Source organism: Pseudomonas sp. Xaverov 259 (assembly GCF_019352915.1).
GTDB lineage: Bacteria > Pseudomonadota > Gammaproteobacteria > Pseudomonadales > Pseudomonadaceae > Aquipseudomonas.
Map to the genome: position 1 here is coordinate 1 of NZ_JAAAFV010000034.1, position 40,781 is coordinate 40,781.

General features: G+C 60.6%; 45 protein-coding genes. 20 read left to right on the forward strand and 25 right to left on the reverse strand.

The window, feature by feature from the left end:
• Nucleotides 1-98: 98 nt before the first annotated feature.
• Both K0H48_RS16015 and K0H48_RS16020 read right to left on the reverse strand, forming a co-directional pair.
• A complete protein-coding gene (locus K0H48_RS16015; protein ID WP_219268362.1) occupies nt 99-686 on the reverse strand; it encodes an NUDIX domain-containing protein in 588 nt (195 codons plus the stop codon).
• Between the two features lie 67 nt (nt 687-753).
• Entirely contained in the window at nt 754-1,605 is an 852-nt protein-coding gene (locus K0H48_RS16020) for an SDR family NAD(P)-dependent oxidoreductase (RefSeq protein ID WP_219268210.1), read from the reverse strand.
• Nucleotides 1,606-1,767: 162 nt separating this feature from the next.
• Here K0H48_RS16020 and K0H48_RS16025 point away from each other — a divergent pair, with 162 nt between their 5' ends.
• On the forward strand, nt 1,768-2,694 hold the full coding sequence (locus tag K0H48_RS16025; RefSeq protein ID WP_219268211.1) for an alpha/beta hydrolase: 927 nt from the start codon (nt 1,768-1,770) through the stop codon (nt 2,692-2,694).
• Between the two features lie 192 nt (nt 2,695-2,886).
• Here the strand turns inward: K0H48_RS16025 and K0H48_RS16030 are convergent, their stop codons facing one another.
• Nucleotides 2,887-4,047, reverse strand: a complete 1,161-nt coding sequence (locus K0H48_RS16030) for an alpha-hydroxy acid oxidase (protein WP_219268212.1) — start codon at nt 4,045-4,047, stop codon at nt 2,887-2,889.
• Between the two features lie 121 nt (nt 4,048-4,168).
• Between K0H48_RS16030 and K0H48_RS16035 the strand changes: the two genes are divergently transcribed.
• Complete coding sequence (locus tag K0H48_RS16035) at nt 4,169-4,954, forward strand: DeoR/GlpR family DNA-binding transcription regulator (protein WP_200433340.1); 786 nt, start codon at nt 4,169-4,171, stop codon at nt 4,952-4,954.
• Here the strand turns inward: K0H48_RS16035 and K0H48_RS16040 are convergent.
• From K0H48_RS16040 to K0H48_RS16050, 3 genes are read right to left on the reverse strand one after another with little or no spacing between them, the layout of a single operon-like run.
• Nucleotides 4,919-5,644 carry a DUF72 domain-containing protein gene (locus K0H48_RS16040; protein ID WP_219268213.1) on the reverse strand — a complete coding sequence of 242 codons (726 nt, stop codon included), beginning with the start codon at nt 5,642-5,644 and terminating at the stop codon, nt 4,919-4,921. The genes K0H48_RS16035 and K0H48_RS16040 overlap by 36 nt on opposite strands.
• A complete protein-coding gene (locus K0H48_RS16045; RefSeq protein WP_138815712.1) occupies nt 5,644-6,075 on the reverse strand; it encodes a DNA methylase in 432 nt (143 codons plus the stop codon). Before K0H48_RS16045 ends, K0H48_RS16040 begins: the two co-directional genes overlap by 1 nt.
• 2 nt (nt 6,076-6,077) lie before the next feature.
• Nucleotides 6,078-6,302, reverse strand: coding sequence for a hypothetical protein (locus K0H48_RS16050; RefSeq protein ID WP_219268214.1), 225 nt, complete (start codon nt 6,300-6,302; stop codon nt 6,078-6,080).
• A gap of 226 nt (nt 6,303-6,528) precedes the next feature.
• Here K0H48_RS16050 and K0H48_RS16055 point away from each other — a divergent pair, with 226 nt between their 5' ends.
• Nucleotides 6,529-7,089, forward strand: coding sequence for a type 1 glutamine amidotransferase domain-containing protein (locus K0H48_RS16055; protein ID WP_069788463.1), 561 nt, complete (start codon nt 6,529-6,531; stop codon nt 7,087-7,089).
• Nucleotides 7,090-7,183: 94 nt separating this feature from the next.
• On the opposite strand, the gene K0H48_RS16060 is transcribed toward K0H48_RS16055, so the two are convergent.
• Complete coding sequence (locus tag K0H48_RS16060) at nt 7,184-7,387, reverse strand: hypothetical protein (RefSeq protein ID WP_138815709.1); 204 nt, start codon at nt 7,385-7,387, stop codon at nt 7,184-7,186.
• A 168-nt stretch (nt 7,388-7,555) separates the two neighbouring features.
• Between K0H48_RS16060 and K0H48_RS16065 the strand changes: the two genes are divergently transcribed.
• The gene (locus tag K0H48_RS16065; RefSeq protein ID WP_307877368.1) at nt 7,556-7,843 is read left to right on the forward strand and encodes a hypothetical protein; all 288 of its coding nucleotides are present in this window, start codon (nt 7,556-7,558) and stop codon (nt 7,841-7,843) included.
• A gap of 1 nt (nt 7,844) precedes the next feature.
• On the opposite strand, the gene K0H48_RS16070 is transcribed toward K0H48_RS16065, so the two are convergent.
• The 3 genes from K0H48_RS16070 to K0H48_RS16080 form a co-directional block, all read right to left on the reverse strand.
• On the reverse strand, nt 7,845-8,417 hold the full coding sequence (locus tag K0H48_RS16070) for a cytochrome b (RefSeq protein ID WP_219268215.1): 573 nt from the start codon (nt 8,415-8,417) through the stop codon (nt 7,845-7,847).
• 133 nt (nt 8,418-8,550) lie between these two features.
• Nucleotides 8,551-9,093, reverse strand: a complete 543-nt coding sequence (locus tag K0H48_RS16075) for a putative natural product biosynthesis protein (protein ID WP_138815706.1) — start codon at nt 9,091-9,093, stop codon at nt 8,551-8,553.
• Between the two features lie 62 nt (nt 9,094-9,155).
• Complete coding sequence (locus tag K0H48_RS16080) at nt 9,156-9,539, reverse strand: DUF2946 domain-containing protein (RefSeq protein WP_138815705.1); 384 nt, start codon at nt 9,537-9,539, stop codon at nt 9,156-9,158.
• Between the two features lie 180 nt (nt 9,540-9,719).
• On the opposite strand from K0H48_RS16080, the gene K0H48_RS16085 reads away from it, so the two are divergent.
• The 4 genes from K0H48_RS16085 to K0H48_RS16100 all read left to right on the forward strand — a co-directional run bounded on the left by K0H48_RS16085 (nt 9,720) and on the right by K0H48_RS16100 (nt 13,863).
• Nucleotides 9,720-10,328 carry an SCO family protein gene (locus tag K0H48_RS16085; RefSeq protein WP_017134494.1) on the forward strand — a complete coding sequence of 203 codons (609 nt, stop codon included), beginning with the start codon at nt 9,720-9,722 and terminating at the stop codon, nt 10,326-10,328.
• Nucleotides 10,328-10,804: a copper chaperone PCu(A)C gene (locus K0H48_RS16090; RefSeq protein WP_219268216.1), complete on the forward strand. Its 477-nt coding sequence runs from the start codon at nt 10,328-10,330 to the stop codon at nt 10,802-10,804. Before K0H48_RS16085 ends, K0H48_RS16090 begins: the two co-directional genes overlap by 1 nt.
• Before the next feature lie 424 nt (nt 10,805-11,228).
• A complete protein-coding gene (locus tag K0H48_RS16095; RefSeq protein WP_368862153.1) occupies nt 11,229-12,857 on the forward strand; it encodes an argininosuccinate lyase in 1,629 nt (542 codons plus the stop codon).
• A 91-nt stretch (nt 12,858-12,948) separates the two neighbouring features.
• Entirely contained in the window at nt 12,949-13,863 is a 915-nt protein-coding gene (locus K0H48_RS16100; RefSeq protein WP_219268217.1) for a LysR substrate-binding domain-containing protein, read from the forward strand.
• On the opposite strand, the gene K0H48_RS16105 is transcribed toward K0H48_RS16100, so the two are convergent.
• Nucleotides 13,817-14,752, reverse strand: coding sequence for a LysR family transcriptional regulator (locus K0H48_RS16105; RefSeq protein WP_219268218.1), 936 nt, complete (start codon nt 14,750-14,752; stop codon nt 13,817-13,819). The genes K0H48_RS16100 and K0H48_RS16105 overlap by 47 nt on opposite strands.
• 86 nt (nt 14,753-14,838) lie before the next feature.
• Between K0H48_RS16105 and K0H48_RS16110 the strand changes: the two genes are divergently transcribed.
• Nucleotides 14,839-15,870, forward strand: a complete 1,032-nt coding sequence (locus K0H48_RS16110) for an NADP-dependent oxidoreductase (RefSeq protein WP_219268219.1) — start codon at nt 14,839-14,841, stop codon at nt 15,868-15,870.
• Here the strand turns inward: K0H48_RS16110 and K0H48_RS16115 are convergent.
• Nucleotides 15,857-16,186, reverse strand: a complete 330-nt coding sequence (locus K0H48_RS16115) for a DHCW motif cupin fold protein (RefSeq protein WP_219268220.1) — start codon at nt 16,184-16,186, stop codon at nt 15,857-15,859. The genes K0H48_RS16110 and K0H48_RS16115 overlap by 14 nt on opposite strands.
• Before the next feature lie 140 nt (nt 16,187-16,326).
• On the opposite strand from K0H48_RS16115, the gene K0H48_RS16120 reads away from it, so the two are divergent.
• Nucleotides 16,327-16,809: an HIT family protein gene (locus K0H48_RS16120; RefSeq protein ID WP_219268221.1), complete on the forward strand. Its 483-nt coding sequence runs from the start codon at nt 16,327-16,329 to the stop codon at nt 16,807-16,809.
• 968 nt (nt 16,810-17,777) lie between these two features.
• Here K0H48_RS16120 and K0H48_RS16125 read toward each other — a convergent pair.
• Nucleotides 17,778-18,242, reverse strand: coding sequence for a GNAT family N-acetyltransferase (locus tag K0H48_RS16125; RefSeq protein ID WP_219268222.1), 465 nt, complete (start codon nt 18,240-18,242; stop codon nt 17,778-17,780).
• Nucleotides 18,243-18,418: 176 nt separating this feature from the next.
• Between K0H48_RS16125 and K0H48_RS16130 the strand changes: the two genes are divergently transcribed.
• Entirely contained in the window at nt 18,419-18,754 is a 336-nt protein-coding gene (locus K0H48_RS16130) for a hypothetical protein (RefSeq protein WP_219268223.1), read from the forward strand.
• Here the strand turns inward: K0H48_RS16130 and K0H48_RS16135 are convergent.
• On the reverse strand, nt 18,744-20,357 hold the full coding sequence (locus K0H48_RS16135) for a hybrid sensor histidine kinase/response regulator (RefSeq protein WP_219268224.1): 1,614 nt from the start codon (nt 20,355-20,357) through the stop codon (nt 18,744-18,746). The genes K0H48_RS16130 and K0H48_RS16135 overlap by 11 nt on opposite strands.
• Nucleotides 20,358-20,471: 114 nt before the next feature.
• Between K0H48_RS16135 and K0H48_RS16140 the strand changes: the two genes are divergently transcribed.
• Nucleotides 20,472-21,074, forward strand: a complete 603-nt coding sequence (locus tag K0H48_RS16140) for a response regulator transcription factor (protein WP_219268225.1) — start codon at nt 20,472-20,474, stop codon at nt 21,072-21,074.
• On the opposite strand, the gene K0H48_RS16145 is transcribed toward K0H48_RS16140, so the two are convergent.
• From K0H48_RS16145 to K0H48_RS16165, 5 genes are all read right to left on the reverse strand, one after another.
• Complete coding sequence (locus K0H48_RS16145) at nt 21,071-21,505, reverse strand: GNAT family N-acetyltransferase (protein WP_219268226.1); 435 nt, start codon at nt 21,503-21,505, stop codon at nt 21,071-21,073. The genes K0H48_RS16140 and K0H48_RS16145 overlap by 4 nt on opposite strands.
• Nucleotides 21,506-21,595: 90 nt before the next feature.
• On the reverse strand, nt 21,596-23,086 hold the full coding sequence (locus tag K0H48_RS16150; protein WP_219268227.1) for an aldehyde dehydrogenase: 1,491 nt from the start codon (nt 23,084-23,086) through the stop codon (nt 21,596-21,598).
• A gap of 39 nt (nt 23,087-23,125) precedes the next feature.
• Nucleotides 23,126-24,505, reverse strand: coding sequence for an APC family permease (locus K0H48_RS16155; RefSeq protein ID WP_219268228.1), 1,380 nt, complete (start codon nt 24,503-24,505; stop codon nt 23,126-23,128).
• 120 nt (nt 24,506-24,625) lie between these two features.
• The gene (locus K0H48_RS16160) at nt 24,626-26,008 is read right to left on the reverse strand and encodes an aspartate aminotransferase family protein (protein ID WP_219268229.1); all 1,383 of its coding nucleotides are present in this window, start codon (nt 26,006-26,008) and stop codon (nt 24,626-24,628) included.
• A gap of 46 nt (nt 26,009-26,054) precedes the next feature.
• Nucleotides 26,055-26,894, reverse strand: a complete 840-nt coding sequence (locus tag K0H48_RS16165) for a helix-turn-helix transcriptional regulator (RefSeq protein ID WP_219268230.1) — start codon at nt 26,892-26,894, stop codon at nt 26,055-26,057.
• A 195-nt stretch (nt 26,895-27,089) separates the two neighbouring features.
• Between K0H48_RS16165 and K0H48_RS16170 the strand changes: the two genes are divergently transcribed.
• The 6 genes from K0H48_RS16170 to K0H48_RS16195 all read left to right on the forward strand — a co-directional run bounded on the left by K0H48_RS16170 (nt 27,090) and on the right by K0H48_RS16195 (nt 31,806).
• Entirely contained in the window at nt 27,090-28,379 is a 1,290-nt protein-coding gene (locus K0H48_RS16170) for an NAD(P)/FAD-dependent oxidoreductase (RefSeq protein WP_219268231.1), read from the forward strand.
• Between the two features lie 23 nt (nt 28,380-28,402).
• Complete coding sequence (locus tag K0H48_RS16175; RefSeq protein WP_058421954.1) at nt 28,403-28,813, forward strand: RidA family protein; 411 nt, start codon at nt 28,403-28,405, stop codon at nt 28,811-28,813.
• 10 nt (nt 28,814-28,823) lie between these two features.
• Complete coding sequence (locus K0H48_RS16180; protein ID WP_219268232.1) at nt 28,824-29,501, forward strand: DUF1028 domain-containing protein; 678 nt, start codon at nt 28,824-28,826, stop codon at nt 29,499-29,501.
• The gene (gene argE, locus K0H48_RS16185) at nt 29,498-30,643 is read left to right on the forward strand and encodes an acetylornithine deacetylase (RefSeq protein WP_219268233.1); all 1,146 of its coding nucleotides are present in this window, start codon (nt 29,498-29,500) and stop codon (nt 30,641-30,643) included. The genes K0H48_RS16180 and argE overlap by 4 nt, the downstream gene beginning before the upstream one ends.
• A gap of 78 nt (nt 30,644-30,721) precedes the next feature.
• Nucleotides 30,722-30,892, forward strand: coding sequence for a hypothetical protein (locus tag K0H48_RS16190; protein WP_219268234.1), 171 nt, complete (start codon nt 30,722-30,724; stop codon nt 30,890-30,892).
• Nucleotides 30,893-31,074: 182 nt separating this feature from the next.
• Nucleotides 31,075-31,806 (forward strand): type III effector, encoded by a 732-nt coding sequence (locus K0H48_RS16195; RefSeq protein WP_257626990.1) that lies wholly within the window; start codon nt 31,075-31,077, stop codon nt 31,804-31,806.
• A 170-nt stretch (nt 31,807-31,976) separates the two neighbouring features.
• Here the strand turns inward: K0H48_RS16195 and K0H48_RS16200 are convergent, their stop codons facing one another.
• The gene (locus K0H48_RS16200) at nt 31,977-32,888 is read right to left on the reverse strand and encodes a LysR substrate-binding domain-containing protein (RefSeq protein WP_010171799.1); all 912 of its coding nucleotides are present in this window, start codon (nt 32,886-32,888) and stop codon (nt 31,977-31,979) included.
• Nucleotides 32,889-33,138: 250 nt separating this feature from the next.
• Between K0H48_RS16200 and K0H48_RS16205 the strand changes: the two genes are divergently transcribed.
• A complete protein-coding gene (locus K0H48_RS16205; protein ID WP_219268235.1) occupies nt 33,139-34,554 on the forward strand; it encodes a cytosine permease in 1,416 nt (471 codons plus the stop codon).
• Between the two features lie 57 nt (nt 34,555-34,611).
• Here the strand turns inward: K0H48_RS16205 and K0H48_RS16210 are convergent, their stop codons facing one another.
• The gene (locus K0H48_RS16210) at nt 34,612-36,117 is read right to left on the reverse strand and encodes a sensor domain-containing diguanylate cyclase (protein ID WP_219268236.1); all 1,506 of its coding nucleotides are present in this window, start codon (nt 36,115-36,117) and stop codon (nt 34,612-34,614) included.
• 181 nt (nt 36,118-36,298) lie between these two features.
• The gene (locus K0H48_RS16215) at nt 36,299-37,192 is read right to left on the reverse strand and encodes a LysR family transcriptional regulator (protein ID WP_219268237.1); all 894 of its coding nucleotides are present in this window, start codon (nt 37,190-37,192) and stop codon (nt 36,299-36,301) included.
• 94 nt (nt 37,193-37,286) lie between these two features.
• Between K0H48_RS16215 and K0H48_RS16220 the strand changes: the two genes are divergently transcribed.
• Nucleotides 37,287-38,468, forward strand: a complete 1,182-nt coding sequence (locus K0H48_RS16220; protein WP_219268238.1) for an MFS transporter — start codon at nt 37,287-37,289, stop codon at nt 38,466-38,468.
• Here K0H48_RS16220 and K0H48_RS16225 read toward each other — a convergent pair.
• The 3 genes from K0H48_RS16225 to K0H48_RS16235 form a co-directional block, all read right to left on the reverse strand.
• Entirely contained in the window at nt 38,465-38,947 is a 483-nt protein-coding gene (locus K0H48_RS16225; protein ID WP_219268239.1) for a GNAT family N-acetyltransferase, read from the reverse strand. The genes K0H48_RS16220 and K0H48_RS16225 overlap by 4 nt on opposite strands.
• A gap of 82 nt (nt 38,948-39,029) precedes the next feature.
• Complete coding sequence (locus K0H48_RS16230; RefSeq protein WP_219268240.1) at nt 39,030-39,389, reverse strand: hypothetical protein; 360 nt, start codon at nt 39,387-39,389, stop codon at nt 39,030-39,032.
• 461 nt (nt 39,390-39,850) lie between these two features.
• Nucleotides 39,851-40,781, reverse strand: a 931-nt coding sequence (locus tag K0H48_RS16235) for a hypothetical protein (RefSeq protein ID WP_219268241.1), incomplete at its 5' end; no start/stop codon positions are given.

Below are 40,781 nucleotides of genomic sequence, written 5' to 3' on the forward strand. Positions count from 1 at the left end.
GAGGACTTTTTGGTTACCTTTTTGGTCCTTCAAAAAGTGACCCGCCGTCAGGGCGGAACCCTAAGCCGCCATTACCGCAGCAACGGATATATACTCAATCACCAGCCATCTTTAAGCATCCGCAATTCCAGATGCTGCAACAGCATGATGGTCTTGCCATCAACAATCTCCCCACTGCTCACCATCGCCAGCGCCTGCTCAAACCCCAGCTCCAGCACTTCGATATCCTCACCCTCCTCCTCCAGCCCGCCCCCCGTACCAATCTGATCCGCCTGCGAATACTCACCGATAAAAAAGTGAATACGCTCAGTCACCGAGCCTGGACTCATAAACGCCGCGTAGATTTTTTCCACATGCCCCACGCGATACCCAGTCTCTTCCTCAGCTTCCAGGCGAATACGTTCTTCAGGGCTGGCATTGTCCAGCAACCCGGCGGCCGCTTCGATCAAGTAACCGGGGTAATCGTTGACATACGTAGGCATGCGAAACTGCCGGATCAACAGCACCGTGCGCTGCCCACGGTTGTACAACAAAATGGTCGCGCCATTACCCCGGTCATACACCTCACGGGTCTGGGCCTGCCAGCTGCCGTCCTGGCGGCGCAGGTCGAAGCTGTACTTTTTCAAGTTGTACCAGCTGTCTGAGAGCGTCTCTTCAGCAGTGATGCGAATGGGGCTGTTGTCCATGGTCGGGCCTTTGTTCATAGAAGCCGGGAGCATGTCGCGCCAGCAATGTCAGCGTCAAGCGGCCTGCTTACAGAGGCGGCTGCTTGATGCGCGACCACGCAGCAGCGACCTCTTGCGCATTGGCCGCCTTGATGCGCGCAAGATTACGCGGGTACTCCACGCCTGGGTTTTCCGTAAAGCGCGTGGCAGTGAATTGACCATTGCTGGCGCGCAGGATGTAGCCCGTGTCCTGGCACTGCCCAGAGGCCAGAAACACCACGCCCGGCGTCACCCACTCTGGCTTGAGTTCATCCGGTTCGTCGGTTACGCCCCACATGCGCGTCTTGGCCACTGGCGAGATCGCGTTGACCTTGATGCCGGCCTCGGCGCCTTCATGGCTCAGGGCGTTCATGATGCCCAATTGCGCCATCTTGCCGGCGCTGTAGGCCACCAGCCCGGTTTGCTCATATTGAACGTACATGGCGCGGTCGGAGGTGGTCAGGATGATGCGCGGCGCCGCCGAGCGCAGCAGGTGCGGCCAGGCGTGCTTGCACAACCACAGCGGCGCGTAGAGGTTGATGTCCATGGCGCGCTGGAGGAAGGCGGCGTCGAGGTCGGCGATGCTCTGGTAACCCACCCAACCGGCGTTATGGATCAGGATATCGAGCTGGCCGTAAGCCTCGATCGTGAAGCGGATGAGTTGCTGGCAGCCCTCGTCCGTAGACAGGTCGCCGCCATGCCCGAGCACCGCCAGCCCTTCGGCCTGCAAGGCGGCGGCCGCTGCGTGCACCACTGACGCATCGGTGCCGGCGCCCAGCTTGTCGGCGCCGATATCACTGATCACCACGCGCGCGCCGCCTTGGGCGAGCGCCCGTGCATAACTGAGACCCAGCCCGCGCGCACCGCCGGTGATAATTGCCGTTTTGCCGGTAAAATCCATGTCTGTGCTCTCCTGTTCGGCCGCCCACCCTAACAACCCGAGCAGCGGTTGTTCAAGGCTGCAACACTTTGCAAGCAATCCCCCTCTACGGCCGTCGAATTAATGCCTGAGCGCACACGCCATCTGGTAAAACGCCTGCTTCACCTTTGTCCTGGAACCTTCATGTCCTCTCGTTTTCTGTCCCGCCTGGGCCTGCGCTGGTTTCCCCTGCTGTGCATGGCCATCCTGATTGTCGGCCTGCCGGTGGGGTGCGCCGTGCTGCAACACAAGGAGCGCGAGCTGGTGTTTCGCATCGAGCCGGGCACCGCCAGCTGGTACACCGGCCTGCCCAAAGCGGTGCAGGAATTCGATATCAAGCCGGCCAGTTTCAAATCGGGGCAGAACCTGCATGGTTGGTGGTACCCGGCCGACAACAAGGATGCGCCGGCGATCCTCTACCTGCACGGCGTGCGCTGGAACCTCACCGGGCAGTTGTTTCGCATCGAACAGCTGCACGCGCTGGGTTTTTCGGTGCTGGCCATCGACTATCGCGGTTTTGGCCAAAGCCACGGTGATTTGCCGTCGGAAACCTCGGTCTACGAAGACGCGCGTATCGCCTGGGAGCGTTTTCAAACCTTGCAGCCCGACCCAGGCAAACGCCTGATCTACGGGCACTCACTGGGCGGCGCCGTGGCTATCGACCTGGCAGTTGAGCTGAGCAAGCAAACGCCGGTTCCGGTGCGCGGGCTGGTGATCGAGTCCACCTTCACCTCGCTGGGAGATGCAGCCACCGCCGTGGCCAATACCTCGTTGCCGGTGCGTTGGTTGCTGTCGCAGAAATTCGATTCCATCGACAAGATCGCCGACGTGCACATGCCGTTGCTGGTGGTGCACGGCCTGGCCGACCAATACGTGCCACCGCGTTTCAGCCAGCAGTTGTTTGAAGCCGCCCAGCAGCCCAAACGGTTGCTGCTCGTACCCGGCGCCACCCATAACAACAGCATGAGCCTGGCCGGCCGCAGTTATGGCCAGGCACTCGATAAGCTGATGCGCGCCAAGACGCCAGCAACGATAGTCAAGCACTCCACAGGTGGCGACGGCGACTCGTAACGCCACTTTTCGGCACTGGGTTCGCGCTTGGCTGTCAAGCGCCAACCCTGCCCATACTGGCCCAAAACAAATTCTGATCAAATATTAACCGAAGGTTAAATCGCCAACCCTGCCGGGCCTTCGCAAAGTTATCCACAGAGATACCCACGGTTTTCGTGGACAACTCTTTTTACTTTTTTACGATTTTTTTGCTCAGTAAACCCCTGTGGGAAAGCTACCCGGCAGCAAAATCTCGCGATTCACATCGCGTATATCGTTATAGCCACACAGTGCCATCGACACATCCAACTCGCGGGCGATGATGTCAAGTGCCTTGGTCACACCGACTTCACCCAGCGCGCCCAACCCATATAAATGCGCGCGGCCGATCATGGTGCCTTTGGCGCCGAGTGCCATGGCCTTGAGCACGTCCTGGCCGGAGCGAATGCCGCCATCGAGCCACACTTCAATCTGCTCGCCCACAGCCGTTGCAATCGCCGCCAATTGGCTGATGCTCGACGGTGCGCCATCAAGCTGGCGGCCACCGTGGTTGCTCACCACTAACGCATCCGCACCGCAATGGGCGGCCAGCCGCGCATCTTCCACATCCAGGATGCCCTTGATAATCAGCTTGCCGCCCCAGCATTTTTTGATCCACTCCACATCGTCCCAGCTCAGGCGCGGGTCGAATTGCTGGCCGATCCAGGATGACAGCGAACTGATATCGGCCACGCCTTTGACATGCCCGACGATATTGCCGAAGCCATGGCGCTTGGTGCCGAGCATGCCCGCCACCCAACGCGGTTTTGTCAGCATGTTGAGAATATTCGGCACGGTCAGTTTGGGCGGGGCCGACAAGCCGTTGATCAAGTCCTTATGGCGTTGGCCCAGGATCTGCAAATCCAGAGTCAGCACCAGCGCATCCACACCGGCGGCCTTGGCGCGCTCGATCAACTGCTCCATAAACGCGCGGTCACGCATCACATACAACTGGAACCAGAACGGTTTGCCGACGTGGGCGGCAATGTCTTCCAGCGAACAAATGCTCATGGTCGACAAGGTATAACGCAGGCCGAACGCGGCGGCGGCGCGGGCGGTAAGGATCTCGCCGTCGGCATGCTGCATGCCCGCCAGCCCGGTGGGTGCCAGGGCCACGGGCATGGCCATGTCCTGGCCGATCATAGTGGTGCGGATTGAACGCTCATCGATATTGCGCGCCACGCGCTGGCGAAACTGGATGCGGGCAAAATCGCTTTGATTCGCGCGGTAAGTGCTTTCAGTCCAGGAGCCGGAGTCGGCGTAATCGTAGAACATCCGTGGGACACGTTTTTGCGCGAGCCTGCGTAAATCTTCGATGGTTGTGATCATCGGCATCTAGGTCACCTCTCCCTGAACTGAGCCTGGAGAGTAACCGCCCATCGGCTTGGCAACCAGCCATTGCGTTTAGATTGGCGGGCGACTAATCTCGCACAAACCCGCATAAAGACGCATAACCATGCACAACACCCATCAAGCCATTGACCTGCCTTCGTTGCGCAAACAGAAGATTTTGCTGCTGCTGGAACGCGATGGCAAAGTTACCGCATCCGAATTGGTCGAACACTTTGCCGTGTCCCAGGACACCATCCGCCGCGACCTCGGCGAACTCGCCGCCGCCGGGCTGCTGCAACGCGTGCACGGCGGCGCCCTGCCCCGGCCCAAAGACACCGGCAAGGACTTTTTCACCCGTGTCGGCGAAACCAACGAGATCAAGCGTCACCTTGCCCGACTGGCCGCCGACCTGGTGCAAGACGGCCAGATCGTACTGTTCGATTCCGGCTCGACCACGCTGCAGATCGCGCAGTCCTTGCCGCGTTCGATCCGCCTGACCGTGGTCACCCCGTCGCCAATGATCGCCATCGCCTTGGCCGATCATCCCGAGGTCAAAGTGATCCTCGCCGGCGGCCAACTCAACCCCGCCACCCTGTCCACCAGCGGCCAGGACGCCGTGCGCCTGATCCAGAGCATCAAGGCCGATTTGCTGTTTACCGGCGTCTGCGCGCTGCACCCGCAAGTGGGCATCAGCTCGCTGCATTTTGATGAAGTGGCGGTCAAGCAAGCCCTGCTCGACAGCGCTTCCCACGTGGTGGCCGTGACCCTCGCGGACAAGCTCGGCGCGGTGGAACCCTTTGTGGTGGCGCCGTGTAACCGCATTCATACGCTGATTACCGAATGGCATGTGCCCAGTGTCGAGGCGTATGAGCAATTAGGCTTGGAAGTGCTGCGGGTAGAGGTCGAGTAGCAACAAGCCATCGGTCACGGCGTGGCCGCTGGCGGTGTTGTCGAAGATGCACCAGGCAGGCATGCCTGATTCGGCACATTGACGCAGCTGTTCAGCCAGCGCCTGCACCCGTTGCGGGCCATAGGCACTGTGGTAGATGCGCGGCGAGCCATGCAGGCGCCAGTACTGCACGCCCTGCCAACCTGCGCTGGCATCGAGCACCGCTGGGTCGGCGGTCACGCGGCCTATCTGCAGGTCCACCAGCAACGCCTGCGCCTCAAGCCAGCTGGCGTGGCGTGGTTCAAGCACCACGGCACCGGCAAAACGCTGGCGCAATGCAGTGAAAAAACTTAACGCCACACTGGGTTCATAACGCAGCGAAGGCGGCAATTGAATCAGCAGGCAGCCGAGTTTTTCACCCAAGCGCAAGCACTGTTCCAGGAACTCATCCAGTGCCGTCTCGCAGTGCTGCAAGCGCAGTTCATGGGTGATGAACTTGGGCGCCTTGACCGAAAACCGAAACCCCGGCGGCACCGACTGCGCCCAGCGCTTGTAGGTGTTGGGCTGGTGCGGCCGGTAAAAGGAGCTGTTGATTTCCACCGCATTGAATCGCGATGCATAGCGCTGCAAATGCGTGCCCTCGCCCGTAAAGGCCGGCCAGTGTTCGCGCGGCAAGCTCCAGCCCGCGCAGCCCACGTAGAGCGGCGCCATCAAAACAGAACCTTGGCCGCGTCACGCATGAAAATCTCGATGGTCTTGGGGCCCACGCCGTCGAATTCGGCCAGGCGTTTTTCGAATGCCTGGCGGTCATCGCTGGCGCTGCGCATGTGGCTGATCTTGCCCGCGTACTCGGCATTCAACTTGGCGCTGAGGTCCAGCAGACGCTGCGCCGTGCTTTCGTCGTAACGCACGTAATGGGCACGCCCGAGCATCGAAACCAGTTCACGCGACGTGCAATGTTGCAACTTGCGTGCAGTGTCGCGGCCCTCTTGCTCCACGATCACCTTGTAAGCCTGCGCCGCAATGGGCGCCTGAATACGCTTGCCCATCAGAAAGCTGGCGACAAACCATTTGAACAGGCTGGCGTCATCGTCGGGCGCCAGTTCAATGCCCAGTTCAGACGCCGTGATCGACCGGGCCATGCTCAGTGGCCCAGCTTGCGCTCGGCCTTGGCGGCCTGCTCGTTGATGGCGTAAGTCTGGCGTTCGGTGTCCTTGATCGACGTGGGCGTCAACACTTTGTCCACGGTTTCGGTCTTCGGATTTGTCTGTTCCAGCGTCTGCCCCTTGGCAGGTGGTTGACGGCCTTTCTGGGCGTCTTCGGAGCTGATGGGTTCCGGGGTTTTGTCGACAGTCTTGGGGTCGGTCATGGTGAATCTCCAGACAATTGAAGGCCGGCAAAAAGCAGCAGGCACTTATGCAGCAGAGGCCGGCGCTTTTCGATAGTTCAAGGTTTTTGCAGGCCAGACTTCCACGAAAACCATCTACAAAAACCATCCACGAAATAAGTCCAAATTAATTTAAACCTTTGCCGTCCACGCTCGATCCACTCTCCCACACAGCGTGTTTAATTCATCCAGCAGGAGAGACTCGACCATGAGCTCACAACTCAACGGCAAGAACATCCTTATCATCACCTCCAACACCGGCATCGAGCGCGATGAACTGCTCAAGCCGCTGCAAGCACTGCGCGGCTATGGCGCGACGGTGACGCATGGCTCCAGCAAAGGTGGCACCGTACAGACCTTTGTCGGCGACACGGAGAAAGACCAGACCGTGGAATCCGAGGTCAAGCTGTCGCAGGTGCTGAGCAGCGACTTCGACGCGCTGGTAATTCCCGGCGGCACCGTGAATGCCGACACCCTGCGCCAGGACGCAGCTGCGCTGAAGTTGATCAGCGACTTCGCCAAGGCCGGCAAAACCGTTGCCGCCATCTGCCACGGCCCATGGGCACTGATCGATGCCGGCGTGATCAAGGGCAAGACCCTTACCGCGTACAAAAGCGTGCGCATCGACCTCGAAAATGCCGGCGCTGCAGGTGTGGTCGATGCCCAAGTCAAGGAGTGCAAGGCCAACGGCTGGACCTTGATCACCTCGCGCACACCGGATGATTTGCCGGCATTCAACGAGGCGATTGCCAAGGCCGTCGCAGGTTAACTGCCAGACTTGAACGCAAACAGGCGCCCGTAGGCGCCTGTTTGCTGTGTGGCTTGTGTTCAGTGTTTACGGTGCTATTTATTTATGGTGCTATTTATTTATGGTGCTGGGCCATCTCACGTTTTGGCCCGAACATGGCCCACGCTATCAGCCCGAACAGCGGCACAAAAATCAGAATGATCAACCATAACCCCTTGGTCTCCCAGCCGCCGGTGCTGCGCAACACGATGTTGATTGCCCACAGCTCCAACACCAGCAAAATTACCGCCAGCACGATCCAGATATAGTCTATTTGCATGCATCACCTCCTGAGGTCGTATGCATTAGGTCAAGGGATCGGCGTGAGGGTTCATTAAAAATATCGGTGCACGGCCTTTCGTCGTGGCGGCGAAAAAAATCCAAACTTTGCCAGATCACCTGCACTCCCAATTAATGCCTCCCTTTGGATTTAGAGGAAGGGACGCTTTTGACAGGTGAAGCATGGAAAAGGATTCTCGTCATGAAGACCGGTATTTCCTGCAAGATCGTGTTAGTGATTTGCCTGACCGGATGGTTGGCAACACCCGCCTACGCAGCCTTTGGCGACGCCATCCCAGGCTCGGCCCTGCCTCCAGGCTCGTACCCCAGCAGCCCGGCGGACAGCAACAAAAAAGCACAGACGCCGCCGAAGGAAAAGGCTTCCTCCAGCGGCTCGTCAACACAGCAGCAAGGCGCGAAGAAACCCCAGAAAAAAGCCCCCAAAAAAGGCCGTTGATCTAGCGCCATATCTTGCGGGTGTTGCCCGTCATGCGCCGCAACACCTGTGGGTTACCGCACAGGTAATGCACGATTACCATGCCGATATGCCCCACGATCAACACCAGCATTGTCCAGCCCAGCAAGCTATGAAAGTTGCGTCCCAGGTCAATCATCCACTGGATTTTCTCGCCCTCGAAACCCGCCATGATCGGCACGCCAAACGCCGAAAATTCACGGCCGGAGCCGTACTGGCGCACCAGCCCGATAAAGGGGATCAGGAACATCAGCGCATACAACGCAGTATGCCCGACAGAAGCCGCACGGTTCACGCTCGGTGGGCGGTTGTGCCGGCTCAGCAGGGTCCAGCCGGCTCGCAGTATCAGCAGCACCAGCAGAAGCAGGCCCGCCGATTTGTGATACGGCCATAGCAGCTTGTCCAGCGCAGAATCGGAGGACAGATAGTGGACAACCGCCGAGCAATAACTCCAGCTAAACACGATTGCCATCAGCCAATGCAACGCCCGGCTGAGCGGGTCGTAGCGCTCGCTCGCGCAGAAGGAATTGGGCATCTCATCAGAAGTTTTCGTCATCGCGGCCTCTTATTAGTCTGTGCATCACATGGACCGTGAAGATGGCATTTCCGGCAAAAAAATAGAATTGATGAGGATGCCCTCGCGAAACATCAGGCCGTTTCCTACGATATTTTGGGACGCTCTTAGGGTCTTACGGCACCGGCAACCAACCGCTGAAACCGTTTTTGGCCAGCGGGCACCAGGCAAAGTCGCCTGTCGGGTCGGGCAGTAGCTGATGCTCAACGCCCGCCAACGCGCCACTCTTCCAATCAAACACCCTTGAGTCTCGCCAGGCCAGGACCACGCCCTGGGCCTGGCTTTCATCGGCATTGATCCAACGTGCCGCCGCGGCCGCCATAAAGGCCTCAATCGGCTCGTCGTCTATCTGCGATCGATACGAGGACGCCAAGAGCCAGCGGCACACGTTCAGGTGATAGGTCCAATCCTGAGCAACCTGGTGGCGGTAGGCCCAGGTCATGAAGCTGCGAAACAGGTTCAAGCCCTCCGGCGGGTCGAGCTTGAGCAGCGCCGGGCAGATATCGAACAAGGTGTGCCAGTACGGCAACAAGCGTGCATCCAGGTGCACGAAACAGCGCGAATTGCTCGGGTATTCGGGGCGCAAGGGTTCGGCGCGCAAACGCCGGGATGCCTTGCTGACCAGGCGGCTGGCGCCTGCTGGCAATGGTGGGTTCATGAAACGCACTCACAGTCGTGACGATAGAACGCCTCCTGATCACAGGAAGCCCAAGGCACACGTCAGAAAGCGGGGGAAGCGCGAGGGTTGGCCGACGGCCAGGAATAGCGTGGAGGGGCTTTATTGCGCCGTTCATGGGCCGGGCGCGGGGTTTGCCCCAGGCCGAGCAGCCAGGCCAGGCCGATCATGAACACGATGGCCACGGTCACGGCCGCGCACACCGGGCAGGCAAAGTAGTTCGAGATGTTGCTAGAGGCGGTGTTTCCTAACCCTTTGTCGGAAAGTGGCGCTTGGCTACCGTCCACCGAACAGAACGCACCGCCGATGCCATTGAGCTGCAAGCCCATCATCTGTCCGTGCCCCAAACCGCAGACGAACAGGTTCATCAGCACGCAGAAGTACAGGGCCCAGGCGATCAGCGAACGGTCGGGGTGGCTCAATTTCATGGCGGCGACTCTACCACCGAAGCCGCAAAAGGATGAAGCGCCACGCGCCCCTGTGGCAGAACGTCGCAGATTACGTGGGCTGGCCGGGGTTGGTAGACTGTGCGCCCGCATCATTACTCCTTTTCAAAGCCTGAACTGTCGATCCAGAGCAATGCAGGCGTTTCACAGGATGCACAGTTGATGAGTACGTTATTCACCCGCCGCAAAGTGCTGACCGGTATGGGCCTGCTGGGCCTGGGCAGCCTGCTGGGCGGCTGTGACTACAGCCCCAAGCTGAACTTCAAGTACGGCAAGGACCTCAGTGACAAGATTATGGGCCGCACCTTCAAGCTCAAGAACACCGACGGCGAAACCGTCACCCTGAGCTCGTACCGTGGCCTGATGCCAGTGGTGTTCTTCGGCTTCACCCAGTGCCCGGCCGTGTGCCCCACCACCCTGGCCCGCGCCGCCCAGGCCAAGAAGCTGATGGGCCGCGATGGCAAGATCATGCAAGTGGTGTTTATCACCCTCGACCCCGAGCGCGACACCCCCGAATTGCTCGACCGCTACGTCAAGGCCTTCGACCCCAGCTTCGAGGCGCTGTATGGCACCCCGGAAGAAATCGCCGTGGCCGCCAAGGAGTTCGGGATCTTTTATGAAAAGATCCCGGCCGGGGACACCTACACCCTGTCCCACACCTCCACCAGTTTCGTGTTCGACACCCGTGGCAACCTGCGCCTGGGCCTGTCGGCATCCCTTACCGCTAAAGAGTGCGCAGAAGACCTGCTCACCGTCATGGAGGTCTGCTAATGACTGCCGTTCAAACCCTCAAGCGCCTGACATTCGGCCTCACCTTGCTGGGCCTCGCGGCGCACGCCAGCGCCCAGGTACAGGTCAGCGACGCGTGGGTACGCGCAACCGTGGCCGGCCAGACCTCCAGCGGCGCGTTCATGACCGTCACCGCCGACAGCGACAGCAAACTGCTCAGCGTGAAGTCACCTGTGGCCAAGGACGTGCAGATTCATGAGATGAGCATGAAGGACGACGTGATGCGCATGGGCCCGGTGGATTCGGTGGCCCTGCCTGCCGGCAAAGCGATCAAGCTCGACCCGGAGGGCTACCACGTGATGCTCATGGGCCTCACCGGCCAGATCAAGCAAGGCGACCAGGTGCCGCTGACCTTGACAGTGGAAAACGCCAAGGGCGAGAAGCAGACTGTTGAAGTAACAGCCCCTGCCCGAGCGCTGACCGACATGGGTGACATGGACCACAGCAAGATGCACTGAACCGCCCGTGGGGAGAGCCCGACTTGCTGTGGCTAGCAAGAGGCTCTGGGGCAAGCAGGATTGTTGTGGCAAGCCTGCTTGTTGTGGCGAGCAGGCTTGCCCTGCGCTGGGGCGCGAAGCGGCCCTAAAACCAGACGCCGCATTCTTGCTGATTAAACGCAGTAGCCCTATTGGGGCTGCTGCGCAGCCCAACGCAGGGCAAGCCTGCTCGCCACAACAGCCTTTTAGCCACAGCAAGTCTTCTAACCACAACAAGTCTTCTAACCACAACAAGCCTTCAAGACACAACTTACCCCTCTCACACCCCATATCTAAAACCTCTGCCATCAACACTTTCTATATATTTTCAATCTACCCCAACACCCGCTAGCCTGATTGCGCCGCAACGACGGCCCATAACTCCAACAATAAATCAGGTGTCTCTGTGAACAACACATCCCCCCAACGTGCGGTGAAAAGCTTGCTTTCCCTCGCCGTGACCCTCGCTCTGTTCAACAGCCTCAGCGCCTATGCCGCCAACACCGGCGAGCTGCCCTGCACCACCACTGAACAATGCGCGGCCCAGGCGGCCAAGGTCGGCGCCACGCCCGACAGCTCGCAAACCGAGCACAAAGCCAAAGGCGACCCGACCCAGACCCAATTCGCCTGGCTCAACCGCATCAACAAAGCCTCGATCGTGATGCTCACCGAAGAAGGCATCGTCAAACCCGAGATGGGCCAAAAGATCGCCGGCGGTGTGCGCTACGCCATCGCCCAGGCCGACCAGCCCGGCGGCACGCGCCCCAGTGATGTGCTGCAACTGGAAAAAATCATGACCGACAAGATCGGTCCCGAAGCCTCGTTGATCCACTCCGGCCGCAGCCGCCAGGACATGCTCGCCACCTACCGCCTGGCCGCCCTGCGCAGCCAGGTGCTGGCCTACAGCGAAGCGCTCAACGCCACACGCCAACGCCTGCTGAACATCGCCGACAAAAACGTCGACACCCTGGTGCCCGCCTACACCAACGGCGTGCAGGCCATGCCCATCAGCTATGCGCATTACCTGTTGGCGTTTGAAGCCGCGTTCGACCGCGACGGCCAGCGCATCCGCGAACTGTATGCACGCCTTAACCAGAGCCCGATGGGCACCGCCGTACTGGCGAACTCGGCGTATCCGCTGAACCGCGAGCGCCTGGCCGAGCTGCTGGGCTTTGATGGCGTGCGCGAGAACTCGCTGGATTCCAGCCAGGTCTCGACCTATGACATTCCCATCGAGGCCGCCAATATGGCGGCATCGTCCGCCATCCGTGTGGGCGCGATGATTGGCGATATCCACACCCAATACCATCAGATCCGCCCCTGGTTGCTGCTCGATGAAGAAGCCACCTACACCAGCAGCGCCATGCCGCAAAAACGCAACCCGGGCTTGCTGATGCGCGCGCGTGAGAGTGCCTCGGACGTGGTGGGGCTGGCCCAGGCCGTGACCTTGCGCGCGCATAACGTCACCACCGGCATGACCGACTACAAGTTCGCCTTCGACTCGCTGGGCGTGTTCCGCTCGACCCAGGAAATGTTCCACAGCCTCGACGCGGTGCTCGACGCGCTGCAGATCAACCCGCAGCGCGCGCTCGAAGAACTGGAGTCGGAATGGACCACCTCGATGGAGCTGGCCGACACGCTTGAGCGCCAGTACAAAGTGCCGTTCCGCATCGGCCACAGCTTTGCCTCGCTGATCGTCACCGAAGCGCGCAGCAACGGCACCACGCCGAAGACCTTCGCCTATGCCGACGCGCAGAAGCTGTATAGCCAGGCAGCGGACAAGTACAAATGGACGCCCAATACCCTGCCGCTCGATGAAGCAGGTTTTAGAGCGGCGCTGTCGCCCACCAATATGGTGCAGACGCGCAAAGGCACCGGCGGCCCGCAGCCCCAAGAGGTCAAGCGCATGCTGGTGGAGGCGCGCAAGACGCTGCAGGCAGATCAGCAGTGGCTCAAGGAGCGGCGTGAAAAGCTCAAAGGCGCCGAAACCCATCTCGACCAGGCCTTCGACAAGCTGGCCGACAGCAAGCGCTGAACCGATTGTGGTGGCCCCAGGCTTTGGGCATATTGACGGCCGGGCCGCTTGCGGCCACCCACCACTGCGTCTTGTCACGGGATAGGCCACCATGGAACTTCGCCATTTACGCTATTTCATCATGGTGGCCGAAGAGCGACATTTCACCCGTGCCGCTGCACGCCTGAACATGCAACAACCGCCCCTGAGCCAGCAGATTCGCGCCCTGGAGCAGGAGCTGGGGTTCGATCTGTTCAAGCGCCACCCCAAGGGCGTGGACCTGACGGCCGGCGGCCGGGTGTTTCTTGAAGAAGCCCAAGCCATTCTGGCGCGTGTCGAGCATGGCGCACTCAAGGCCTCTCGCGTGGCCCAAGGTATCGAGGGCACGCTGGCCATCGGTTTCACCAGTTCGGCCGCCGCCCACGCACTGATCCCACGCATCATCCGCGCCTACCGCGAGCGCTACCCGGCGGTAGAGCTGTCGATAAACGAAGGCAGCGCCCGGGAGCTGACTGAAGACGCCATCGAAAAACGCATCGACGTCGGCATCCTGCGCGCGCCGGTCAGCACCCATCAAAGCCTGACCTTCCACCGCCTGCTCAACGAAGAAATGCTGCTGGTCCTGCCCACCGGCCATCCGTTGCTGGCCGCCGCCGACAGCGCCATCCCCATTGCTGCGCTCAAAGACGAACGCTTTATCCTGGTCCGCCGCCCCGGCGCGCCGGGCATGTACGCCAACCTGATCACCGCCAGCCAGAACGCCGGTTTCGAACCCAAAATCGCCTTTGAGGTGGAACGCATGCTGACCAACGTCAGCCTGGTCGCGGCCGGTGAAGGCATCTCCGTGGTGCCGGCGTCGATGCGCGATGTGCACCGCGACAGCGTGGTGTATTGCCGGATCAAGGATGCCCGCCCCAAGCTGCTGGCGCCGATTACGCTGGTGCGGCGCACGTTTAATCCGTCGGCGCCGTTGCAGAACTTTATAGGCCTGGCACGCGAGCTGGGGGCGGTGTATCGCAAAGGCTGAGACCCTTCACCCTCGGTTGCGTCATCAAATGAAACCCCTCACTGAGCAATTCGACCGTGGCACGGATGCTTTCAGTCTGGCGCGGCACCGCGAACAGCCCGTAGTTGACGCTCAACGCGGCGTTGCTTGCGGGCGCCAGCGCAATCACGCGCATGGTGTGCGGGTTGATATTGTCGGCGGGCAACAGGGCAACGCCCAGCCCGTTTTCGACAGCCGCGCTGATCACACCGACGTTCGGGCTGGTGACGGTCACGCGAAAGTCGCGACCGGCCGCCAGTAATGCGTCGAACATCAAGCGTCGCCACGCGCATGGCTCGGCGTACACGATCACGTCCAGAGGCAGTGCCGGATCGACTTCATCGTCAATCGCGCACACCCAATAAAGCGGCACATTCCAGGTACGCACCGGGTCGGCGGCGAATACCGAGCTGACGCCAATAGCCACATCCAACAGGCCGTCGTGCCAGCGCTGCGCTAAAGCGTCGCCGTGGTCCACGGTGATTTCCATGTGCATATGCGGGCAGGTGCGGCGCAGACGGCCCAACGCCGCCGGCAAGGTGGTGACCGCCACGTCTTCGGACAAGCCCACGCGCACAGTGCCCATCACCGTACGCTCCTTCAGGCGTGTGGCGACCGTTTCACCCAGGGCCAGGATGCGTGTGGCGTAGCTGAGCAACAGCTCGCCCTCAGTAGTTGGCACCACGCCACGCCCGGTGCGGCGCAGCAGGCGTTGCCCAAGCACCTCTTCCAGACGGCGAATCTGCGCACTCAGGGCCGATTGCGCCCTGCCCGCCTGCTGGGCGGCGCCACTGAGGCTACCGTGGTGGCACACCGCAACGAAAGTGCGCAGCAAATACGGTTCGAAGGCATCGGATATCATGTTTGGCATAACTCTGAATCATTTGGTATGAGCCTACCTTGATAGCTTGCCGATGGCTACGCTGCTCAGCCTGTTCAATCAGTGAGTAATACGCCATGAACCACACCGAAAACACACGCATCGTTTTGGCCGCACGCCCCGACGGGCGCCCGAAAATCAGCGACTTCCGCCTGGAACACTCACCTGTCCCCGAACCCGCCGACGGCGAAGTGTTGCTGGAAAATCTCTACCTGTCCCTCGACCCCTATATGCGCTGGCGCATGAGCGCGGCCAAATCCTATGCCGAGCCGGTGGGCATTGGCGAGGTGATGGTGGGTGGCACCGTCGCGCGCATCAAACAGTCGCGTCACAGCGACTGGCACGAAGGCGATATTGTTCTGGCCTACGCCGGTTGGCAGCGTTTTGCCTTATCCAACGGCCAGGACTTGCGCCGCCTCGACCCCAGCGTCGCCCATCCCACCACTGCGCTCGGTGTACTCGGCATGCCGGGGTTTACCGCCTACGCCGGGCTGCTGAATATCGGTAAGCCAAAACCGGGCGATACCGTCGTGGTGGCAGCGGCCAGTGGCGCAGTCGGCTCGGTGGTCGGCCAGATCGCTCGGCTGCAGGGTGCCCGCGCCGTGGGGATTGCCGGCGGCGCCGACAAGTGCGCTTTCGTGAAGGATGAACTGGGCTTTGATGCAGTCATCGACCATCGCGCCCCGGACTTTGCCGGACAACTGGCCAAGGCCTGCCCGGACGGCATTGATGTGTACTTCGAGAACGTCGCCGGGCCGGTGTGGGACGCGGTACGCCCACTGCTCAACGACTTCGCGCGGATTCCGGTGTGCGGGTTGATCGCCCACTACAACGACGGCGCGATACAGCACGCACAGGCCGACCGACTGCCGGCGACGATGCATGACATCCTCGCCAAGAGCCTGACCGTGCGCGGGTTTATCCAGACTGAATTTGTCGACCAACAACAAAACAGGTTCTTGCAGGAAGCTGCGCAGTGGATCGCCGAGGGCACACTGAAATTTCGCGAGGACGTCATCGACGGCCTGGCCCAGGCACCTGAAGCGTTTATCGGGCTGCTGGAGGGGCGCAATTTCGGCAAGCTGATCGTGCGCCTCAATCCACAATAAACAGCTTCGCACCACTGCGGGTGGATGAGCGATGGCCTTCCATGTCATTGCCTACCTGGTAACTCATCCCGGCCGTCAGCGTGAACTGGCGGCCGTCTTCCAACTCGGTGTGCAACTCCCCTTCAAGACACAGCAATACATGCCCGCGCCAGCACCAGTGATCGGCCAGGTAACCGGAGGTGTACTCGACCATACGCACGCGGGTGGTGCCGAAGTTGCAGGTTCGCCACAGGGCACTCCCGGTAATGCCTGGGTGAAGTTCGGGCTCGACGGTGGACCAGTCGGTGGTGCCAAACGGGACAGCGGTCAGTTCCATGGGGGGCTCGGTCGTCAGTTAACGTGGCACGACACTATCCCCCTGGCACCCGCAGCGACAGACACAGATCGCCAGCTTTTGTAAGATACAGCCGCCCATGCTTGTTATCCTGCCCGCCCGGCTCTCATGGACGCATGCGCATGCAGATCGACCCCGCCTTCATCCTTCATGAAACCGAGCACTGGTTGCTCAATCATCATCTGACCTCAAAGCTGCCGGGCTACCTGATGCTGGGCGCCAAAGCGCCGATCGACTCCCTGGCTGCTATGCCCGAGGCCGCGCTAGCCGAGCTGGGTGGCATGCTCGCCAAAACCCAACGGGTGATGGAGACGCAACTGCGGCCGAAGTGGCTGTATATCAGCCGCTACGGACACATGCCGGGCTTCCCGCTGCACTTTCACTTTATCCCAGTGCATGACTGGGTGGAGCAGGCGTTTTGGCGGGATGAGCGCTATCGGCTGCTGCAAGGTTTTGGTTCAAAGGAACAAGGGCTGACCGATGGGGCTGAGCTGACGCTGTTCGTATGGCGCGAACTTGGCGAGAGCCTTACACCGCCGCCCGCCCAAGGTCCCACCGTGGAACAGGTTATTCAAACACTGCGCACAGCCTTCGGCGCAGAATGAAATCAACGGTGGGAGCTGTCGAGCCCCAGCGAGGCTGCGAAGGCGGCGGCACTGGCGAAACATAAGCTGCCTGAGCCACCGCTTTCGCAGCCTCGCTAAAGCTCGACAGCTCCCACAGGGAATCGGCTGTGTTGGTTAGGTCTCAGTTCGCAGGGCCATCGCGGCAGGCACAAATCCCGCCAGCGAAGCAATTCAAATGTGGGAGCTGTCGAGCCCCGGCGAGGCTGCGAAGGCGGCGGCACAGTCGATACATAAGTTGCCTGACCCACCGCTTTCGCAGCCTCGCTAAAGCTCGACAGCTCCCACAGGGGATCGGCTGTGTTGGTTAGGTCTCGGTTTGCAGGGCCATCGCGTCGAACGCGGATTTTTCCAGCGATATAGATCAAATGTGGGAGCTGTCGAGCCCCAGCGAGGCTGCGAAGGCGGCGGCACAGGCGAAACATAAGCTGCCTGACCCACCGCTTTCGCAGCCTCGCTAAAGCTCGACAGCTCCCACAGGGGATCGGCTGTGTTGGTTAGGTCTCGGTTTGCAGGGCCATCGCGTCGAACGCAGATTCATTCAGCGACGACGCTCAAATGTGGGAGCTGTCGAGCCCCGGCGAGGCTGCAAAGGCGGCGGCACTGGCGAAACATAAGCTGCCTGACCCACCGCCTTCGCAGCCTCGCTAAAGCTCGACAGCTCCCACAGGGGATCGGCTGTGTTGGTTAGGTCTCGGTTTGCAGGGCCATCGCGTCGAACGCAGATTCACTCAGCGACGACGCTCAAATGTGGGAGCTGTCGAGCCCCAGCGAGGCTGCGAAGGCGGCGGCACAGGCGAAACATAAGCTGCCTGACCCACCGCTTTCGCAGCCTTGCTAAAGCTCGACAGCTCCCACAGGGGATCGGCTGTGTTGCTTGGGTCTCAGTTCGCAGGGGTATCGCGACAGACACAACCCCCCCCAGCGACAAAGCTCAAATGCAGGAAGGGTCACAGCCGTTTTACCATTGGGATACACGCCAACGCCAACCCCGAAGGCGAGTGATACACCGCCTGCTCCTCACCCATATACCCGCAGGCCCGGTAGAAGCTCGCCGCATTCAACGTCGCGTCCAGCACGACCTCTTCAATCGCCAGTTCCCGCGCGAGCTTTTCCAGGTGATCCAGCATGGTCTTGCCGTAACCACGGCCAGTAAACGCCGGCAGCACAAACAGCGCACCCACTTCGTTGTTGTCCAGATCGAGCATGCCGGTGGCGACCGGTACGTCATTGACCCAGCCCAGGTAAAACGGCTTGTCCATCAGTGTGTCGTAACCGTCTTCAGCGCGGCCACGGGTCCACAGCGCCATTTGCTCGGCGGTGTAGGCGCCGATGCATTGGCTGCGGATGGCCAACAGGCGAATGGCGAACGCCGCCTGGGCGTCCGCTGGGGTGGCGCGTTTGATCTCTAGCATTGCTCTCTCCGTCCATGACCTCATCGTGCCATTAGTACACGTGTGCTAATCGACCCCTTTACCCGGCGGCGCTATATTCCCCGGCACTTCCAACGCTCTCCCTGGCACCGCACACCTGTTGCGTGAGGGTGCGTTGCGCGTTGGAAAAACCCTAACAATCCCAAGGAAGAAGCATCATGAAACTGCATGCCCCCATTACCCGTCTCACCCTGCTCGGCGCCCTGATCATCGGCGTCGCCGGTTGCAGCAACGTCAAGCCCAGCGAAGACCATCTCAAGACACTGTCGGAAACCAACCTCGGTGAACCGGTCAAGCGTATCTCCAATGTCCGCAGCGACTCCATGACCACCTACTACATCGCCAGCGCCGCCTCCGGCGATTACAACTGCTCCGTGCCCAGCGGCGCCAGCGGTGGCATGTTTGCCGTGGCCAGCTTTGGCCTGATGAAGCCTGCCGCCTACTGCCAGCCCAAGGGTGCTCGGGGCAATGGCTTGACGCCGTTTAACCAGTAACGCCCGATTGGCTGAGGTCACGCAGCGTGCCGCGCAGCTCTGCAGGCCGCACCGGTTTGGAGAGAATCGCGATCTGGCGGTCGTGCAAGGCCGCCTGGATTTTCTCCACGTCGTGGCCGGTGAGGATCAGCGCCGGTACCGCCCAGCCGCGTTGCTGGCGCAGGGCGTCGATGCACTCGATGCCGGTGGCGTGGTTGCCCAGGTCGTAGTCGGCGACGATGATGTCGCAGTCGCTGGCCAGGCCCTGCCCGCTGGACTCGGCCTGCACCTCGCAACCCCAGCGTTCCAGCAAGGCCTGGGTGGCCAGCAGCACGTTGTGGTCATCTTCCACCAGGCAGACTTTCAAACCCGTCAGCAGGCCGGCCTGGCGCGCGTCGTCGCGCGCAACCGGTTGGCGTGGCGCCGTCGCCAATGCCAGGCCATGCAGGCTCACTGAAGTGCCATGGCCCACCCGTGATCGCAGGCTCACCTGCACCCCCATCAATTGCCCCAGGCGCTTGACGATGGACAACCCCAGGCCCACGCCTTCGACATCCTTGTCACGCAGTTGGCGCACCCGATAAAACTCCTCGAAGACCTTTGCCTGGTGCTCCTCGGCGATACCGCGCCCCTGGTCATGCACCTCCACCGACAAGCCGCCGTCGCGCACGCGCACGCCGATCAGCACGGGCCGTTGGGCGCCGTATTTGAAGCAATTGGAGAGCAGGTTTTGCACCATCGTCGCCAGCATCGCGGGGTCGACCTGCACCCAATACGCACACGGCCGCAGGCGCAGTTCCACCCCGGCCCAATGCGCCGCCTCGGCGTGTTGGCGCACCAGGTCGGTGAGGAACTCACCCAGATGAATCACCTGGTACTTGGGCAACAGCCGGCCGTTGTCGAGGGTGTAAAGGTCGAGAATCGAACGGAACAGCTGCGACACGTTGAGCAGCGAACGGTCGATATTGTCCACCAAGCGCTGCTCAGCTTCGCCCAACTGCGCTTCACGCAAACAGGCGGTGAACAGGCCGATGGAATGGATAGGCTGGCGCAGGTCGTGGCTGGCCTGAGCCAGGAAGCGCGATTTTTCCAGGTTGGCGGCGATGGCTTCTTCGGAAGCCTTGCGCGTGCGCTCAAGCAAAATATGCGCGTACACCGGGATCACCGTGCTGGTGATCATCAGCATCAGCACCATGAACGGCTGCGCCTGCCACAGGGGCGTCAGCCGGTACACGATCAGCAGCGCGAGCAACGCCAGGCCCGTGGCAATCGCCAGGTAGCGCGAACCGTAGCGCATGCCATTGCCCAGGTTGACCCACACCATCACCGCATACAGTGGCAACGCCGGTTCACCGCCCACCACCAGCCCGAAGGAGGTGCCGGTGTAGTCGTGGATCATGCCGAAAATCCGCCGCGCCGGGTAATGCCCAGGCCAGCGCGCGATCACCTGGCGCAACACAATGGAGACCAGCAGGAACGCGACGATATACAGGATCACCGGCAAGTAGGTGTCGACCGACTGGCCCGGCAAAAAGCCCAGCGCGCCGATGTAGACGATAGCAATGGCGGCCACCACGATGCGCAGGTTGGCCTGGTCGAGTTCGGAATTGGTCTCATGACTCATGGGGGACGTCCTTGTGCGGCATTCGATCTATCCTTTATGCGTCACAGGCGTGCCTGTGACGCGGTGCTAAAGTAGCATGCCAACGCACATCCATGCCCCAGGAAGGAGCACGCCATGACCGGCCGAATCATCATAGCCGACGACCACCCGATGTTTCGCGAAGGCATGCTGCGCACCGTGCAGCGCCTGTTGCCCGAGGCCGCGGTACAAGAAGCCGGCGACCTCGACGCGGTGCAGGCGCTGATCCGCGAGGGTGGCGATATCGACACGCTGATCCTCGACCTGCGCTTCCCGGGACTGACCAGCATGAACCAACTGGCCGACCTGCGTCAGCAACTGCGGCGCACCACCTTGATCGTGGTGTCGATGGTCGATGACCCGGCGCTGATCGATCAGGTCATGGCCCTGGGCGCCGATGGCTTTATCGGCAAGAACATCACCCCCGATGAAATCGGCCAGGCCCTGTTGGCGATCCGCGAAGGCGAAGTGCTGGTCAAGTTCTCTCCCTCCGGCCTGCTGCCGCTGGGCACCCACAATCTCACCGCGCGCCAGCAGGAAGTGCTGCGCCTGATCGCCCAAGGCAAGACCAACAAGGAAATCGCCAAGGCCCTGGCGATCTCGCCGTTCACCGTGCGCATCCATGTGTCGTCGTTGCTACGCAGCTTGAAAGTGCCTTCGCGCGCGGCGGCGGCGGTCAAGTATTCCGGGGAGTTCTAGGCGTTTTCATTGCCCTCACGGGTGAATGAATAACGGTCGATATCCGTGCGTAACTTCCAGCCCTGGCCTTGCCAATACTCGGCGGCATGGGTGTTGGTCTTGAACACGTCGAGGTGGCATTTGTGGATGCCCAGTTGCTCCAGCGCAGTGAGGCAGCGCTCGACCAACGCTTGGGCGATGCCTTGGCGGCGGTAGTCCGGTAGCACCAGCAGGTGTTGCAGGTAGCCGCGCCTGCCATCATGGCCGCACATCACGCAGGCGATCACGCGGCCTTCGGCTTCGGCGACAAAACTCATCTGTGGGTTGCGGGCCAGGTAGCGCTCTGTGGCCTCGCGGGAGTCGGCGTCACGCAGGGAAATGCCAGGCGTGTTTTGCATCAGTTGGAGTACGGCGTCGTAGTCGCCGGCTTGCATAACGCGGATATTGACCATGGTGATAACAAGCCTCTGAGTGACGCGCCAGTTTGCCTGCATCCGTGCCGCCCGTGCACCTTTGAATACACGACCGGCTGACAAGGTTGGCTATCGCAACGCAAACCAGGTGGTTTTCAGCTGCGTGTACTTGTCGAATGAGTGCAGTGACAAATCGCGCCCGAACCCGGATTGCTTGCCACCGCCGAACGGCACCGCGACATCCAGGGCATCGACGGTGTTGACCGAGACGGTGCCGACATTCAAAGCACGCGCCACCCGATGCGCACGGTTGAGGTTATCACTCCATACCGAGGCCGCCAGCCCGTAGACGCTGTCATTGGCCTGCTGTATCGCTTGCTCTTCGGTGTCAAAGGCGCTGATCGCCAACACCGGGCCAAACACTTCATCGCGCGAGATCTGCATGTTGCCGGTCACCTCGCTGAAAATCGTCGGCTGGATGAAGTTGGAGGAGCCATTGATGATCACCTGCTCGCCACCCGCCAGCAGCCTGGCGCCCTCGCCCTGGGCCTGATGGATCGCCCCCATGATGCGGGCGGTTTGCTCACTGTCGACAATCGCACCGGCAGCGCTGCCAGGGTCCAGTGGATCACCCGGCATCCAGGCACGCGCCTTGGCAATCACACGCTCAACGAACTCGTCATGGATAGAGCGCTGCACATACAGCCGCGAGTTGGCCGAGCACACTTCGCCCTGGTTGAAGAAGATCCCGAAAGCGGCTTTCTCGGCCGCCAGGTCCAGGTCCTGGCAGTCGTCAAACACCAGGTTCGCGCTCTTGCCGCCACACTCCAGCCATACCTGCTTCAAGTTGGACTGCGCCGAGTACTGCATAAAATACTTGCCGACTTGCGTGGAGCCGGTGAACACCAGGCAATCCACGTCAGGGTGCAGCCCCAGCGCCTTGCCGGCAGTTTCGCCGAGGCCCGGCACCACATTCAAAACCCCTTGCGGGAGACCCGCTTCCAGGGCCAGTTGCGCCAGGCGCAAGGCCGAAAAGGGCGACTGCTCGGCCGGTTTGAGCACCACGCTGTTGCCGGCCGCCAACGCCGGTGCGAGCTTCCAGGCCGCCATGTCGAGTGGGAAATTCCACGGCACCACCGCCGCAACGACGCCCAATGCTTCACGGGTGATGGTCGCCAGTGCGTTGTGCGCGGTGGGCGCGACTTGATCGTAGAGTTTGTCCAGCGCCTCACCGTACCAGGCGAATACATTCGCGGCGCCGGGCACATCAATGTTGTAGGCATCCATCACCGGCTTGCCCATGTTCAGCGAATCCAGGAGCGCCAGCTCTTCGCGGTGAGTCATCAGCAGCTCGGAGAGCCTGATCAGGATTCTCTTGCGTTCCACCGGCGGCATACGCCGCCAAGGGCCGGTGTCGAAGGCCTGGCGGGCGCTGCGCACGGCGAGGTCTACTTCTGCGTCACCACAGGCGGCCACACGCGCCAGCAACTGATGGGTGGCTGGGTTGATTGCATCAAAAGTCGCCCCGCTGGCTGCGCTCACGGGCCGGCCACCGATCAAGGCGGTGTCGATGAAGGTCTGGCGGGCAACGCGTTGTTGCCAGTAATTAAGGTCGAACACGGTGTACTCCCAATCAAGGTGGATGGACAGGTGAAGGTTTTATTCTGCGATCTGCAATTCGGGCATCTTCACGCGCAAACCGCGCGTGATGCCCAGCAAACAAATCAGGCCAACCCCCATCCAGCACAGGCCGATGGTGAAGGACAGGCTCGACAGGCTGGTCCACAGCCAAATAGTGCTAAGGAACCCCAGCGCCGGCAGTGCGGCATACAGCAGGTAGTTCCTGGTGCCGCGTAATTGCTGGTCGACCACGTAATGCTTGATCACCGCCAGGTTCACCGCCGAGAACGCGAACAGCGCGCCAAAGCTGATCATGTTGGCCACCGTGTCCAGGGTGATAAACAGCGCAATCAACGAGAACAGGCTGACCAGCACAATCGCGGTGGCCGGCACGCGTTTTTTCGTCACCAGCTTGCCGAGCACGCGAGGCAGCGCGCCGTCACGGCCCATGGCGAACAACACCCGCGACACACTGGCCTGGGAGACCATCGCCGAGGCGAAACAGCCGGCCACATAAGTGGCGGTAAACGCCGTCACCAGCACCTCGCCACCGACCCGGCGCATCACATCCACCGAGGCCGAATCCGGGTCGGCGAAGGTGTTCCATTCCGGGAAGACCATTTGCGCGAAATACGACACCAGCAAAAACAGCAAGCCGCCAAACAGCGACACCACCATGATCGCCAACGGAATGGTGCGGCGCGGGTTGGGTGTTTCCTCGGCCATGGTCGACACCGCATCGAAGCCCAGGAACGACAAACACAGCACCGCCGCACCGGCCATGATCAACGGGGCGCTGAAACCTTCATGATGGAATGGCGCCAGCAATGAAACGGGCGCCGCCTGCCCGTTGAGGTTGTGCACCGACAGCGCCACGAACACCACGATGAACACCAACTGGGCCACGATGAGGACCCAGTTGACCCGAGTGATGGACTCGATGCCCACCAGGTTCAGCGTGGTCACCAGCGCAATCGAGCCGAGCACCCACACGGCGGTGGGCACACCTGGGAAGTACTCGGACATGTAGATGCCGATCAACAAATAACTGAGCAGCGGCAAAAAGATGTAGTCGAGTAGCAAGGTCCAACCGGCTATAAATCCGAAATACGCACCGAACGCCTTGCGTGTATAGGAGTAAACCGAGCCGGAAAACGGATGCGCCTGAACCATGCGCCCATAGCTATAGGCGGTCAGCAGCATGGCCGCCAGGGTCAGCATATAGGCGGTCGGCAAGTGCCCCTTGGTCATCTGCGTGACCAGCCCATAGGTGGTAAACACCGCCAGCGGCACCATGTAGGCCAGGCCGAACAGCACCAGCCCGACCAGCCCGAGCGGCTGGCGAAAGCGGCGCGTTGAAGCGGTTTTGGGTGAAGTGTGATGGGAGGGAGTTTCGGCCACGCTTGTTATTGTATTCATGGGTGACTCCTGGAAAGAGGGATGCAGGCCATCGCGGCAGTCGATGAGCTCGCTGCCGTTCAAGCCGTGTCTGATGGAGGTTGCCCGCCACCCCGCACCTGGGGTGATGGGCAGGTCACTTCAGAGTTTTCCCGCGATCCGTGCGGTGCGGTCTACTGCAATGCGGGTCTTGTCGACCAGCTCATCCAGCTCTGCACGCGTGGCCACCAGGGCCGGCGCCATGATCATGCGGCCCAGGGTCGAGCGGATGATCACGCCCTCTTCGAAGCCAAAGGTGCGGCACTGCCAGGCCAGGTCGTTTTCGTTGGCGAAGCGTTTGCGCGTGGCCTTGTCTTCGACGAACTGCAACGCCCCGAGCAGGCCCGTGCCCTGGATCTCACCGACCATTGGGTGGTTGCCGAACACCTCGTGCAGCAATTGCTGCAAGTACGGCCCGGTATCGTCCTTGACCTGGCGCACGATGCCTTCATCGCGCAGCGCCTTGAGGTTGGCCAGTGCCACCGCCGCCGCCACCGGGTGGCCGGAATAGGTCAGCCCGTGGGCGAACACACCGCCCTGCTCCACCAGCGCCTCGGCGATGCGCTTGCTCAGCACCAGGCCACCCATGGGCAAGTAGCCGGAGGTCAGGCCCTTGGCAATCGACAAGGTGTCCGGTTCAAAGCCGAAATGTTGGTGGGCGAACCACTCGCCGGTACGGCCAAAACCACCAATCACCTCATCGGCGCACAGCAGCACATCGTATTGGCGGCAAATACGCTGGATTTCGGGCCAGTAGCTTTCTGGTGGGAAGATCATGCCGCCCGCGCCCTGGAACGGCTCGGCGATAAAACCGGCGACGTTTTCGGCGCCCAGCTCCAGAATCTTTTCTTCCAGTTGCAGCGCGCAACGACGGCCAAATTCGGCCGGTGTCAGCTCGCCGCCATGGGCAAACCAATACGGCTCGTCAATGTGTGCGACGTCGGGAATCATGCCGCCCATGTCGTGCATGAACTTCATGCCGCCCAGCGCAGACGCAGCCAGGGTTGAGCCGTGATAGCCGTTCCAACGGCCGATCATGATTTTCTTCTGCGGCTGACCGACCACTTGCCAATAACGGCGCACGGTACGGATCAACACCTCGTTGGCCTCGGAGCCAGAGTTGGTGTAGATCACGTGGCTGTAATGCCCCGGCAACAGGCTGAACAACAGCTCCGACAGCTCGATCACCGCCGGGTGAGTGGTGTGAAAGAACATGTTGTAGTACGCCAGCTGGTCCATCTGCGCGGCGGCGGCGGCGGTCAGATCGCGGCGGCCATAGCCCAGTTGGGTACACCACAGGCCGGACATGCCGTCCAGGTAACGCTTGCCTTCGCTGTCCCACAGGTACAAACCCTCGCCGCGCACCATCACACGCGGGCCTTCGGCGTTCAGCGCCTTCTGGTCGACAAACCCATGGATATGGTGGGCCGCATCAGACTGCTGGTAATCCTCGGTGCGACGGTTGATTTGGGCGGGTAGATTCATGGCTTTTCTCTCTTATTGGTCGTGACGCAAGGGCTAGCAAGGCCGCTCAGCGGTGCTTGCTCATGTAACTTTCAAGCGGGTCTTTGCTCAGCACGCCCTGGGCTTCGGCGAGCGAGTCGATAAACAACGCAAACAGTTCCGACTGCGTGCCGATATCGAGCTTGGTGTAGATGTGTTTGCGGTGGGACTTGATGGTGTCTTCAGACACCTCAAGGCGCTCGGCCAGCGAGCGGGTGGAATGCCCGCGCAAAATCAGTTGAGCAATGCGGCATTCACGCTCGGTCAGGATCGACGAGCCGAAGTTGTTCAGCGCTGCGTGAATGCGTTGCTCCAACAGGTTTTCGAAGCGTGCCCCTTGGGCATCCAGGCCGACAAAATGCTTGCCCAGCACGGCCAATACCCAAGGGGCTATGCGCTTGAATTGTGCGGTGGTGGCGGCGTCGAGCTTTTGCGTAAACGCCAGGGACACCGCCAGGCTGGAGCCTTTACTCGATTGCAGGATGTAATTGAGCTCGTCTTCAAGCTGAGAGTGCCGGTAGAACGACTGGAAGTATTCGCTCAGCTCAAAGTGGTCAGGCGCAACGTCGGCCAAGGCATAACAGCCTGAGCTGACGTCTTCCACGCAGGCGTCGTAAAACGGGTCCAGCAAGTAAAAACCCGACAAGTACTGACGCACATTACCTTGCGGCAACCACGGCCCGTCCAACTCGAACAGGGCACTGGGCATGCCGCCACGCGGGTAAAAATACAGCGTCGTGGCCTGTATCGGCTGCACATACCCGAGGGCATCGAACAAGGCGGCAGCGAACCCCGATTGCCCGATGTTATCGGTCACCTGGGCCATCTGTTCAAACCATTGCGCAGAAGAAAGCCGGTCGTTTTCCACGTCGAAGCCTCGCTCAAAGAACTGCAAGGATGGTCACACACCCGCCGCGTCCTCGAAATCACCCGTTAGGGTGAGCTTGCATCCGATATTTATGCTCACTCCAAAGCTTAATAATATTTTATTAAAAATCGCCCTCCCCCTAGCCTTGAAGCCATGCCCAAGCTGAATCCAACTGCATTACGCAAGGACAGACACATGACTCAAGCCATAACAAAAACAGACACGCTGGTAGTGGGAGCCGGTCAGGCCGGTGTGGCCATGAGCGAGCACCTGAGCAAGCAAGGCGTGCCGCACCTGGTGCTGGAGCGCAGCCGTATCGCCGAGCGCTGGCGCACCGGGCGCTGGGATTCGCTGGTCGCCAACGGCCCGGCCTGGCATGACCGCTTCCCTGGCCTGGCATTTGACGACGTCGCCGCCGACGGTTTCGCGCCAAAAGAACGCGTGGCCGATTACTTCGAAGCCTATGCCCGCAAGTTCAACGCGCCGATCCGCACCGGCGTGGACGTGACGTCCGTGGTGCGTAACGTCGGCCGCCCAGGCTTTACCGTGCACACCAGCGAAGGCGTGATCGAAGCCAACCGCGTGGTCGCCGCCACCGGGCCGTTCCAGAAGCCGGTGATCCCGGCCATCGCGCCTGAAGACAGCGCGCTGCACCAGATCCACTCCGCCGACTACCGCAACCCCGCACAACTGCCCGCCGGCGCCGTGCTGGTGGTGGGCGCCGGTTCATCCGGCGTGCAAATTGCCGATGAGCTGCAGCGCTCCGGGCGCCAGGTGTACCTGTCGGTCGGTGCCCACGACCGCCCGCCGCGTGCCTATCGCAACCGCGATTTCTGCTGGTGGCTGGGCGTGTTGGGCGAGTGGGACCAGGCCGCAATGAAGCCCGGCCGCGAGCACGTGACCATTGCCGTGAGTGGCGCCCACGGCGGCAAGACCATCGACTTTCGTGAGCTGGCACAGCAAGGCATGACCCTGGTTGGCCTCACCCAAGCCTTCGACGGTAGCGTCGCGCGCTTCCAAGCCAACCTAGTTGAAAACCTGGCCCGTGGCGATGAGAACTACCTGGCCTTGCTGGATGCGGCGGACGCCTACATCGAGCGCAATGGCCTCGACCTGCCGCTGGAACCCGAAGCGCGCCGCGTGTTCGCGGATGCCGAGTGCATCAAAAACCCGATCCTGGAACTGGACCTGGCCAAGGCCGGTATCACTTCGATCATCTGGGCCACCGGGTTTGCCGTGGACTACAGCTGGCTGAAAGTCGATGCGTTTGACGCCGCCGGCAAGCCGCAGCACCAGCGCGGTGTGGCCAGCGAGTCGGGCATCTACTTCCTCGGTTTGCCGTGGCAGTCGCGCCGGGGTTCGTCGTTTATCTGGGGCGTTTGGCATGACGCCAAGTACGTGGCCGACCACATCGCCATCCAGCGCCAATACCTTGAATACCGTGAGCCCGCACCGGTTGCGCAAAAATCGCCTGTCATTGCCTGAGCACTTTTTTCGGAGTTTTTTTGATGCCTACTCATACTCGCATCCGCATGTTCAACACCAAGGAAACCTACCCTAACCAGAGCCTGGACAACGACCTGTGCCAGGCCGTGCGTGCCGGCAACACCGTGTATGTGCGCGGCCAGGTGGGCACCGATTTCGACGGCAAGCTGATTGGCCTTGGCGACCCGCGCGCCCAGGCAGAGCAAGCGATGAAAAACGTCAAGCAACTGCTCGAAGAAGCCGGTTCCGACCTGAGCCATATTGTAAAAACCACTACTTACCTGATCGACCCGCGCTACCGTGAGCCGGTGTACCAGGAAGTCGGCAAGTGGCTCAAGGGCGTGTTCCCGATCTCCACCGGGCTGGTGGTCTCGGCCCTGGGCCAGCCACAGTGGCTGATGGAAATTGATGTGATCGCCGTGATCCCCGAATAAGGAGCTGCCCATGACCTTTTCAATCGTCGCCCGTTGCGCGGACACCGGCCAGCTCGGCATCGCCATCAGCTCCTCGAGCATCGCCGTGGGCGCCCGCTGCCCATGGCTGCGGCCCGGTGTGGGCGCAGTGTCGACCCAGAACATCACGTTGCCGGCCCTCGGCCCGGACGTGCTCGACCTGCTGGAACAAGGCCTCGACCCGGCGGCCGCCGTCGACAAAGCCCTGACAAGCAACGGCTACAGCCAATACCGACAACTGACGGCGATTGATCACCTGGGCCGCAGCGTGCATTTCAGCGGCAGCGAAACCCTTGGCACCCACCATGCCGTGTCGGGCGAACAGTGTGTGGCGGCGGGCAATATGCTCGCCGACCGTGCGGTGATCGAGGCGATGGTACACGCCTTCGAACACGCCGAAGGCCAGCTCGCCGATCGCTTGCTGGCGGCGATGCACGCCGCCATCGAAGCCGGTGGCGAAGCCGGGCCGGTGCATTCCGCCGCGCTGGTGGTGGTTGGCGAGCTGACCTGGCCGATCATCAACCTGCGCGTGGACTGGGCCGATGAGCAGCCCATCGCCGAGCTGCAAACGCTCTGGGACGCCTACCGCCCGCAAGTGCAGGATTACATCGACCGCGCCCTCGCCCCCGACCGCTCACCGGGCTACGGCGTGGCCGGAGACGAGCGATGAGCCGCAGCCGCGAACTGCTGCAAACGCTGGTGGGCTTTGATACCACCAGCCGCGAGTCCAACCTGCAGTTGATCGAGTTCGTGCGCGACTACCTCGCAGGCTTCGGCGTGGCGTGCGAGCTGGTCTACAACGAGGCACGCAGCAAGGCCAACCTGTTCGCCAGCATCGGCCCGCTGCAACTGCCGGGCATTGTGCTGTCGGGGCACACCGATGTGGTGCCGGTGGACGGCCAACCCTGGACTGTACCGCCGTTTGAATTGACCGAGCGCGACGGCAAGCTGTTTGGCCGCGGCACGGCGGATATGAAGGGTTATATCGCCTGTGTGCTGGCGTTGGTGCCTGAGCTGGTAAAGGCCAATTTGCGTATCCCGGTGCATATCGCCCTGTCTTACGACGAAGAAGTCGGTTGCCTGGGTGTGCGCTCGCTGCTCGCAGTACTGGAGCAACGGCCGGTCAAACCGATGCTGTGCATTATCGGCGAGCCGACCGAGCTGAAACCCGTGCTCGGCCACAAGGGCAAACTGGCAATGCGCTGTGATGTGCACGGCGAGGCCTGCCATTCGGCGTATGCGCCCTATGGCGTGAATGCGATTGAGCATGCCGCCGAGTTGATTGGCGAGCTGGGGCGCATTGGCCAGCGCCTGCGCGAGCAACAGGACCCGCGGTTTGACCCGCCGTTCAGCACGGTGCAGACCGGGGTGATTACGGGCGGCAAGGCGTTGAATATCGTGCCCGCCGATTGCCGCTTTGATTTTGAAGTACGCGCGCTGCCGTCGATGGACCCGGGTGAAGTGGCTGAGGAGCTGCAAGCCTATGCCATGCAACAGGTGCTGCCGCGTATGCAGGCGGTGAGTAAACAGAGCGCGATTCGGTTTACCGAGTTGTCGGCGTATCCGGGGTTGGTGACCGATGAACGCAGCCAGGCAGCGGAGTTGATTGCAGCGTTCAGTGGCTCGCGGGATTTCGGCACCGTGGCGTTTGGCACTGAGGGTGGGTTGTTTGATGCGGTGGGCATACCCACGGTGGTGTGCGGGCCGGGGAGTATGGACCAGGGGCATAAGCCGGATGAGTTTGTGAGCCTCGAACAGTTGGCTGGGTGTGATGCCATGCTGGCGCGCATGCTCGACTCAATCCGCGCCTGAGCCACCTCTCTACCAAACACCACAGTTCAACTGTGGGAGCCGGGCTTGCCCGCGATGGCGGTGTATCAGGTGGCACATTTGAGGCTGACCCATCGCTATCGCAGGCAAGCCAGCTCCCACATTTACGTCAAACCGCCCGAAGTCACTTACACCAATATCCCGAATGAAGCTGGCGACGGTGAAGTGACCAAACTCGAAATCCTCGTCAAACCCGACCAGGCTGATGGCGTCTACAGCCCGGCGGAGTAAGGCGCAGGTTGCGCAGCTCGCACATTTTCTATTGTGTGTTCAGGCCGCTAATTCTGCGAATGCTTAGGGGAACTCATTGGGTATTGAGCGCCACACAGGTGTCAACTTTTCGCGTTTGTACGAAACGTACCAGACCTGGAGTAGTCAAGTACTACTCGCTCTTTACGATGAAGGTAAACCTCATGCGAGCAGAACCCGCCCATATACCTTATATCAGCTCAGGCATCAGAAACGGGCTGCAGAACTTGGGAAATCCTTTCAATACCGGCGGCTTGGAGAACATGAGTCAGGCAGACGTCGCGCAACACGCCAATGTTCGCTTCAAACCGAACCATGGCGCGCCGACCTATGAGGTAGCCCAGCAATCCAACGGTGAAATCTTCCAGGGGTGGCGCGTCAAAAACCACGCGCCTATAGCGAAGAAGTACCCATTTATCAAGTTCGTACGCACACCCGCAAAAGAAGAACAAACATCTGTGGGCGACAAGTTTCACATCAGCGTCGCACAAAAGGATATGCCCAAGGCCTTCGACGTCATCAGCAAACTGATCAGTTCAGAAGACAGCCCGATCAATAGCTGGAAAGCCACAGATGTTAACCGTGTCGACCCGAGAGACACACGAATATCCCAGGGCGCACAGTTCACGCTCTACGCCAAACCAGATCGCACTGATGGCACCTATAGCCCCGAGCACATGGGAAAAATACAGGCGTTGGTGAAGGCCATCGAGCAGGCGCTGCAGCAAGCGGGTATCGGTAAAAGCGATAATAAACCCGACTCCGACGTATCGGTGCCACAGTGGGGGTACGTGTCCTATCGTAATGAAATCAGGAGTGACCGGCAGGGCTCCGAGAGCCAAAGTGCCTCATTGAAGTTAGAGCCTTTTTTCAAGCTCGCAGTCGGTGTGGAGTAAACCTCACAATCCGTGCAACTAAGCCAGCAGCCACGGGCTCAGTTGCGTGCTGAGCCCTGGGCATATGGCTGTGCAGGCTCGGCTTGATGCGCATCTAAGCCAAACACATTCGCACGAGCCACACAGCTCCCACAGTTGATTTTCAGTGTTTATCAAATGGTATTTCAAGTTTAGCCAAGGAGCCTTGCGAGCTCTTCGCGGCAGTAATCCACAAACAACTGCACCGGCTTGGTCAACGGCGCACGCCGCAGCCAGACGGCGGATAACCCCGAGCCGGTGACCGTTTCTGCCAGCGGCACACACACCACCTTCTGCCCATCGTAGGTGTACTCGGTAAACGGCTTGGTCACCAGAATCGAAAACCCAAACCCGCGCCCCACCATGCCGCGCACCATCTCGATGGACGGCGAGCTGAACACGATATTCGGCGTTAACCCACGCTCTTCAAAGATGCTCACGAAGTACGTCCGGCTCGGCAGCACATCCAGCAAAATCATGGGTTCCAGCACCAGGTCCGCCAGCGACACCTTGGCTTGTTGCGCAAAGCGGTGATCGGCCGGCAACAGCGCATACGGCTGCTGCGGCGGCATCAACGGCGTGGTTTCGATAGTGCCGCCCAGGTCGTGCTCAAACAGCATCGCCACATCGATACTACCCGCCGTCAGCGCCTGCACCAGTTCTTGCTGCTCGCCGTCGCGAATGCGGATTTCCACCCCCGGCCAGAGCGCCTTGAACCCCGCGATCAAGCGCGGCAAGTACAACGGCGCTACCGTCTCAAAGCAGCCGATATCGATCTGCCCCGCCACCACATCATTGTCGGCCAGGGCGTTTTGCTCGAACTCATGGGCCACCCGCAGCAATTCCAGCGCCTTGCGATAAAACCTTGCGCCGCTGGGCGTCAGCGAAACGCCCTGGGCGTGATGGCGGATAAACAGCTGCACGCCAAAGCTGTCTTCGAGCTGTTTGATCGCTGTGGAAACCGACGGCTGGGCGATATACAGCTTACGTGACGCCTCGGCGACACTGCCGCACTCGGCCGTGGTGACAAAATATCTGAGCTGGCGCAGGTTATAGGCAGCCATCGGGACCTCCAGAAACGTGGGACTTCGCCCCAAACAAGTGCGTGAAAATCGGCTTTTTCACACTGATTCAAGACCATGCAACATACCGGAGCAAAAAATCCGATGAGCTATATTTTTTAAGGTCTATAGCAACAAACTTACTAATTTACCTCCCAGCGCCCTTTGCAGATGATCACTCCAACAACAAAGCGCCGCCTTGGCTGCGCACAGCGAAGTACGTCAACGTACTCACCTTGCCTTGGAGCTCGTCATGGTCAGCACTGCAACATCCTCCGCCCCGCTTATCGAAAAACACACGATCGGATACGTGCCCCCCGAAGACCGCCATGGAAAGGTAAGAGACCTGTTCACCCTGTGGTTCGGCGGCAACATCGCGCCGTTGCCGATCGTTACCGGCGCGCTGGGTGTGCAGCTGTTCCACTTGAACCTGGTATGGGGCATCGTCGCCATCCTCGTTGGCCATTTGGTCGGCGGCGTGCTGATGGCGCTGCACTCAGCCCAGGGCCCGCAAATGGGCATCCCGCAAATGATCCAGAGCCGCGCGCAGTTCGGCTCCCTCGGCGCCTTGCTGGTGGTGGTGATCGCCGGCGTCATGTACATCGGCTTTTTCGCCTCCAACATCGTGCTGGCGGGTAAATCCCTGCACGGCGTGGTCGACAGCGTGCCGGTGCCCGTGGGCATCGTGATTGGTGCGATTGGTTCCGGCATCATCGGCATCATCGGCTACCGCTTTATCCACGTGCTCAACCGCATCGGCACCTGGGTGCTCGGTGCCGGTATCGTGCTGGGCTTCGGCTACATCTTCACTCACGTGCAGACCACTGATTTTCTGACCCGTGGCAGCTTCAATATCTCTGGCTGGTTGGCGACTGTGTCCCTGGCTGCACTGTGGCAGATCGCCTTTGCGCCCTACGTGTCCGACTACTCGCGCTACCTGCCGGCCGACGTACCCGTGGCGTCGACCTTCTGGACCACCTACCTGGGCTCCGCCCTTGGCTCCAGCCTGGCCTTTATCTTCGGCGCCGTCGCCGTGCTCGCCACCCCGGTCGGAATGGACACCATGGAGGCGGTCAAACTCGCCACCGGCGCCATCGGCCCGCTGATGCTGGTGCTGTTCCTGCTCAGCGTGATCAGCCACAACGCCCTCAACCTCTACGGCGCCGTGCTGTCGATCATCACCCTGATCCAGACCTTCGCCTACCGCTGGATCCCCACCGCCAAAAGCCGTGCGGTGATCTCCACGCTGGTGCTGGCCGCCTGCGCCATCGCCGCCGTGTTCGCCTCCAAAGACTTTATCGGCCATTTTGTCGACATGGTACTGGTGCTGCTGGTGGTTCTGGTGCCGTGGACGGCGATCAACCTGATCGACTTCTACGCGATTCACAAAGGCAAGTACGACATTGCCTCGATCTTCCGCGTGGATGGCGGCATCTACGGCAAGTACAACCCACAGGCGCTGCTGGCGTATGCGATCGGGATTGCAGTGCAGATTCCGTTCATGAACACGCCGCTGTATGTGGGGCCGATTTCCGAGCACATCAACGGGGCGGATTTGTCCTGGGTGGTGGGGCTGGTGGTGACGTCACCGTTGTACTTCTGGCTGGCGAGTCGGGACAGTGCGTACAAGCGCCGGATGGACGGTGGCAAGTTGGTAAGTGGGGTTTGAGTTAGCTGACTGAAGCGGGCTGGTCTCGTTCAACAGGGGTTCGATTGTGAACCCCTGTCACCAGTGCCCCGTCATACACTGGTTCCGCCCCGCCGCCTTGGCGCGATACAACGCCTGATCCGCCACCTCAATCAACCCTTGTAAATCCTCCAGCTGAACACCTGTTGCAGTCGCAATGCCGATGCTCGCCGTCAACCGCCCGAACGGGCTGGTGCTGTGCAGGATGTTTTCTTGCTTCAACAGGTCGAGAATCAGCAGGGCCACCACGGCGGCGCCGTCCCTGTCGGTGTCCGGCATGATAATTCCCATCTCTTCGCCGCCGTACCGCGCCACCAGGTCTGACGGCCGCCTTACGCACGCCTCGAAAATCCTGCTAACCGTCTGCAGGCAGGCGTCCCCCGCCACATGCCCGTAGGCGTCGTTAAAGCGCTTGAAGTAGTCGATATCGATCATCAGCAATGCCAACGTCGTGCCCTCACGCTTGGCGCGCAGCGCCTCCCTGGCGAGGCTCTCATCAAAGCAGCGGCGATTGGCCAAACCCGTGAGGGCATCCTTCATCGCTAGCAACTCAAGCTGCCCGTTGGAGGCGAGCAACTGCTGCTGGGTTTCACGCAACTGATCTTCCGCCTCGGTGCGCCGACGGATATCCAGGATCAAAAACCAGCCGATAAGACCGGTAAGCCCCAGCAACCCCGCCACCACCACCGCCGACAGCAGTGCCTCGGTGCGCCACGCGGCGAGGGCTTCGCGCTTGCCCAGCGCCACCGTGGTGATCAGCGGCAGCCGGTCACTCTGGCGGAAGGCGTAAAGCCGCTCCACGCCGTCCAGGCTGGAAGTAAACGACGCAGTACCGACCGACTGATCAACCAGGTACTTGGCATAGATGGGCGACGTGGAAAAATTGCGCCCCATGTCCTGTTCGCGAAACGGATAGCGCGCCAGCAGCGTACCGTCGGTATGCGACAAGCCGATCGCGCCGTCCTGCCCGACGTCGATCTTGCCAAACAAGCGCAGGAAGTTTTCGATGCCCAAGGTCACCGCCACAACACCGGCAAAAGTACCCTGCGCATCATTGAAACGCCGGCTGATGGTCATCACCCATTCCTGATTCGACCGGCTGACAATCGGCGGGCCGATAAAGATCTCGCGGGAAGGATCGTCACGGTGATGAATGAAATAGGCGCGATCAGTGCTGTTGGCGCCCGCAGGAATCGGCCGGTTGGAGGACATCAACCAGCGCCCCTGTTGATCGTAGATCGTGACACCACTGAGCTGTGGCATCAGCGGCTGCTGGCGGTTGATCAACGTACTCAGCCGCTGAATCTGCGCAGGCCCGCTACCCTCAGTCTCCAGACGCTCGACAAGCCCGAGCAACAGCAACGCACTTTGGCGCACGATGCCTTCGGAATAAGTCGACAGCGCCTGGGTAAGGTTCAGGCCATGGACGTCCACCTCCTGCAGGGCGCGATCTCGAGAGGCAAACACCTTCCAGACCGTCAATGACCCCAGGGAGCAACCGATAACGGCCAGCAAAAGCACAACCAGGTGGGTATCACGCTTCACATTGCTACCTTTGGCAAGCACGGTTTTCCATAACAGCGGACAGTGGACCTGGGCACCAGCGGCAGCCATTCGCCCTGTTTCGCGGGCAAGGATACAAGTAGTTATAAACCGGCGCAGCAACAGATTATGCGCACGAGAACGGTTCATATTTCCGCGCCTCACAGTGCCCGCAAGCCGGAGCTTATAGCTGATGATGCTCGAGCAAAAAGTCCACAAACAACCGCACTCGCGCCGGCATGGCCGCGCCGCCGACGAACACCGCGTGAATCGGCTCAACGTCGCCGGGGTTCCAGGCTTGCAGCAGCGGTATCAGCTCGCCGCGCCGCAGGTCTTCGCTGACGGTGAACTCGCCGATACGCGCAATACCGGCCCCCACACGCGCAAGCTGTGCCAGCGCTTCACCACTGCTGCATTCGATGTTGCCGCTCACCTTGAGAGAAAACCCCTGGCCGTCGCGCCTAAACGGCCAGTGGGGTTCGGCACGCCGAAAGTTGAAACGCAGGCAATTGTGCCGCAGCAGGTCTTCGGGTTGCTGCGGGGTGCCGTGGCGCTGCAGGTACTCGGGCGAGGCCACCACCACCTGGCCGGTGTCGCCGAGCCTGCGCGCGGTCAGCGGGCTGTCGGGCAGATGGCCAAAGCGTATCGCCACGTCAGCCTGGCCGCCGAGAATGTCGACCACTTCGTCGCCCAGGGTCAGGTCGACCACGATGTTCGGGTAACGCGCACTGAAGGCGGCCACCAAGGGCACGATCGTCATGCGCCCATGGCCCAGGGCGGCGCTGACCCGCAACCGGCCCTTCGGAACGCCCTGGTCGGCAATCGCTTCTTCCACCTCGTCCATATCGGCCAGGATACGCCGCGCCCCGCGCAGGAACGCCTCGCCCTCGGCGGTAAAGGTGATCGCCCGCGTGGTGCGCAACAGCAGCCGCGTGCCAAGGCGTTGCTCGGCGCGCGCGATGATCCGGCTGACCGCCGACGGCGTAAGCCCCAACACGCGCGCAGCCGCCGACAGGCTGCCCTCCTGCGCCACGCTGGCGAACACCAACATCTCACCTGACCTGCCGTTGAAGTCCATTTGTGCCTCTTACGCAAAGGTGATTGCCAAAAACGCCATCTACCGCCTTCAAAGGCTGGATCGTAGCATTGGCGGCATAGATAAGGAGCCTTCCATGCGTATCAATCCACCCCTCGTTGCACTCGCCATGGGTGCCTTTGGCATCGGCGTCACCGAATTCGCCCCCATGGGCATGTTGCCGGGCATCGCCGCCGACCTCGGCGTCTCGATTCCTGCCGCAGGCCTGTTGGTCAGTGCTTACGCCATGGGCGTGCTGCTCGGCGCGCCGCTGATGACCCTGACCACCGGCAAGATCCCCCGGCGCTACCTGCTGATCGGGCTGATGGCGATTTTCACCCTGGGCAACCTGATGTCCGCCCTGGCCACCGACTATTACAGCCTGATGATCGCCAGGGTCGTGACCTCACTGAACCACGGCGCATTCTTTGGCGTGGGCTCCGTGGTCGCCGCCAGCGTGGTCGCCCCGGAGAAACGCGCCGGCGCGGTGGCCGCGATGTTTATGGGCCTCACCCTCGCGACCATTGGCGGCGTGCCGCTGGCCGCCTGGTTCGGCGAACTGTTCGGCTGGCGCACCGCCTTCTGGGGCATTACCGGCCTCGGCGTTGTCGCCATGGCCGCACTGTGGTTCGCCCTGCCCAACCTCAAGGCGCCGCCACACGTCAGCGTGATGGCCGAAATCCGCGTACTGGGCCGCGGCCCGGTGCTGGGCGCACTGGCCCTCACCGTCATCGGCTCGGGCGCCATGTTTACCGTGTTCACCTACATCGCGCCGATTCTCAGCAGCGAAACCCACGCCTCCACCGCCTACATCACCGCCATGCTCGTGCTGTTCGGCGTTGGCCTGACCCTCGGCAACCTGTGGGGCGGCAAGGCTGCGGATCGCTCGATAGACCGCACCTTGATCGTGTCGCTGAGCGTGCTGATTGTGGTGTTGCTGGCGTTCACCGTGCTGATGCGCTGGCCGTTGCCGGCGGCGGTGGCCATCTTGATATGGGGCGTGGCCAGCTTTGCCCTGGTGCCGCCGTTGCAGATGCGGGTGATGGAGGCGGCCAAGGACGCGCCTAACCTGGCGTCGGCGGTGAATATTGGGGCGTTTAATTTTGGCAATGCGATTGGGGCGGCGTTGGGCGGTGTGGTGATTAATGCCGGGTGGGGCTATCCGGCGATTTCGCTGGCGGGGGCGGGGATGGCTGGGTTGGGGTTGTTGATGGTGGTGGGGTTTGCTTGGCGGTCGAGGGCGAAGGGGGTGTTAGCCGTCAATCAGGCGTCCAGCTAGCAAGCTGGGCCAATCGCCGGAACACTCTGGCGAACATAATAATGGTCGAATTCACTGCTTTCGATGAATTGGAAACCATGGCGGATGTAAAAGCGATTCGACGCACTGTCTTTGAGAGCACCCACTTTAATGGGGAGCGCAGCTGCATCCGCCTCTTTGAAAATTTGACTGAGCACCGCAGACCCTACACCTGATCCTTGCGCGCCCGGCCTTACATACAAATGGTCGAGCAAGAGTTCATTGTGGTGATGCTTGACCACTACGAAACCAACCTGCTCGCCAGCTACCTCGATGTGGCGTGTGTTGTGAGCTTCAAAACCGCTAACAAACCGCTCGCGCGCGCGCACTGGATCAAATCGCCCAACACGCTCCAGGCTTTCGCGCATGGCCTCAATTCGAATGGCTACCAGATCATCCAAGTCACTTTCTTGAGCCTGGACCAAAATGATTGGGGAATTTTGATTGGGTGTGACGGGCATAGTCTGCGCTCGAACTAGCAACCTGGGACGGCCAGTATAGAGAGCCTGGCATTAGGTGCCCAGGTTCAGGAATGTGGGGCGGTTAGTTTTCTATGAAGAACCAGCTGATAGCCATTCCTATGATGGATACAACCGCTACGAGTGGCGGCATGACCATCCAGAACTTGAGACGTCGTGGGATTTTTTCAACGTCCGCAACCTGTACCAAATGCCGCCACTGAAACACTTTAGGGATAAGAATGATGATAGCCATGGCGACTACACGCACGTGCCGCCCCTCAAAATGAGCATTACGGAAAATATGCCTGTACCCGACTACATAGTCGCTGTGTTGCACGTAGTGCTCTGCGGCATCGAGCTTTTTGAACATCACGTAAAAAGTGAGCGGAATGCTGAGCATCATGAGGATGAGGGAGCACATGCCCAGATATAGCCAAGCCATTTAATTACTCACAGTCTTGTAGATAAACTTGCCTGCGCTTTCCGCCAGTCCGCTTCCGAGCGCCCCCGGAGGCGACAGAGAGCCGCCACAACCCAGGGGAATTAGCGTGATATCAATAGCCAACTGATACACATGACGGTAACGGATATGAAAGCAATCAGTGTCGGCATGACCATCCAGTACTTGAGATATCGCGGGATTCTTTCAACGTCCTCAACCCGTACTAAACGCCTCCACTGAAATATTCTTGGAATAACAATGATGATAGCCATAGCCACCAGCCGCTGGGGCCTTCCATCAAAGGGTGCATGACGAAAAATATCCCTGTGCACAGTGATGTAAGCACTGCCCTCCACGTAGCGCTCTGCAGCGTCGAGCTTTTTGAACATGGCACAAAAAACCAGAGGTAAGCTCAATATCATGACGACCCCAGCGCACATGCCGATATATTCAAAGACCATTTAATCCCCCACCGCCCTATAGAGAAACTTCCCTGTGCCTTCTCCCAGGAAGCTTCCGGCTTTCCCTGCAGCAAATCCACCTGCGGCACCGCCGACAATGGCACATGCCAACGCTCCGGCACCTGCTGTGGGTATGCCAAAAACAATCATGCAGGCGCCGACACCGATAGGCGCCCCAAACGCCCCGCCCACAGATGCGCCACCCACCCCCAACACCAACTTACCCCCTTCAACATACTTCGCCTGCGTACACGCTTGCTCACGCCCTGTGGAACACGCCTCCGTTATCTCCAATGCCGTCGCTCCAACATCCAACGCGATGCCAATGTAAGTCCCTTTCTTCAATATTTGCGAGGCCTTGGCCAAACGCTTGACCCTTTCCTCATACCCACGAATTTCTCCGTGGTGCCAGTAGCTTTTACTGGAGATCCCCAACATCTTTTTAATCGATCCTTCGTTTCTCAACCCCGTACCAAAGCGCGCCATGCCCGAGATTTGGCTGTCCAACCTGGCAAACAGCGCCCTTCGTTTAACCAAAAACTCCTCCCTCGCCCCAGTGGTGCCTTTGCTCAAATACTGCTTATGCAAATCCTCGATTTCCATAAGAGTCTTCTCAACTTGCGCCAAATGCTTGCTCCATGCACTGCTGGCACTGCCGATGCCAAGGGACGAATAGCTCAAGATAGCCTGCACCTGATCATAGTTTTTGATCAGGAACTGGTCGGTTGCGGAGTACGCCAACAGGGCGAGCTTTATATTTTGCGCCGATCGCATCAGCTGTGCTTCTTCAGCGGTGCAAGCGGCGGTTCGGCTATCCCCGATGATCACCAATTGCCCCGGCAACACCACCGTGTTGCGGATGTGCTGGTTGAGGGTGTCGAACTTGGTGTGTGTATACGGATCAAGCGCCAGGCTTAGTTTAAGCAATGGA

Bases quoted from the DNA above. Each gene is read 5' to 3' on its own strand.
- K0H48_RS16015 (WP_219268362.1), bottom strand. From the start codon at position 686: ATGGACAACAGCCCCATTCGCATCACTGCTGAAGAGACGCTCTCAGAC.
- K0H48_RS16080 (WP_138815705.1), bottom strand. From the start codon at position 9,539: ATGAAATTGAGCCACCCCGACCGTTCGCTGATCGCCTGGGCCCTGTAC.
- K0H48_RS16160 (WP_219268229.1), bottom strand. From the start codon at position 26,008: ATGAATCTACCCGCCCAAATCAACCGTCGCACCGAGGATTACCAGCAG.
- K0H48_RS16030 (WP_219268212.1), bottom strand. From the start codon at position 4,047: ATGCCGATGATCACAACCATCGAAGATTTACGCAGGCTCGCGCAAAAA.
- K0H48_RS16075 (WP_138815706.1), bottom strand. From the start codon at position 9,093: ATGAACCCACCATTGCCAGCAGGCGCCAGCCGCCTGGTCAGCAAGGCA.
- K0H48_RS16220 (WP_219268238.1), top strand. From the start codon at position 37,287: ATGCGTATCAATCCACCCCTCGTTGCACTCGCCATGGGTGCCTTTGGC.
- K0H48_RS16205 (WP_219268235.1), top strand. From the start codon at position 33,139: ATGGTCAGCACTGCAACATCCTCCGCCCCGCTTATCGAAAAACACACG.
- K0H48_RS16035 (WP_200433340.1), top strand. From the start codon at position 4,169: ATGCACAACACCCATCAAGCCATTGACCTGCCTTCGTTGCGCAAACAG.
- K0H48_RS16125 (WP_219268222.1), bottom strand. From the start codon at position 18,242: ATGCTAGAGATCAAACGCGCCACCCCAGCGGACGCCCAGGCGGCGTTC.
- K0H48_RS16110 (WP_219268219.1), top strand. From the start codon at position 14,839: ATGAACCACACCGAAAACACACGCATCGTTTTGGCCGCACGCCCCGAC.
- K0H48_RS16200 (WP_010171799.1), bottom strand. From the start codon at position 32,888: ATGGCTGCCTATAACCTGCGCCAGCTCAGATATTTTGTCACCACGGCC.
- K0H48_RS16170 (WP_219268231.1), top strand. From the start codon at position 27,090: ATGACTCAAGCCATAACAAAAACAGACACGCTGGTAGTGGGAGCCGGT.
- K0H48_RS16100 (WP_219268217.1), top strand. From the start codon at position 12,949: ATGGAACTTCGCCATTTACGCTATTTCATCATGGTGGCCGAAGAGCGA.
- K0H48_RS16050 (WP_219268214.1), bottom strand. From the start codon at position 6,302: ATGACCGACCCCAAGACTGTCGACAAAACCCCGGAACCCATCAGCTCC.
- K0H48_RS16020 (WP_219268210.1), bottom strand. From the start codon at position 1,605: ATGGATTTTACCGGCAAAACGGCAATTATCACCGGCGGTGCGCGCGGG.
- K0H48_RS16045 (WP_138815712.1), bottom strand. From the start codon at position 6,075: ATGGCCCGGTCGATCACGGCGTCTGAACTGGGCATTGAACTGGCGCCC.
- K0H48_RS16040 (WP_219268213.1), bottom strand. From the start codon at position 5,644: ATGGCGCCGCTCTACGTGGGCTGCGCGGGCTGGAGCTTGCCGCGCGAA.
- K0H48_RS16225 (WP_219268239.1), bottom strand. From the start codon at position 38,947: ATGCCCGTCACACCCAATCAAAATTCCCCAATCATTTTGGTCCAGGCT.
- K0H48_RS16090 (WP_219268216.1), top strand. From the start codon at position 10,328: ATGACTGCCGTTCAAACCCTCAAGCGCCTGACATTCGGCCTCACCTTG.
- K0H48_RS16055 (WP_069788463.1), top strand. From the start codon at position 6,529: ATGAGCTCACAACTCAACGGCAAGAACATCCTTATCATCACCTCCAAC.
- K0H48_RS16175 (WP_058421954.1), top strand. From the start codon at position 28,403: ATGCCTACTCATACTCGCATCCGCATGTTCAACACCAAGGAAACCTAC.
- K0H48_RS16215 (WP_219268237.1), bottom strand. From the start codon at position 37,192: ATGGACTTCAACGGCAGGTCAGGTGAGATGTTGGTGTTCGCCAGCGTG.
- K0H48_RS16195 (WP_257626990.1), top strand. From the start codon at position 31,075: ATGCGAGCAGAACCCGCCCATATACCTTATATCAGCTCAGGCATCAGA.
- K0H48_RS16085 (WP_017134494.1), top strand. From the start codon at position 9,720: ATGAGTACGTTATTCACCCGCCGCAAAGTGCTGACCGGTATGGGCCTG.
- argE (WP_219268233.1), top strand. From the start codon at position 29,498: ATGAGCCGCAGCCGCGAACTGCTGCAAACGCTGGTGGGCTTTGATACC.
- K0H48_RS16145 (WP_219268226.1), bottom strand. From the start codon at position 21,505: ATGGTCAATATCCGCGTTATGCAAGCCGGCGACTACGACGCCGTACTC.
- K0H48_RS16105 (WP_219268218.1), bottom strand. From the start codon at position 14,752: ATGCCAAACATGATATCCGATGCCTTCGAACCGTATTTGCTGCGCACT.
- K0H48_RS16025 (WP_219268211.1), top strand. From the start codon at position 1,768: ATGTCCTCTCGTTTTCTGTCCCGCCTGGGCCTGCGCTGGTTTCCCCTG.
- K0H48_RS16155 (WP_219268228.1), bottom strand. From the start codon at position 24,505: ATGAATACAATAACAAGCGTGGCCGAAACTCCCTCCCATCACACTTCA.
- K0H48_RS16060 (WP_138815709.1), bottom strand. From the start codon at position 7,387: ATGCAAATAGACTATATCTGGATCGTGCTGGCGGTAATTTTGCTGGTG.
- K0H48_RS16140 (WP_219268225.1), top strand. From the start codon at position 20,472: ATGACCGGCCGAATCATCATAGCCGACGACCACCCGATGTTTCGCGAA.
- K0H48_RS16120 (WP_219268221.1), top strand. From the start codon at position 16,327: ATGCAGATCGACCCCGCCTTCATCCTTCATGAAACCGAGCACTGGTTG.
- K0H48_RS16115 (WP_219268220.1), bottom strand. From the start codon at position 16,186: ATGGAACTGACCGCTGTCCCGTTTGGCACCACCGACTGGTCCACCGTC.
- K0H48_RS16230 (WP_219268240.1), bottom strand. From the start codon at position 39,389: ATGGCTTGGCTATATCTGGGCATGTGCTCCCTCATCCTCATGATGCTC.
- K0H48_RS16135 (WP_219268224.1), bottom strand. From the start codon at position 20,357: ATGAGTCATGAGACCAATTCCGAACTCGACCAGGCCAACCTGCGCATC.
- K0H48_RS16180 (WP_219268232.1), top strand. From the start codon at position 28,824: ATGACCTTTTCAATCGTCGCCCGTTGCGCGGACACCGGCCAGCTCGGC.
- K0H48_RS16070 (WP_219268215.1), bottom strand. From the start codon at position 8,417: ATGACGAAAACTTCTGATGAGATGCCCAATTCCTTCTGCGCGAGCGAG.
- K0H48_RS16130 (WP_219268223.1), top strand. From the start codon at position 18,419: ATGAAACTGCATGCCCCCATTACCCGTCTCACCCTGCTCGGCGCCCTG.